This is a genomic window from Acidovorax sp. Leaf191 (assembly GCF_001424425.1).
Lineage (GTDB): Bacteria > Pseudomonadota > Gammaproteobacteria > Burkholderiales > Burkholderiaceae_C > Acidovorax.
Genome location: NZ_LMPT01000005.1, coordinates 1 through 57,671 on the forward strand (window position 1 = coordinate 1; position 57,671 = coordinate 57,671).

Sequence of the window (57,671 nt, forward strand, 5' to 3'; positions counted from 1 at the left end):
CCAGCGAGTACAGCTCGCTCAGCGCCTCTGTGCCGTCGAGTTTGCGAAACTGCAGTTGTTCGCCCAGCGGGGTTTGGATCTTGACGCGGCGGGTCATGGCAAATGGGTATGTGTCTTGGCGCTCACCGGTCAACAGTCGCACTGGCGCAGTGCAATCTGTGGCGCGGGTTCAGCTGGGGGGAGGTCGATGGCCCGCCGTCAAGCGGGCAAAAAAGAGCCGCCTCCGTAGACGCGGCTCTTGAGATGCGCAGCGAACGTGCGCACCGAAGAAAGCAGCCAGGGGGCAAAAGCCCCGGCTATCAGGCTTCCTTGTTTTCCTTGATGCTGAAGCCCATCTGGCTCGTAGCACCCTTGCCACCCTGAGCGGTCTGCTCGGAGTACTCGGTCTTGATCTTGGCAGCCTGGAACGCGTAGTTCACCACCACGGTGTCGCCAGAGCTGGTGCCGCTGACGGTGACGTTGGTCACCATCACGTCGGTCAGCGTGATCTTGCCAAACTCGATCTGCGTGCCGCCGGCCTTGCACATCGAGATTTCCACTTGGCCCAAATGCTTACCGGTGGCGCAATGCTTGAGCACGGCGGGGTAGCACTTGTCGATGTTGGCAACGATGTTCAGGTTCTGAAAATCGGCCTTGCCCGCGCCGGCACCGCCGCCGCTGGCCATCGAGTGAGGCTGGGTCACGCCCCAGGTGAAAGACTCGACATCGGTCCAGTCCTTGTGCGCAGCGTCTTTCGACTCACCGCTGGCACCTTCCACTTTCATAAAAATTGCGACAGTCATCACGTACCTCTTTTTGGTTCAAAAAATGCGAGAACAAACCCTGCTGCGGGCAACGCGCCCACGATCAAGGCATCGCAAGGGGATGCGATGCCTTTCACAGACAAGCTGCCTGAGAGGGACCAGCCTGCGATGTGCGTGATTCACAAGTCGGGAGTGCGTCTTGGCTACACACTCTCCCTTGCGCACACGGCGCCGATCGATGGCGCATCGCTGGCGTGCCTGCATTGATTCCCCTCCCTCGCAAGCTCGTTTGCGGGCGGATGTTACGGGGACGGCGTCAAAAAAAGGGTTTCAAGTGACAGCAAATGAACGCAGCTGGGCAACATTGGAAACAGTGTGTTTCCGCGTTCAAAAAGCCGCATTTCGTGACGCATTTTGTAATGGCTTCACGTTAGACTCGCCCGCGCTTTCGCACCTCTATAGACCTCTGTGTGAGGCCTCCAATTTGTTGCGAAATGTTGCCCAAACCTTCTCCAGACAGCGAGTCATGCCGTTCATACGGTGTTGCGCCAAGACGTCAACCACCGCCAATCAGCCATGGTGATGGTGACTGGATCTGTGGAGTGAACCACGACGATCTGGCGCCGATTCGTTCTTCGTCCGGTGCCACCAAAGAATTGTCTTTGTCAGCAAGCATATTGAGTAGAGCTGTAACCGAGAATGAAAGCAGAGGCGTCACCTCATGATTGACACCGTTGGAGGATCAGCCAATTGCTTGGCGCCTGGCGTGCAGGTCGGTGAATATCGGCTGCTCGACGTCATTGGCGAAGGCGGGTTTGGCATCGTGTACCGCGCTCGGGATATCAGCCTGGACCGGGTGGTGGCCATCAAGGAATACATGCCTGCCACCTTGGCGGGGCGCAAGTCTTCCAATGAAATCCACGTTCGCTCCCAGCACCGGGGTGCGTTCGATGCCGGGCTGCGCAGCTTCATCAACGAAGCACGCCTGCTGGCCAAGTTCTCGCACCCTGCCCTGGTGCACGTCTACCGGTTCTTCGAGTTCAACGGCACGGCCTACATGGTCATGCGCCACTACGAAGGGCAGACGTTCAGGGAGTTTCTGACCGCGCAGCAGGACCGGATGAACCAGCGCATGCTGGCGGCCATCGTCGGCCCCGTCCTGGATGTGGTGGAGATGCTGCACGCTGCCGACTGCTACCACCGCGATATCGCCCCCGACAACGTCTTCCTGCAAAACTCGGGGATGCCGGTGCTGCTCGACTTCGGCGCCGCGCGCCGCATCATCGGGGACATGACGCAGGCCCTGACGATGGTGCTCAAGCCCGGCTTTGCCCCCATCGAGCAGTACGTGGACGACGGCGCGATGCCACAAGGGGCCTGGACGGACATCTACCAGATCGGCGCCATGCTCTATCTGGCGATCACCGGCAAGCCGCCCGCCACCTCGGTGGCCAGAATGATCAACGACCCGGTGGCTGCGCTGTCGACCACGGCCTACCCGGGGTACTCGGCCCAGTTCCTGCATGGGGTGGACCGCGCATTGGCCGTCAAGCCGCAAGATCGCCCCCAGACCATCGCGGCGCTCAAGGAGCTGCTGGGCATCACCACCTTCACGATGCCCATGTCTGCGCCGTGGAAGGACGCGGGAGCCCCGGTTGCAACGGCCGCCTTGCCGCCTTTGTCGCCTTTGTCGCCGGCCGTACCTGTCGCCGCAGCGCAAGGCGCAGTGGCACCGGGCGAATCCGTGCGCACGGCGGTCCCTGCCGAGTTGCTTGCCGATGCGCCCGGCGCGAATGCGGCGTGGGATCCTCTGGCACAGGCACCAGCGTTCAGCGCACCGTCTGCATCGAGCGCCTCGCCCGGCCACCCCGCCAATGCCGTCTTCGGGGTGATGCCACCGCTGCCCGACGCCATGCAGCAGCAAGACCTGCCCACGGCAACCCCGCTCCCCCCCGCTGAAGGCCCCGCCATGGGCCTTGCCCCCGGCAGCGACGCCGCTTCGGCATCTGCCCGCACTTCGGCAGCGACACCATCAGCAACGGGTGCAGCGGCTGCCGCGGGCGCTGCGGCCAGTGCGGGCGCACCTTCGGCACCCGCGACCTCGCCCAAGCCAGCGCGCCAGCACAGCGGCGCAACGGCAGATGGCGCGACGCGGCCACCGGTGTCCCGCGTGCCCACCACCATGCGCTGGGCTGCCGTGGGCGCGGCATTCGTCGTTGCAACGGCGCTGGCCGTGTGGTGGGGCACCCAAGGCAGCTCTTCGGAACGACCTGCGGAAGAAGTGGCGCTGACGCTCGACGATCAGCACTGGCGCGAAGCCCAGGCCGCAGGCACGGTGGGAGCGCTGGACGCGTACCTGGGTGCCCACCCACAAGGCAAGTACCGCAGCGAGGCCATGGCGCTCATCAGCCGCCTGGAGATCCAGGAGCCCGCGAAAAGCACGGCCCCCGCAGCGCCCGCCGATACGGTGGCCCTCGCGCCTTCCGCACCAGAGCGCCCTGAATCGCCTCCTGCTGCGACATCACCCCCTGCCACCACGGCGCCAACGCCCCCCGCGGCCAACCCAGCCAGCACCCCGGCAGAGCCTGTGGCGACGCCCAAAACCCCGCCCAAGCCCGTGGGCGACATGGGCCGCGTGGTGCTGCGCATCAGCCCATGGGGCCGGATTTCCGTGAACGGCAACCCGGTGGGCACAACCCCTCCAATGACCTCCGTCGAGCTTCCGGAAGGCGCCCACCGCATCGAGGTGAGCAACCCCGCCGCCGCCACCGTCGTCAGGACGGTGCAGGTCAAAAAAGGTGAACCGGTGGTGATCAGCCATCAGTTCGAGTAGTGCAACCCCATCGCCGACGCCTGCCGACATGCCAATGAACGCTTTACCGCGATGGGTCGCATTTCTGTGCCTGTGCCTTGGCGCAGGATCATCCGTGGCGTCCAACGACTGCAACGAGCCGCCTGCGCCTGAGGTGCGCGGCCCGGACTCTGCAGCAGGCCGCCAGTACCTGGGACAGGGCATCTCGCTCTACGACTCGCGAAAGCTGGATCTCGCGGAAAAGGCATTGCAGGCATCGCTGTTCGCAGGCCTGCCGGACCGGCGCGAAAGATCCACTGCGCACAAGTACCTGGCGTTCGTGTACTGCACCAACAAGGAATGGGCCCGGTGCGATGCCGCCTTCGATGCGGCATTCGAAGCCCGGCCCTCTTTCGCGCTGGAAGAATACGAGCTGCAGAACACGCCGTGGCGCGACGCCTATGTCAGGGTGCAAGGCAAGCGCGGCTGGCAGTGCAGCCGGCCCCTGGGGAACCAGGGCGGCCAGGCGCAGGGTGCGCCTGCCAATCCGCTGGTCTTTTCGCTCAACAGTTCGGTGATCACGGCCATCACGCCGCTGCTGCCGGCAGCGGGTGGCAACTTCCTGTCGTCCCCTGCAGGGGCAGCGTCTGCTCTGGGCGCCCGCAGACCCCTGAGCACGGAAAACAATGTTCAACTGCGTGTGTCCCCCTGGGCGAATGTCACCCTCAATGGCAAAAGACTCGGTGTGACCCCACCGCTGACCGAAATCAAACTCCCACCGGGGTCCCACAGCATTGACTTCAGCAATCCCGGCTTTGAGACCGTGCGCAAGACGCTGAAGGTCGAGCCGGATCAAACGATCACCATCACCCATGACTTTGACGCGAGATAAATCCATGCGAAACCGTTTCTGGAGCGCCCTGATCATCGGGTGCGCAAGCCTTTTCCTCACTGCTTGCGAGACCACCCCCAAGGCACCCGAGCCCAAGGTGGAAGCCCCTCCGCCCGCGCCCCCCATTCCCGAACCGGTCGCCCCGGTGGACCCACGCGCACAGAAAGAGGCCCTGCTCACAGAAGCGCTGAGTGTTTATGCAGAGGGTCAATTCGACGAGGCGATTGCCAAGCTCACGCCCCTGGCCGATGCCCCTGAATTGCCCCTGACGTCGCAGATCAAGGCACGCAAGTTCATGGCCTTCAGCCACTGCGCTGCGGGCCGGCCGCGTCCTTGCAGGCAACAGTTTGAACTGGCGCTGGAGCAGGACCCGACGTTTCAGCTGACCGAAGCCGAGAAGGGCCACCCGGTGTGGGGACGCGAGTTCATCAACGCCCGCAACGCGGCGCGCAACAAGCGCGGCGCACGCAAAACGCCCTGACCAGCCAGCACAGAGACAACGCGAGCGCGAACGCAATGGACAAGATTGAACTGGTGGTGACGCACCAATCCGGCGGCCCGGTGGACCGCCATTGGTCTGCCATCTTTGGCATGGCCGGGGGAACCGTCGGACGCGCGGGCCAGAACAAGCTGGTTCTGCCCGACGACGATGCGATGGTGGCGCGCGTGCACGCCATGGTGCGTCTCGACTCCGACCAGGCCTACATTGCCAACCTTTGCGAGCGTCGCTCCGTGCAGGTGGACGGACTGGAAGTGCTGTCGGGCCAGGAGGTACCACTGCTGCCGGGCGCGCACATCGGCATCGGCCCCTACCAGCTGCGGGCCGTGCTGCCGGGTCAACAGGTCCAGGCGCAGGCAGCCAGCAGGGCCGCACCCGCAGTGGCCCCTGCGGCAGCTCCCGCTCCGACTCCGGCTCCGGCTCCGATGGCGCCGACCCCAACCGACGCGCAATGGCCTGCAGCCCCAGCGCAGCCCAGCACGTCCGTGGCCAACAAGTCCCTGGATCTGGCCTCGCTGCCCAACCCATGGGCGGATATCGCGCCCATCGTGGGCGGCGACCCGTACATGCCGGACCTGGTTCTCGCATGCCTGCCCGACGCCCCTCCTCCCTCATCGGCGGCCAGTGCTGCGGCAGACAGCAATCCATTCGCGATGCTGGGCCGTGTGGAAGCGCCCCAGGTGTCGCCGGCCCCGTCCGCGGAGCCCGTGGTGACTGCACCAGCACCCGTGGCCCCGGTACCAGCCCAGCCGGTACTCCAGAGCGCCGTGGAGCCGGTACTGCCCAACCCGTTCGACAAGCAGCCTGCGGCCAGCAAGCCCTTGCCAGCACAGCCGGTCGCTCACCGCGCCATGGTGATACCCGACGACTTCGATCCCTTCGCGGCCGACCCCAAGGAGATCGACAACCGCCGCGACCCCTGGAGCGGCGACCTGGTGGCGCAGAGCCTGTCCGAAGTCGCCCAACTCAAGAACGACGACCTGCTGCAATCCTTGCCGAAGTCGGGTCAGTTCGCGGGAGAGATGGACAATGCCGCGCACACCGGCCTGCCGGAACGGCTGGACCCCACCATCGAGCTCAACCCGCTGAAGCTGTTTCGCGAACCCGGCGAGTCGATGTTTGTGGAATCGCAGGACCATGGCATGTCGCGCGGCTCCGACCTTGCGCAGGTTTTCAGCATGCCCCGCGACGCGCAGCACCGCCAGGCCAAACCCATCCCCGATGCGGCGCCCGCAGCGCCCACGCCTGCCGAGCCGGTCGTCCAAGCGGGTCTGCACGCCATGCAAGGCCTGGACCTGGCGCTTTTTGGTGGCGGCTCGCTGGATACCCTGCCCCCGGCGACAGATTTGCTGGGTGTGGACGATGCACTCCAGGCGCCCAGCGGCGCGCCCGGCACGCAGCACGCGAAACAAGCTGCAGCCCCACAAGCCACCCCGGCCACCGTGCACGGCGGTGCGCACACCGACTTGCCCGGGCTCGGCGCTGCCGCGCCGCTGCCGCTTCCGCTGCCGGAGAGCGCGCTGAACCCCGAGAGTCTCCTGAACCCGGTATCGGCGCTGCCGGTGATGCCGCTGCCGCAGCCGATTCCACTGCCCCTGCCGGTGGCGCAGGCACCCGCCCTCGCGGATGTGCACGTGGCGGCACAACCCCCCGCACAGCCAGCTGCTGCGCTGGCCGCTGCTGCGCCGGCCGCTGCGGCGCCCCAGCCTGCACCCGGCACGCCCGCTGATTTCTCATTGGACGCGCTGGCTGCAGCCTTTCTCGAGGGCGCAGCGATCGAGCCGGGGAAGGTGAATGTCAACCTCACGCCGGACTTCATGCGCGGATTCGGCGAAGCCCTGCGCGTGGCGGTGCAGGGCTCCATCGACCTGCTGTCCGCCCGCTCGGAGATCAAGCGCGAGTTCCGGGCCGACGTCACCATCATTGCCTCGGGAGCGAACAACCCGCTCAAGTTCCTGCCCACCGCAGACGGCGTGATGCTGCAGCTCGCGGGCCAGACCTTCCCCGGCTTCATGAAGCCCGTGCCGGCCATGCAGGAGGCCTACAAGGACCTGGCGGTGCACCAGATCGCCTTGATGGCCGGAATCCGTGCCGCCTACGCTGAGGCTGTGGCGCGCATGAGCCCTGCCGAGCTGGAAAAGAACGCCGCCGCAGCGTCCGGCCTGTTGTCCAAGATATCGTCCGTCCACCGCAAGGCGGCCCTCTGGGATGACTTTCAACAGCGCTACGACGCCATTCGCCGCAACGCAGAAGACGACCTGATGGCGTTCTCGGGCCAGACTTTTGTGGATGCCTACGAAGCTGCCGCGCAGGCTGCAGGAGAGAACCTTTGATCGCTCACATTGCCGGAGACGCGCACCGATTGCAGCTGTCAGTGTCTGCCATCACCCAAAAGGGAGGGCGCGCTTCCAACGAAGACTACCTGGGCATGATCGACCTGGGTCCCAAGGGCTTTTGCTGCACGCTCGCCGACGGTGCCGGAGGCCACGGCAACGGTGCGCTGGCAGCGCGCCTGACCGTGGATGCGGTGCTGGGTGGCTACCGCGAGAACCCGATGTTTGCGCCCGCGAGCCTCGCATCGTTGATTTTTCGCGCGGAACATACGGTCTCCGAAGAGCAGCCCACCTCCATCTCGCGGATGCACATGAGCGCGACGGTGGTGCTGCTGTGCATCGAGCCCGTCACCGGCCGGGCCCTGTGGGCCCACTGGGGCGATTCGCGGCTGTATTGGTTTCGCGGCGGCAAGGTCCACCGCATGACCGAAGACCACAGCGTGGTGCAGCAACTGCTGCACGCCGGCATGTACGCCAACGGAGACCCTCGCTCACTGCCCAATCGCAGCGTCCTGGCCGGGGCGGTCGGTGCCGAGTCGCAGGTGCCCCCCACGGTGCTCCATGAATCCATGGAGCTGATGGAAGGAGACGCCTTCCTGCTGTGCTCGGACGGGCTGTGGGAGAACCTCCACGAATCCGCCATGGAGCAGGCGCTCCAGGGCTCGGAGCGGCCCGACGTCTGGCTGCAGAACATGGCCGATACCGTGACCTCCAAGGGTCGCCCTCACCAGGACAATCTCAGCGCGTTTGCCGTCTGGGTGTCTGCCAACCACACCGTCAATTGAACCCGAAGGATGCTGCCATGCGCATGACCCAGAACGCCATTTCACGGCGCACGATCCTGAAGACAGCCCCTCTTGTCTCGCTTGCGGGGGTTTCGCTGTCCGGCTGCGGTGTGGTGAACACGCTCAATCGCCCGACGGAAGCGCCCACCGCAGTGCCGCCCGCCATCATCGAAATCATCGCGGAGCGCAGCCTGAACCCCGATGTGGACGGCATGCCCAAGCCGGTCTTGCTGCGCATCTATGAACTGCGCACGCCGGTGACCTTCGAGCGCTCCAGCTTCTTCGATCTGCTGGACAAGGACGAGAGCCAGCTCGGAGGGGATTTCGTGCGGCGCGAGGAGATCCTGATCGCCCCGGGCGAGCGCCGCATCATCGAGCGCAAGGGAAACCCCGATGTGCGCGCCTTCGGCTTCTTTGCCAGCTACAGAGACCTGGAGCGCAGCACGTGGCGCGCCTCTGTGGATGCACCGAACTCGGTGGAAATGCGCCGCCGCTGGTGGGGCCTGGGAGAAACAGAGCGGCTCAAGCCCGTTCACTACCTCGTCACGGTTTCGCGGGAAGCCATTCGGGTGCAGCATCAAATAACTTCAAGGTAGAACCATGGTTTGGCAACGCAAGGTGGTGTGGGCCGAGGGCATGTTCCTGCGCCCCCAGCACTTTCAGCAGCAAGAGCGGTACGTCGATTTTCTGGTGCAGGGGCGCACACTCCCCGCACAGCCGTTCTACTGGGGATTCTCCGAACTCACGCTGGACACCCAGATGCTGGCACTGGGAAAGATCGCCGTCATATCGGCGCACGGCGTGCTGCCGGACGGCACACCGTTCCGTATCCCGCAGGTGGACGATGCCCCGGCGCCGCTGGATGTGGGCAAGGACACCAAGGACACCCTGGTGCACCTGTCCCTGCCGATGCGCCGCCGCAGCGGTGCGGAAGTCACGCTGGGCGAAGGGGACCTGGGGATGACGCGCTATCAGGCGCAGGTGCTGGAAGTCGCCGACGTCAATGACGTGGGCGCGCAACCCGCCGAAGTGCAGCTGGGCATTGCCCGCTTCAGCCTGCGCGCATCGCAGGACCTGTCCGACGGATGGGTCTCCCTGCCCGTCGCCCATGTGGTCGAGCGCAAGTCCGACGGCTCGGCACTTCTGGACAAGACCTTCATCCCCACGGTGGTGAACAACTCCGAGACCTCGCCGCTTTTCGCCTTCTGCCGGGAGCTGCATGGACTGCTGCGCCAACGGGGCGCTGCGCTCGAAGAGCGGCTGATCCAGCCGGGCCGCGGCGGCGTGGGCGAGGTCGGTGATTTCCTGATGCTGCAGTTCATCAACCGCTGGGAGCCCGCGGTGGAGCACTGGGTGCGGGTTCGCACCATCCATCCCGAGCGGCTTTTCGATGACCTTCTGAAGATGGCGGGAGAACTGGCCACCTTCACCCGCGAGCAACGGCGGCCCGCGCCCTTGCCGGCCTACGACCACGACGACCTGCGCAGCTGCTTTCCACCGCTGATGCTGGAGCTGCGGCGCGGCTTGTCTTCGGTGCTGGAACAAAACGCGATCCAGATCGAACTGCAAGAGCGGCAGTACGGCGTGCGCGTGGCGCTCATCCCGTCCACCGAGCTGCTCACCACGTGCGACTTCGTGCTCGCTGTGCATGCGCAGACCACGGTGGAATTCCTGCGCACCCACTTTCCGACCCAGACCAAACTGGGCCCGGTCGAGAAGATCCGGGACCTCGTCAACCTGCACCTTCCGGGCGTCGTCCTGCGGTCGCTGTCCGTCGCACCGCGCGAGATCCCCTACCACGCCGGGTATTCGTATTTCGAGGTCGACACCACCCACGACCTATGGCGCCAGTTGAACAGCTCCGGCGGCCTGGCCATGCATGTCTCTGGCGAGTTCCCGGAGCTCCAGCTGGAGTTCTGGGCCATCCGCAGATAACAACAACCCATGACGATGCAAATGACGGACAACGTCTTCGCCTTCAGCGCCAGCGACCACACCGCGCCGGTCGATCCAGGCCTGCTGGACACGTCCATGCCCGCGCCTTCCGCCAACGCCGCGCCCCGCACCAGCCTGCCCGATGTGGTGAGCGGTGGCAACCCGCTGGTCGCTTCGGCCAACGTGCTGCTCAATCTGATTCCGCAGATTCGGGCGATGGCCTCCAACGCAGACCCTGAAGGTTTTCAGCGCCTGCTGCTCACGAACATCCGCGAGTTCGAGCGCAGTGCCGGCGTGGCCGGGGTTCCGATAGAAACCGTGATCGGCGCCAGGTACTGCCTGTGCACGGTGGTGGACGAAGCCGCTGCGCAAACCCCCTGGGGTGGCTCGGGCGTCTGGCCCAAGTTCAGCCTGCTCGTGGCGCTGCACAACGAAACGTGGGGTGGTGAGAAGTTCTTCCAGCTGCTGGCCAAGCTGGTGCAGACACCCCACCAGCACATCGACCTCATCGAGCTGATGTACTTTTGCCTGATGCTCGGCTTTGAAGGCCGCTACCGGGTGATCGAGAACGGCCGCAGCCAGCTGGAGACACTCAAGGCGCGCCTGCTTGCACTGATCGAAAGCACGCGCGGCGACCGCAGTGGCGCGCTGTCGATCCACTGGAAAGGCGAAGAGCGCAAAGCGGCGCCCCCCTGGACGATGGTGCCGCTGTGGGTGGCAACTGCCCTGGCGCTGCTGCTGGCCTTCGCCCTCTTCCTGTGGTTCAGCTACCGGCTTGCCGCACAGTCGGACGACCTGTTTGCCACCATCAACGCCATCCGGTTCCCCAAGGCCATCGCGGCGGTGGCCACCGTGGACAAGCCCCGGCTGCGCCAGTTCCTCGAACCCGAAATCCGGGAAGGCCTCGTCGAGGTGATCGACCAGGCGGACCGCAGCACCATCATTCTTCGGGGCGACGGGCTTTTCGACCTCGGCTCCAATGTGGTCAAGCCCCGCTACGTCCAGGTGATCGAGCGCATCGCGACCGCGCTGAACGAAGTGCCCGGGAAGGTGGTGGTCAATGGCTACACCGACAACTCGCCCATCCGCACGGCCCGCTACCCGTCCAACTGGCACCTGTCCCAGGACCGCGCCAAGTCGGTGTCCGACATGCTGCTGCGCACGGTGCGCGACGGCCAGCGCGTGCACGCAGAGGGCCGCGGAGAAGCGGACCCGGTCGCGCCCAACACCACCAGTGAAGGCAAGGCGAGAAACCGGCGCGTGGAAATCGTCCTGCTGGTAGCGCCCCAGGTGCGCGACAACGAATTGCAGCTCAGCGGCAATGCCCCCCGCACCGAAGGCATCAGGAAATGAGCATGCTGAGAAATATGGCAGCCCTGCTGTTCAACCGTTACACCCTGGCCTTCATCGGCCTGGTCCTGCTGAGCCTGGTGATCTGGTTCATCGGTCCCCTTGTCTACATCAAGCCCTATCAACCGCTGGAGAGTGAGAGCGTCCGCTGGGCGCTGATCGCCGCGCTGTTTGCCATCTGGTTCATCAAGCTCCTGTTCCACTGGTGGCGCGCCAAGCGGATGAACGACAAGCTCATGGGGCAGCTTGCGCGGCTCACCGCGGGCCGCGATGCCCCCGATCAGCTGACGCCGGGCCAGGAGGAAGTGGTCGAGCTGGAGGGGCGGTTCAAGGAAGCTGTCGAAGTCCTGTCCAAGACACGGTTCGGCGCGACGGAAAGCGGGCTCTTCGGCCGCTTCACCAAGCGCTACGTGTACCAGCTGCCGTGGTACCTGATCATCGGCTCGCCAGGTTCGGGCAAGACCACCGCGCTGGTCAATTCCGGGCTGGACTTTCCGCTGGCCGAGCAATTCGGCAAAGGCTCCATCCGGGGTGTCGGCGGCACGCGCAACTGCGACTGGTGGTTCACCGACCAGGCCGTGCTGCTCGACACCGCGGGCCGCTACACCACGCAAGAGAGCGATGCCGTGCAGGACAGGGCCGCATGGTCCGGCTTCCTGCAGTTGCTCAAGCGATTCCGGGGGCGGCAGCCCATCAATGGCGTGATCGTCACCCTGAGCGTGCAGGAGCTGTTGAGCAGCACGGAGGCGGAACGCGCCCGGCTGGCCAAGACCATCGGCACGCGCCTGGGCGAGCTGTGCGACGAACTCGCCATCAAGTTCCCCGTCTACGTCCTGATCACCAAGGCCGACCTGCTGGCAGGCTTCAACGAGTTCTTCGGCCAGATGACCCGCGACGAACGCTCGCAGGTCTGGGGATTCACGCAGAAGTACCAGGAGAACGCGCCGTCGACCGATCCGACCGCGCAGTTCACGGCGGAGTTCGATGCGCTGGTGGCGCAGATCAACCGCTTGCTGCCCCAGCGTTTGCTGGCAGAGCCGGATCTTGCACGCCGCGGGCTGATCTACGCCCTGCCTCAGCAGTTCGTGGGCCTGCGGGAGGTCGTGAACCAGACCTTGCAGGAGGCGTTCTCGTCGTCCCGCTTCAAGGAAAAGCCGCTGTTTCGGGGCGTGTACTTCACCAGCGGCACCCAGGAAGGCATGCCGTTCGACCGCGTGCTGTCGGCCCTCAAGCGGCGCTTCTCCATCGCCAGCCAAGTCAAGCCCGGCGCGGGCCAGCAAGGCAAGAGTTTCTTCATCGAGACGCTCTTCAAGGGCGTGATGTTCAACGAGGCGGGCCTGACGGGGCGCAACGCGAAGAAGGAGCGGCAGCTCAGGTTGCTGCAGGCTGGTGGCTTGATCGGCCTGGCACTCGCACTGAGCGGCGCGGCCTTGGCGTGGAGCATCAGCAACCAGAACAACCTGGCCTACCTGGATGAGGTCAAGGCGAGCGCCGCCACCCTGCGCCAGGCCGTGGAAGAGGCCAAGACGGGCGACCCGGAAAACCTGGTGGCGCTGCTGCCCTTGCTCGACCACGCTGAATCGCTGGCCGCCAGCGAGCGGTACACGGGCTCACCTCCCGTGAGCTGGCGCTGGGGCCTGCTGCAGGTACCCAAGGTGGAGACCGCCGCCGACACGACCTACCTGCGGCTTCTGGAAGATGCATGGCTGCCTGGAATCGTTCGGCAACTGCGGCGTTCGCTGCAGCAGACCTCGACCAACAATCCCGAGGCCAGCTACGAGGCGCTGAAGGCCTACCTCATGATCCACGACGCCGACCGCTTCGACGCGCGCACCGTGAAGGCATGGATCCGCCACGAATGGGACGCGAGCCTGACGCCCCAGCTGGTGCAGGCGGGTGTCGGTGACAGGCTGTCGCACCATCTGGATCGCTTGATGGACGAACGCATCGTGCTGTCGCCCACCCCGATCGACACGGCGCTGGTGGCCGAAGTCCGGCAGCGCCTGGCGCAGATGTCGCCCGCCCAGCGGGCCTACAGCCGGCTCAAGCAACTGCTGACGACGGGCAACAACCTGCCCGCCGACTTCAGCGTCGTGCGCGCCAGTGGCCCCGAAGCACCTCAGGTGTTCAGCCGCCGCAGCGGAAGGCCGCTCACGCAGGGCATATCCGGGCTCTTCACCTACGACGGATACCACGGCGTCTTCCTGCACGAGCTTCCCAAGGTGACCACCCTCCTGTCCAAGGAGGAAGGCTGGGTGCTGGGGCAAGCCGACGGCAAACGCAGCACCACCCAGGAAGTGCTGACAGGACAGGTGGCCAACGAGGTGAAACGGCTGTACCTCATGGAGTACGCCAAGCTGTGGGAGGACTACCTGGCCGATGTCCGCCCCACCCGCATCGGTTCGCTCGACCAGGCCGGTGAACAGGCGCGCCTGTATTCCTCGGCCAATTCGAGCCTGGAGCAATTCATTCGCGCAGTAGCCAAAGAGACCACGCTGGCGCGTCGCCCTGATGCGGATGCCGACAGCGGTGCCAGCACCAGCAGCTGGCTGGGTGAAAAACTCAACCGCATCCGGGAAGAGCAGCGGCAGCTCAGCCGACTGACCGGCAAACAGGTCAACGTGGGCGGTCTCACGCCCAGCGGAACGCTCGAAGCGGACATCGTGGATTTCCGATTCCGCGAATACCGGCGCCTGGCGACCAGCAATGGATCGGGTCCGTCGCCCCTGACGCAAAGCCTGCAGGTGCTGAACGAAGCCTCGGCCGTGATTGCATCCGCGCGGCAGCAGGTGAAATCCGGCGGCACGATTCCGCCGACGCTGTCCTCGACACTGGAGCGGGTGCGCGCCGAAGCCAAACGCCTGCCTCCACCGCTGAACCTCATGTACACGGACCTGGCCGAAGCGACATCCACCATGGTGGGACGCGACGTTCGCAGCACCATCGGCGGCAACCTGAATGCCACCATCGGCGACTTCTGCCGCCGCGCGATCCTCGGCAGGTATCCATTCACCCGCAGTGCGGGGCGCGACGTCACCGCGGACGACTTCGCCAAGCTGTTCGCAGTCGGTGGCGTGATGGACGAGTTCTTCCGCAGCAACCTGCAGCCCATGGTCGATATTTCAGCCAACACCTGGACCTTCAAGCAAGGGGTGGACGGAACGCCGGTGGGGGGATCCGCATCGCTCGCATCGTTCCAGAAGGCTGCGACGATCCGCGACGTCTACTTCCGCGCGGGCGGCAAGGCGCCGGGCATCCGCCTGGACATCAAGCCCATCGAGATGGACGCGAACATTTCCCAGATGGTGCTGGATGTGGACGGCGATGTGCTCCGCTACCAACACGGCCCGCAAATTCCCAAGTCGATGAACTGGCCTGGAACGCGGGGCACGGGCCAGGTGAGGCTACAGATCACCAGCGCTACCGGCGAAAACTCGGGGCTGGTCACGGAAGGCCCCTGGGCGCTGCACAGGCTGTTCGACCGGGCACAGATCCTTCCGGGCAATGCGCCGGAGAAGTTCACGGCCGTCTTCAATGTGGACGGTCGCAGGGTCCGGTTCGAGGTCACGACCAGCAGCGTCTTCAACCCGTTCCGGCTCAAGGCGATGGAAGAGTTCGAATGTCCGAGCAACCTGTAGGCATGGAGGTCCGCGGCATGCAGGCGCAGTCGTCCGTCGCCTGGTACGGAAAGCTGCCGAGCCTCGGCGACTTCGCGGGCCGCCGCATGTCGCACGCGCTCACCACCGAGTGGGACACCTGGCTTCGCGCGGGCATGGACGAGCTGCGCCGCACGGACGACACCGGCTGGCCGGACACCTTCGTGAATGCGCCCCTGTGGTTTTTCATCGCCCGTGTCGCCGCGTCGGGCTCGCCGGTGATCGGGGCCCTGGCCCCGAGCATGGACCGTGTGGGCCGCTACTACCCGCTCACCGTGATGGCCACTGCGCCCCGGGCCGGCTGCGCGTTGGCAGACGATGCAGCGGTCAAGGCCTTCCTGGCCGGCGCCCGTGCGGCCATTGTGGACGCCCGGCGCCGAACGCTGTCGGTCGACGAACTGGACAGGCGCGTCAACCAGCTGCCCAGCCCGTTTGAGGCCGGCCCGGCCGTGGAACGCGAACCCTCGCTCATCCACGACATCCTGTCGGACCTGAGCGAAGCCTCTCGCGCCCACCAATCCGTGGCGAACGAGCAGCAGGCTGAAAACGTTCTGCTCCCTGCGGGAGACTGGAGAATGCGCGCCGCGAATCTTCGGGAGCAAAGTCTCTGGTGGGTCTCTCCCACCATCCGCGTGGGCTACCAGGAACTGCTGCACGAAGGCGCTTGCGACCGGTGGCTCTTCACGCAACTGTTCGCCAGAACCTGACCCGCCCGCCGATCAGCGGCTCGCCCTTCCCACAAGAATCCACCATGACCGACATCGACGAACTCCTGAGCGAAGCTCCGTCCAGCCCTCCCTGCGGCCCTGAAATGACCTACGCGGCGGAGTTTCTGGCGCTGGAGCAACTGGCGCGCGGAAAGATCGAACAGCAGTACGGCGACACCATCATCCCGGCGGAGGACCCTGACTGGCAGGCGGTGGAGAACAGCGCCCTGCAACTGCTGCGGCAAAGCAAGGACATGCGCATCGCCGGCCTGCTGTGCAGATCGTGGACCAATACGGAGGGATTCGTGGGGCTGGCACGCGGGCTGAGCCTCATGAGCGCCCTGCTCGAGAACTACTGGGATCTCATCCATCCACTGCCGGAAGACGACGACTATTTCATGCGGATGAATGCCGTCGCCATGCTCAATGATGTGACCGGCTTGCTGCGGGAACTGAGGCAAACCGAGTTCCTGGCCTCCAACTTCGGCAGTTTCACGGTGCGCGACGCGGAGGCGCTGGCGCGCGGCCAGCGTGCGGAGTCGAACGCCCAGCTCACCGTCGAGCAGCTGCGGCTGGGCATGGGCAGTGCACTGGAGCAAGGCTACCCGCTGCTGCTGGCAGTGCCCCGGGCGAAGGAAGGCCTGGAAAAGCTCACCCGGATCTGCGCCGACAAGCTGCCCCACCACCAGCAGCCCGACCTCGGAAACATCCAGTCCCTGGTGTCGCTGCTCAATGCCCTGCTGCCCAAAGGAGAGAAGGTCGCCGAAGCCGCGGCTGCGGGCCAGGCCCCCGATGCGGCGACGGTGACCATCCAACCGCCGGCCGCAGGACTGGAAATCAGGACCCGGGACGACGCCATCAAGCAGCTGGTCAAGATCGCCGAGTTCCTCGAATCCACGGAACCCACCAATCCGGCCTCCCTCCTCATTCGCCGGTCCGCGAAGCTGATGGGCATGAGCTTCATCGACATCCTGCGCGAGCTCGCCCCCCAGAGTCTTCAGCAGATCGAAGTGATCACCGGGGTGCAGCCCGACCACCCCTCCTGAAGAACGAACTGTAACAGTCACTTCATAGGCAGATTGGATACTGAAGCACCGAAGTGACATAGCTTTTGGGCGCGCCAAACAGGCATGGAATCGTGCTTTGTTCCGCCGCCGAAGAGAGATTCTGCGCAGCAGGTGTCACTTGTTCATGCTCCGGACGCGGTGGTCGGAGCATGGCACCCAGGAACGATTCGTTGCGGCGACCACAAACCGTAGCGAATTCACACAACTTTGTAAGCATTTGAACCAAATGGCCGTCCTAGCGCTGGCCACGGGTTTATCGGCCAGCCAACTTGAGAGAGGTAAGCATGTCAATCACCAAAGTGGGAAAAAGCGGACAGAAGTTCATCGCCAGAAACCGCGCGCCGCGTGTGCAGATCGAGTACGACGTGGAAATCTACGGTTCGGAAAAGAAGGTGCATATCCCGTTCGTGATGGGCGTGATGGCCGACCTCTCCGGCAAGCCGCTGGAGAACCTGCCCGAGATCGCTGACCGCAAGTTCCTGGACATCGACATCGACAACTTCGATGCCCGCATGAAGTCCATCAAGCCCCGCGCGTCGTTCCTGGTGCCCAACACGCTCACCGGCGAAGGCTACCTGAGCGTGGACCTGACCTTTGAGAGCATGGACGACTTCTCGCCGGCGGCGGTCGCCCGCAACATCGGCCCGCTCAACACCCTGCTGGAAGCACGCACCCAGCTGCATAACCTGCTTTCCTACATGGATGGCAAGCAAGGCGCCGAAGAACTCATCCGCAAGGTGCTGCAGGACCCCGCATTGCTCAAGTCACTGGCTGCCAGTGCCAAACCCGCCACTGAGCCCGCCCAGGGCCCAGTTCAAAACGACGCCGCCTGAGGCGCCACAGCGAACGGAGATTACCCATGAGTGCAGTAGCAGCCACCACCGAATCATCCACCGCCCAGTCGTTGGAAGGCCACGACTTCGCGGCATTGCTGAACAAGGAGTTCAAGCCCAAGACGGACCAGGCACGCGACGCGGTGGAAGCCGCCGTGCAGACCCTGGCGCAGCAGGCGCTCGCTTCGGTCACCACCATCTCCAACGATGCGTACCAGACGGTGCAGGCCATCATCGCGGAGATCGACCGCAAGCTGTCCGAGCAGGTCAACCTGGTCATCCACCATGCGGAGTTCCAGAAGCTGGAAGGCGCCTGGCGCGGCCTGCAGCATCTGGTGACCAACACCGAAGTGGACGAGATGCTCAAGATTCGCGTCATGAACATCTCCAAGAAGGAACTGCACCGCAACATGCGCCGCTACAAGGGCGTCGGCTGGGACCAGAGCCCCATCTTCAAGAAGGTCTACGAAGAAGAGTACGGCCAGTTCGGCGGCGAGCCTTTCGGCTGCCTGGTGGGCGACTACCACTTCGACCACAGCCCGCCCGACGTGGAACTGCTGGGTGAAATGGCCAAGGTGGCTGCGGCGGCCCACTGCCCGTTCATTTCCGGCGCGTCCCCCGCGCTGATGCAGATGGATTCGTGGCAAGAACTGGCCAATCCCCGCGACCTGACCAAGATCTTCACCAACACCGAGTACGCCGCCTGGCGCAGCCTGCGCGAGTCGGACGACTCCAAGTACATCGGTCTGGCCATGCCACGCTTCCTGGCGCGCCTGCCCTACGGTGCCAAGACCAACCCGGTGGACGAGTTCGACTTCGAAGAAGAAACCGCCAGCGGCAACCACAGCAAGTACTGCTGGGCCAACTCGGCTTACGCCATGGCGGTGAACATCAACCGCTCGTTCAAGTACTACGGCTGGTGCACGTCCATCCGCGGTGTCGAGTCCGGCGGCGCGGTGGAAAACCTGCCCGCGCACACCTTCCCGACCGACGACGGCGGCGTGGACATGAAGTGCCCCACCGAAATCGCCATCAGCGACCGCCGCGAGGCAGAGCTGGCCAAGAACGGCTTCATGCCGCTGGTGCACCGCAAGAACTCGGACGTGGCCGCCTTCATAGGCGCCCAGTCGCTCAACAAGCCTGCCGAGTACTACGATGCAGACGCCACGGCCAATGCCAACCTGTCGGCGCGCCTGCCCTACATGTTCGCCTGCTGCCGTTTCGCCCACTACCTCAAGTGCATCGTGCGCGACAAGATCGGCTCGTTCAAGGAGCGCAGCGACATGGAGCGCTGGCTGAACGACTGGATCATGAACTACGTCGATGGAGACCCATCGAACTCGTCGCAGGAAACCAAGGCACGCAAGCCCCTGGCCGCTGCCGAAGTCGAAGTGAACGAGGTGGAAGGCAACCCGGGGTACTACACCTCCAAGTTCTTCCTGCGCCCGCACTACCAGCTCGAAGGCCTGACCGTCTCCTTGCGCCTCGTGTCCAAGCTGCCATCCGTCAAGGAAGCGGGCAACTGATCCCCCTGTGTGCCTGCGGTCGGTGCGGGGCTGCCTTGCAGCCTTGCAACGACCGGCGCAACGCGCGCTGTCCTGGGTGCTGTGGCACCGAAAGGCAGCCTGCGTAGCCTCCCGGCGTCCGGCATGGACTGCGACGCCCGGGCATTGCGCACAGGTGCTGGACCAGGGCCAGCGCAGACAACGCAGAGGCCCTGGACATCGCCTGCAACGCACGGACATCGGGTGCCGCACAAGCACCGGCCAGGGAGCAGGGTTGCAACCGAAGGCAAGCGCGCTGGACACCGCCGGTTCTGCCGGGGCTTGCCCGGACCCGACAGTTCGTACAACCACCGTGGACGCCTCGGCGCCACAGACCTCCATGAGCTTTCAACGTGACTGCCGCCCTTTTTGACTCCCAAAGCCCCCTCGACCTTCAACTGAGCAGCGTCAAGGATGCGATCCGCGCGGAGCCTGCCAAGGCATCCCTGCGCACGTTCTACTTCCAGCTGCTGGCAGTCCTTGGCGATTGGGACAAGGCGCTGGCACAGCTGCAGGTGTGCGGACAGCTGGATCCCAAGGCCATTCCCATGGCCCATGCCTACCGGGAAGCCATGCGGTGCGAGCTCCTGCGCGCCGAAGTGTTTGCAGGGCGCCGCACGCCCTACATCCTGGGCGAGCCACCGGCCTGGATGAGCTACATGGTGGACGCGTTGAAAGCCCAGTCGGAAGGGTCCCAGGACGCTGCGTTGAACCTGCGCACCCAGGCCCTGGACATGGCCCCTGCCTGCCCCGGCGAGATCAATGGCGAGCCGTTCGAATGGCTGTGCGACTCCGACTCGCGGCTCGGGCCGGTGCTGGAGCTTCACGCCAACGGCTGCTACTACTGGGTGCCTTACTCCGCAGTGCGCAGCCTGGCATTCGAAAAGCCCCAGGATCTGCGCGACCTGGTCTGGCAACCCGCCGAAATCACGCTGGTCAACGAGAGCACGCTGCAGGGGCTGGTCCCTGCGCGCTATCCCACCCAGGCCGGCGACGACGACAGCCTGCGCCTGGCGCGGCGCACCGAATGGGCGGACATCGGCGGCGAGCATGTCGCAGGCCGGGGGCAGCGGGTGCTGATCTCCGACCAGGGCGACCATGCACTGCTGGACGTGCGCACCATCGCCTTCAACGCCTGACGCGGACCCACCATGCTGCCCAGCAGGCGACTGAGCGGGTTCGGGACCGAGAAGGACCGCTTGCAGCCGGCGCTGCTGGACCGGCTGACCGACCACGAACCCACCAAGAGAACGGAGCAGGCCGAAGCGGTGTACGTCACCGAGTCACGCCTGCGGACCGCGCTGTTGCGCGATCTCGGGTGGCTGCTGAACGCGAGCAATGCATCGGGGCACATCGACTTCGACGGCCTGCCGCATGCGGAGCGGTCCACGCTGAACTACGGCATGGCGCCACTGGCGGGCAAGCTCCTGTCCGATCTGGACTGGAAGGATGTCGAAGCCAGCGTGAGCCGCGCCATCCTTGCGTTCGAGCCCCGCGTCCTGCCGGATTCGTTGACGGTGACGCTGCTCCCATCGTTCGACTCATTGAACCATCACAACACATTGCAGTTCGAGATCCGTTGCCAGTTCTGGTCGATGCCCTACCCGCTGGAGCTGTTGCTCAAGACCAGCCTGGACCTGGAAACCGGGCAGGTCGTGGTCTCGGACCTGAGAAGCTGACCGTGAGAGAGCACCGATGAATCCGCGCCTGGTGGAGTACTACAACCGCGAACTGGCCTACCTGCGTGAGCTCGGGGCCGAGTTTGCCGCGGCGTTTCCCAAGGTGGCCAGCCGCCTGGCCCTGCGCGACCTGGACGTTGCCGACCCGTATGTCGAGCGCCTGCTGGAGGGCTTCAGCTTCCTGACGGCACGGGTACAGATGAAGATGGACGCGGAGTTTCCGCGGCTGTCGCAGCGCATCCTCGAGATGGTGTGCCCGCACTACCTGGCACCCACCCCTGCGATGGTCGTCGTCCAGATGTCGCCCAGCGACACCGAGGGCAACGTCGCGGACGGCTACTGCCTGCCGGCAGGCAGCATGCTGCGGTCCCGCAAGACCACGGACGATCAGACGCCGTGCGACTTCCGCACCGGGCACGACGTCACGCTGTGGCCGGTGTCGCTCGCGCGGGCCGCACTGGGCGGGCCGCCGCTGGACCTGCCGCTGGCACGCTTCGGACTGCCGCATGAGCCCGCAGGGCATCTGCGCCTCGAACTCGAGACCCAGGGCGCCACCGACTTCGCGCACCTGCCGATGGACCGGCTGGACTTCTACATCCACGCGACGGACGCCGTGGCCTCGCACCTGCAGGAGGTGCTGCACGAGTCGCTCCTTGGCATCGTGCTGCACGATGTGCAGGACCCCACCCGCGTGTACGGATACCTGCCGGCGCAGGCGCTGCAGGCCGAGGGCTACGAACAGCGCCAGGCGCTGCTGCCCTACTCGCACAGGGCGTTCCAGGGGCACCGGCTGCTGCACGAGTATTTCGCGTTTCCGCCGCGCTTCCGGTTCTTCTCGATCCAGGGCCTGTCCGCCTCTCTGCGGCAGGTTCCGGCAAGGCGCCTGGCCATGACGCTGCTGCTGCGCAAGGCCAGCCCGGAGCTGGAGCCCGTGGTGGATCGGCAGAACTTCCTGCTGCATTGCACGCCCGCCATCAACCTGTTCGAGCGCATGGCAGACCGGATCCACGTGTCCGCGGACATGAACGAATACCACGTGGTGATGGAGCGCACCCGTCCGCGCGATTTCGAGGTCTACAGCGTGCTCAGCGTGACCGGCCACCAGGAAGGCCAGGTGAACGACCGCGATTTCGTTCCGCTGTACGCATCGGTGCACGGCATCCGCTCGGACGACCAGGCGTACTTCGCCATGCGGCGCGAGCCCCGCCTGTTCTCGGAGCACGCGGTGCGCTTTGGCCCGCGCACCCAGTACCTGGGCAGCGAAGTGTTCCTGTCCCTGGTGGACCAGCGCGCCGCGCCGTTCTCGGACGACCTCAAGCAGCTGTCCGTGCGCACGCTCTGCACCAACCGCGACCTGCCCCTGCTGATGCCCACCAACCAGCCCGAGGGGGACTTCATCACGCTCGACTCCGCGCCCATCGGAGCCATCCGCACCATCGCCGGGCCCTCGCGCCCGATGGGCAGCGTGGCGGAGAACGAGATCACCTGGCGATTGATCTCCCACCTGTCGCTGAACTACCTGGCCATGACCGACCTGTCCGACCAGGAAGGCGCCGCCACGTTGCGCGAGCTGATGAACCTCTACCTCGCGCTGGGCAACCACGCGCTGGCGGGCCAGGTCGCGGGGCTCAAGGAGGTCAGCATCCGGCCCATCACCCGGCGCCTCGCACAGCACCGGCAGCTCGTCTACGGCCGCGGGGTGGGCGTGACGCTGACGGTGGATGAGTCCTCGTTCGCCGGCGTGAGCGCCTGGCCCCTGGCGTGCGTGCTCGAGCGCTTCTTCGCCCGCCACGTGGGCGTCAACAGCTTCACCGAACTGTCCTTGCATTCACGGCAGCGCGGGCCGGTGGCCAAGTGGGAAGTCCGCCCCGGACAGAGGCCCAACACATGAGCGGCGCCGCCACGTCCCCCCAGCCCCGCGCCGCGCGGCGGCACAGCGAAACGGCAGACCTGTGGCAGCGGCTGCGCCGCGACCCCCATGCCTTCGACCTGTTCTTCACGCTGCGGTGGCTGCAGGCCCGCAACCCCGACCTGCCGCCCCTGGGCCGCGCCGCGCGCCCGCAGGCCGAGCCCATCCGCCTGGGGCAGGACCCCTCGCTCGCCTTCGCGCCGGCCACCATCGCCGAGCTGCTGCCGCCGGTGGCGGGCCAGCCGGAGCGACTGACCGTCTGGAACTTCGGCCTGTACGGACCCAACGGTCCCATGCCGACCCACCTGACGGAATACGTCCGCGAACGGCAGCGCCAGTTCGACGACCCGACGCTCGCGCGGTTTTCCGACATCTTTCACCACCGGCTGCTGCTGCTGTTCTTCCGGGCCTGGGCCGACGCGCAGCCCACCGTGTCGCTGGACCGCCCAGGCGACGGCATGTTCGGGCGCCATCTGGCCAGCATCGTCGGCATCGGCGAACCGACGGCACGCCAGCGCGATGCCGTCGAGGACCATGCCAAGCTGCACATGGCCGGGCACCTCACGCGCACCACGCGCAACCCCGAGGGACTGCAGCGCGCCATCGGGAGCTACTTCGGGGTGCCGGTGGTCCTGCAGGAGTATTGCCTGCACTTCCTGGAACTCGAGCCATCCCAGCAGACCCGCCTGTCGCGGCATCCGTGCAACTCGCAGCTCGGCGTCGACACCGTGGTGGGATCGCGGGTGCCGGACGCGCAGAGCAAGTTCCGCCTGCGCATCGGTCCCATGACACTCGCGCAGTACGAACGCTTCCTGCCCGGCCAACCCGATTTCAACGCCCTCGTGGACTGGGTGCGCAGCTACCTGGGCATCGAGTACGCCTGGGACTTCGAGCTGGTGCTGCAGCGCGAGGAAGTCCCCGGCACGCGCCTGGGCGGCGCAACCCGCCTGGGCTGGACCAGCTGGATGCTGGACGGCCCCGCGCCCCGCGACGCGGACGACTTCCGCATCGACCCGGAAAGCTGGCTGCAGTCGCGCGGCCGCCCGGTCAGGGCCCAGGCCGCCACGCCGCGGCCCGCATAGCCGGGCACCTCCTCGTCCAGCCTTCCAGCTTCAACCGTACTTTCTCTTCAACACACCGCCTTCACGCCCATGTCAGAGATCAGCCGCCTTGCCCTGTTCGGAAAACTCAACCCTTTGCTCTTCAAGTCGCTGGAGGGCGCCACGGTGTTCTGCAAGCTGCGGGGCAACCCGTACGTGGAACTGGTGCACTGGCTGCACCAGTTGCTGCAGGAAAACGACTCCGACCTGCTCAGGGTGTTCCGCCACTTCGAGGTGGATGCAGAGCAGCTTGCCGCGGACGTGCTGCGCAGCCTCGACCGGCTGCCCCGCGGTGCCACGGCGATCTCCGACTTCTCCGACCAGATCGAGATGTCGATCGAGCGCGGCTGGGTGTATGCCACGCTGATGTTCAACGAGTCGCAGATCCGCAGCGCCTACTGGCTCTCCGGCATGCTGCGCACCCGCACCCTCGCCAATGAGCTGCGGTCCATTTCAAAGGAATTCGAGAAAATCAGCGAGCCCGGCCTGAGCGACGCATTCCCCAAGGTCTTGCCCCTGTCGCCAGAGGCCAAGCTCCAGGCGGCCGATGGCTCCGGCCTGCAAGGCACGCCCGGCGAGGCGAGCGGCGCGACATCGCCGCTGGGCGCTGGCAAGCAGGAAGCCCTGCAGCGCTACACCGTCGATCTGACCGAGCGCGCCCGCAATGGCGAGCTCGACCCGGTCACCGGGCGCGACGAGGAAGTGCGCCAGATGATCGACATCCTCATGCGCAGGCGGCAGAACAACCCCATCCTCGTGGGCGAGGCCGGCGTCGGCAAAACGGCGGTGGTCGAAGGCCTGGCGCTGCGCATCGCATCGGACGACGTTCCGCCGCCGCTGCGCGGCGTGCAACTGCGCGTGATGGACGTCGGGCTGCTGCAGGCCGGCGCCAGCATGAAGGGCGAGTTCGAGAACCGCCTGCGCTCGCTGCTGGACGAAGTGCAGGCCAGCACGACGCCCATCGTGTTGTTCATCGACGAAGTCCACACGCTGATCGGCGCCGGCGGCCAGGCAGGCACCGGGGACGCGGCCAACCTGCTCAAGCCGGCGCTGGCGCGCGGCGTGCTGCGCACCATCGGTGCGACCACCTGGGCCGAATACAAGAAGTACATCGAAAAAGACCCGGCCCTCACACGCCGGTTCCAGCTGGTGCACATCCACGAGCCCGACGAACCCAAGGCCGTGCACATGCTGCGCGGCGTGGCCGCCAAACTCGAAGCGCACCACAAGGTGCGGATCGCCGACGAGGCCGTGGTGGCGGCGGTGAGCCTTTCGCACCGCTACATTCCGTCGCGCCAGCTGCCCGACAAGGCCGTGAGCCTGATGGACACCGCATGCTCGCGCGTCGCGATGGCCCTGACCTCCACGCCAGCGCGCCTGGAATCCGTGACCCGGCAGCAAGAGGCGATCCGGGTGGAGCTCGACGTGGTCGAGCGCGAGGCGTCCCTCGGCGTCACCGATGCCGGCCGCCTCGATGAACTGGCGGCCTCGCTCGAGCGCCTGCAGCAGGAACACGACACCCTGGCCGAGCGGCTGTCCCGCGAAAGCGAACTGGCCCAGCGCATCGTCGACGCAGAGAACGCGCTGATGGCCGCACGCACCGCCCGCGCGCCAAAAGAAGCCGCCGCCCAGGCAGCGTCCACCGACGCGGCCCCCAACGGTACTGGCACCGGCAATGGCACCGAAGCCGGCGCGGCAGCAGCGGCAGCGCCCTCCCCGGCGGCGGCCCCGGCCCAGCCCGCGGTCACCGCGGCGGAGCTCGAAGCGCTGCGCAAGGAACTGCTGGCCCTGCAAGGCGACGACCCGCTGCTGCACCCCGTGGTCGACGCGGGCGTGGTCGCGGAGGTCGTGGCCGAGTGGACCGGCATCCCGGTGGGCCGCATGGTGCGCGACGAAGTGCAGTCGGTCCTGACCCTGACCGAGACGCTGGAAAAACGCGTGATCGGCCAGCGCCACGGGCTGGAGGCCATCACCCGCCGCATCCAGACCGCGCGCGCGCAACTGGACAACCCCGGAAAGCCCATCGGCGTGTTCCTGCTGGCAGGCCCTTCGGGCGTGGGCAAGACCGAAACCGCGCTGTCCCTGGCCGAGGCGCTGTACGGCGGTGAGCAGAACCTCATCACCATCAACATGAGCGAGTTCCAGGAAGCGCACACCGTGTCCACGCTCAAGGGCGCGCCGCCCGGCTACGTGGGCTACGGCGAGGGCGGCGTGCTGACCGAGGCCGTGCGCCGCAGGCCCTACAGCGTGGTGCTGCTCGACGAGATCGAGAAGGCCCACTCCGACGTGCACGAAATGTTCTTCCAGGTGTTCGACAAGGGCTGGATGGAAGACGGCGAAGGCCGCTACATCGACTTCAAGAACACCGTGATCATCCTGACCTCCAACGTGGGCTCCGAGCTCATCGCGGGCATGTGCAACGACCCGGACCTGATCCCCGGCCCGGAGGCGCTGACCAAGGCCGTGCGCCAGCCGCTGCTCGACAAGTTCCCGGCCGCGCTGCTGGGCCGCCTGACGGTGGTGCCCTACTACCCGATCTCCGATGCGATGCTCGAGCAGATCATCCGCCTGCAGCTGCGCCGCATCCAGAACCGCATCGAGGCCAACCACGGCGCGCAGTTCCACTTCGACGACAGCGCGGTGCAACTGATCCGCGAGCGCTGCAGCGAGGTCGAATCCGGCGCCCGCATGATCGACGCGATCCTGACGCAGAACCTGCTGCCCCGCCTGGCCATGGAGTTCCTGCAGGCGTCGGTGGATGCCCACTCCATCGCCAGCATCGACGTGAGCGCGGCCGACAACGACTTCGTCATCCGCTACGCCTGAGTCCGAACGCCCTCCCCTTCGACGCCCAAGCCACCATGCCCATCGTCCGCCTGCTCCGCGCTCCCTCCCCTCCCCGCGCCGCGCGCGCCCTGCCCGGCCCTGCACCGCAGCACAGCGGGGCGCGCCGCGCGAGCGGTCGAAGAACCCGCGGCGCGCAGGCCGCCCTGGTGGCGGCTCTGGCGCTCGCGCCCGTGTGGGCGCTGGCACAGGCCGGGATGCTCGGCAACATCGGCCGCGCGGGCGAGGTGATGAGCCGTGGAGAAAGCGCGGTGTCCACCGGCCAGCAGGTGATGTCCACCGGCGGCCAGGTCATGGACGCCGGCCGCCAGGCCTGGAACAACCGCAACGGCACGCCGTTCCAGGCCCCCACCGGGCCTGCGGTGATGGCCCGCGACGAGGGCGGCCCCCTGCGGCTCATCGCGGCGCTGGAGCGCGGCGCCGGCGACCCCATGGCCGCTGGCAACACCCTCGTGGCCTTGCTGGACCAGGGCGCCTACTTCATACAGCGGCAGGCCGCGCACGTGACGCCTGCGCAAGACCAGTTGCTGGCCACGCCCCGCGCGGACAGCTCCGCCGTGTCCATCGACCTTCCGTCGTCGCCCCCGGGCACGCTGTTCGACCTGGGCTCGGGCCGTGCGCGCGCGTCGGGCCCGGGCGTGAAGATCTTCGCGCTGTCCGTGCACACCCACCTGCCGCGCCGCGCCGGCCGCAGGGCGCTGGATGCGATCGAGCAGCACGCCATGCTCACCACCAGCTCGGTGCAGATGGAATGGCCGCTGCAGCCGGACCTGGCCATGGAGCCCGTGGGCGGCAAGCTGCTGGTGTGGGCCAGCGAAGCCGGCGCGGCGTTCCCCGCCGGGTTCGGTGCGGACGGCAGGCTCTTTACCGCGGACGACCCCATGGTGCGGCTGCCACGCGGCTACACCGTGGTGACGCTGGACAGCCGTGGCTTCAGCTTCGACCGCAGCCGCGAGATCGCGCTGTCCCAGTACGGCGTGCAGTCCACCACCGACATCGACCTGTCCCGGCTGGCCCCCGGCGACGCTTTCAAGGCCTTCACCAGCGTGATGCAGGAGCGCTACCCTTTCCGCGGCGCACAGCCCATGGACTGGGGGCGCCTGCACGGTGAGCTGGCGGACAAGGTCCGCCAGGCGGGTGACCAGAAGGATCGCCTGGCGATGGGCCAGATCTACGCCGACATCGGGGCCCGCCTGCAGGACGGCCTGTTCCGGGTCGATGTGCGCGGGGCGGGCGGGTCGCCGGGACTTGCCGCCGGGCTCGATACGGGCCTGGCCGGGCAATGGCAGCCACGCGGCATCACCCCGCTGCCGCTGCCGGGCGTCTGGTGGCTGCCCGACGGGCGGGCCATGGTCGGCAGCGTCGCGCCGCGTTCTGCGGCAGAGCTGGCCGGGCTGCGCCCGGGTGCGGAGATCGTGGAAGTCAACGGCGAGAGCATCGCGCGCTACGTAGGCCGTGCGTCGCGCTACTCCAACCGGGCCACCGAGGCCGGCCGGCGCCACGACGCCCTCAAGCTCATGGCCTACGAGCGCGAAGCCATGGTCCTCAAGGTGCGGCAGGACGGCAAGGACCAGACCATCGATCTGCGGCAACGCATGGCCGAGCGGCCACAGTCGGCGGGCACGCCGCCCAACAATGAGTCGCTCTCGGGATTTCAGCTGCGCAGCCAGTCGGGCCGCCAGTATGGGTACATCGCGCTCAGCTCTTTCGCCGACGGCGGCGGCAACCTGGACGTGTGGGAGCGCAGCCTGGCCACGGTGAACCAGGCGCGGCTGCCCGGCCTCATCCTGGACTTGCGGGGCGCCAACCACGGCGCGTACCAGCTGGTTCCCCACTATGCCGCGTCGTTCTTCTCGTACGACCGCCCGCTCAGGCTGCAGGGCTATGCGCAGCGGCAGGTGGACGCGACCGCCAAGGTGTGGCGCACCCGGGGCAGCCTGGGCCTGCCACCGCAGCTGCCGCTGTTCACCCAGGGCGCGGGCTACTACAGCGCGCCGCTGGTGCTGCTGACAGGCCCGGACTGCACGGGCCCCTGCGAAATGTTCTCGGTCTGGCTGCAAAAGGCCGGCCGCGCGCATGTGGTGGCCACGGAAGCGACGCCCGGGGCGGTCGGCATGACCACCCGCGTCCTGCTGCCCGGCGACATCGTCGTGCACGCCCCCACCGTGGCCGAAATCGGCGCCAACGGCGAGCACTATGTGTTCGCCAAGGGCGTCGAGCCCAACCTGCGGGTACCCGTGGATGCCGGGTTCGTCCAGCGCACCATGACAGGCGGCGACCCCGTGCTGGACGCCGCCGTGCAGTGGCTCGATGGCAGGCCCCAGGGCCGCTGAACGGCATCACCGCCGCGGCGGCTTCTTCCCCCTGAAAAACCGCCCGCGCTCCTGCGGGACCGCGGGCAAGCGAAAATAGAGCATGCCCCTCATCCCCGAATTCCACGCCCCCACCCGCCACACCGATCCGGCCGAAGCGCTGGCCCAGGTGCAGCGCATCTATCAACAGCAGATCGGCCACCTGCGCGAGGCCATGCAGCGCTTCGTGGCGGGCGAGACACCCACCAGTGCGGTGCGGGCCTTCTACCCCTTCGTGCGGGTGCACACCACCACCGTGGCGCGGGCGGATTCCAAGCTCGCCTACGGCTTCGTCGAGGGCCCGGGGCGGTATGAGACCACGCTGACCCGGCCCGACCTGTTCGCCCGGTACTACGCCGAGCAGTTCCGCCTGCTGCGGGCCAGCCACAACGTCGAGCTGGAGGTGGGCACCAGCGCCCACCCCATCCCCATCCACTTCTCGTTCGCCGAGCACGACCACATCGAAGGCACGCTCACGGCCGAGCGCCGCATGCTGATGCGCGACGTGTTCGACCTGCCCGACCTGGCCGCCATGGACGACGGCATCGCCAACGGCACCTGGCAGGCGCGCCCGGGCGAGGCGCAGCCGCTGTCGCTGTTCACCGCGCCGCGCGTGGACTATTCGCTGCACCGCCTGCGCCACTACACCGGCACGGCGCCCGAGTGGTTCCAGAACTTCGTGCTGTTCACCAACTACCAGTTCTACATCGACGAGTTCGTGCGCCTGGGCCACTCGGAAATGGCCAAGCCCGACAGCGAGTACGTGGCCTTCATCGAGCCCGGCAACGTGGTCACCCGCCGCACCGGCCTGCCCGCGCAGCCCGGCGACGAGCTGGGCAACGCCCCGCCGCGCCTGCCGCAGATGCCCGGCTACCACCTGGTGCGCAAGGACGCGAGCGGCATCAGCATGGTCAACATCGGCGTGGGCCCGGCCAATGCCAAGACCATCACCGACCACATCGCCGTGCTGCGCCCGCACGCCTGGATGATGCTGGGCCACTGCGCCGGCCTGCGCAACAGCCAGCAGCTGGGGGACTACGTGCTGGCCCACGCCTATGTGCGCGAGGACCACGTGCTGGACGAGGAACTGCCGCTGTGGGTGCCCATCCCGGCGCTGGCCGAGATCCAGATGGCGCTGCAGCAAGCCGTGGCCGACGTGGCCCAGGTGCCCGAAGACCAGCTCAAGCGCATCATGCGCACAGGCACCGTGGCCAGCACCGACAACCGCAACTGGGAGCTGCTGCCCGACAACATGCCCCAGCGCCGCTTCAGCCAAAGCCGCGCCGTGGCGCTGGACATGGAAAGCGCCACCATCGCGGCCAACGGCTTCCGCTTTCGGGTGCCCTACGGCACGCTGCTGTGCGTGAGCGACAAGCCCCTGCACGGCGAGATCAAGCTGCCCGGCATGGCCAACCACTTCTACCGCGAGCGGGTGGACCAGCACTTGCGCATCGGCATGCGGGCCATCGAGATCCTGCGCAACGGCGGGGTGGACCGCCTGCACAGCCGCAAGCTGCGCAGCTTCGCCGAGGTGGCTTTCCAGTGAGTTTGCGGTGGGGCGTGGGGGAAGGCGCCTACACTTGCTCACACACTGCGTGAAAGCGCCCTCACTGAATGCATCTATTGAACTCCCCCCAACGCGCACATCGAAAAACATGGGGGGTAGTTGCAGCGTTGACGGGCCTCTTGGCTGCCAGTGGGCTCCACGCCTGGGCCGCAAGCCCTCCGGCCACGGCCAGCCCGACGCAGCCCACGCCCTCGCAGGTACGGCACCATGCAGACCACAGCATCGCCGTTCCCTTCGAGGCCAACCAGGGCCAGTTTGCACCCGAGGTGGCCTTCGGTGCACGAACATTTGCCGGTGCTCTCTACATCACCAAGGACGGCACCATCGTCCACGCTCTGGCCGGCCGGGCCATTGAGCCAATGCCCCGGTCCGCGGCCAGCCACGGCGCTGCCGCGCCAGCGCAGCGTGGGCCCGGCTGGGCCTTGGTGGAAAAGCTGGACGGCACGCCAGCGCTGGCACCTTCGGGCCTGAATCCCAGCCCGGTGCGGGTCAACCGCTTTCAGGGCTCCAACCCCGCGCACTGGCCGACGGACATCGCGACCTTCTCCAGCATCGCCCTGGGCGACGCCTGGCCGGGCATCAGCGTCTCTCTGGCCGCGCGCGGCAGCAATGTGGAGAAACTCTTCACGGTCGCCCCCGGTGCCGATCCGGGCAGCATCAGCCTGTCCATCGAGGGAACAACAGCGGGCTTGCGCCTGGCGCCCGATGGTGCGCTCATGGCCGCCACGGGCCATGGCGAGGTGGCGTTCACCGCACCGATCGCCTTCCAGCTCGACACCACCGGTCGACGCGTCGAGGTGCCAGTGCACTATGCGTTGCTGGCCGACCGCACGGGCTACCGCTTCCAGGTGGGCGACTATGACCGCTCTCGCGCCCTCGTGATCGACCCGCTGCTGCAGGCCACTTACCTGGGCGGCGGTGCCGCCGACGAGGCGCTCACCATCGCGCGAGACGCGGCCGGCAATATTCTGGTCGGCGGCTTCACAGGAAGTACCCCTTTTCCCGGCACGACCGGTGGGATGCAACCCGCCTTGGTCGGAAGCACGGACGGCTATGTCAGCAAGTTCAGCAGCGACCTCACGACCTTGCTGCAGACCACCTACCTGGGCGGCAGCGGCGATGACCAGATCCGCAGCATGCGCCTGGACGCGGCGGGCAACATCTATGTGGGGGGCAACACCTCATCGACCAACTTTCCGGGTACCGCTGGCGGATTGCAGCCTGCGAAGGCAGGGGGCATGGATGCATTCCTCGCCAAGCTGAGCGGCGACATGGCCACGCTGCAACAGGCCACCTACCTGGGCGGCGGCGGGGACGAGTCGGACGGCGGCATCGTATCCATCGTGTTCGACGCAGGCGGCAACCTCCTGGTGGCGGGTACCACGCAGTCGGGTGATTTTCCGGGCAGGGCCGGCGGCGGACGGCCGAACCACGCCGGCGCCCGCGATGCCTTCGTTTCCCGCGTTGCGCCCGACCTGAAGACGCTCCTGCAGTCCACCTACTACGGCGGCAGCGGACTCGATTTCGCATCGGTCATTGCGATCGACGGCAGCGGCAAGGTGCTGATCACAGGCACCCACTGGTCTACCGATCTCCCCATGACCGCAGGCGGTGCCCAGCCTGCGCACGGCGGTCGCTACGACGGCTACGTCGCCCGTTTCAGCGCCGATCTGACCGCGCTGGAACAGGCCACCTACTTCGGCGGCACCATGGACGAGAACACGGCCACCATGGCCGTCGACAGCGCCGGCCACGTATTCATCGCGGGTTACACCGCAAGCCCCAACCTGCCAGCGGCCGGAGCGGCTCAAAGCGCCCTTGGCGGCAGCGTGGACGTCTTCGTCGCCCGGCTGAGCCCTGACCTGACCGCGGTGCAAAAGGTCACGTACTACGGCGGCAACGGCTTCGACCTGGCCTCCACCATGGTGATCGACGCGGCCGGCAATGTCATCGTCGCCGGAACCGGTGAATCGACCAATCTGCCGGGAACCGCCGGTGCATACCAGTCCGTGTACCGGGGCTCCAGCGACGGGCTCATTGCCAAATTCAACAACGACCTCACGGTGTTGACCCAGGCCACCTATTTCGGCGGCAGCGGCCGGGAGGACATCCCCGCTATCCTGATCGATGGCGGTGGCAACTACGTCATTGCGGGAACCACGGCATCGAACAACCTGACGGGCACCACGGGCGGCGCCCAGCCAGTCTTCGGCGGCGGCGCCCGAGACGCCTTCGTGGCCCGATTCACGGCCAACCTGCTGGCCAACCCCGTCGTGACCGCAACGGCGGGCAGCCACGGCAGCGTGAACCCCGCCAGCCAGAGCGCGCTGCCGGGGCGCCCGGCCACGGTCACGGTGACGGCGGATTCCGGTTATGTCGCGAGCGCCACCGGGTGCGGCGGCACTCTGGCGGGAACGGTCTACACCACGGCGAACGTCACGGCAGATTGCAGCGTCACGGCCACTTTTCTGCTCGTGCAAACGATCAGCGTCGGGCCCTTGCCGACGGTGCCAGCCTTTCGGGCAGGCACGAGCTTCGTACTTCCTGCAGCCACCAGCAGCTCAGGCCTGCCGGTCACCTACACCAGCACCACGCCAGCCATCTGTACGGTCGCGGGCACCACGGTCACCATGGTCGGTGCGGGCACCTGCGGGATCATCGCGACACAGGCGGGCAACGGGGCCTACGCGGCGGCGACGGCCAACCTGAACCTGGTATTGGCAGCTGCCGAGCCCGTCGGAATCCCCGCACTGTCGCCCTACGGTGTGGTCGCCATGTCGCTTTTGCTGTCGGGCCTCGCCTGGCGCAGACGGCGTGCTGACCGATAGGCCCAAGGCAGCTCCATCGACAATGCTACTGAATTAGGAGCTGCTTGCCCTTTCGTATACTGCCCGGACGTTCAATCTGATGCGCTGACGATGGCATGCACCCTTTCATTCATTGCACGGACCGAGCGCTGTGGCGGCAAGGTCGGGGTCGCCCGGGAACGGCGCCACGCCCGCACTGTCTGGCAACACGCGGGTGTTTCCAGCCCCCACCACACCGACGACCTCGCCGTCGGTGGGACGTGCACCGGCCCGGCGCAACGCCAGCGATGCCGTAGTCCGCGCAGTGGTGCCACGTGGGATTGCAGCCAACCGGACCGGGGCCGCAGCAGATGCCGCTAGACTTCCTCACGCTCATGACTGCGATGGCGGCCAACCTGTTCATGATCTCGGCCGCGCTGCCGCTGATCATGGGCCGGGACGTGAGCCGGGCGGCGCGCCACGTGCAGGCCAGCCTGCTGCTGCAGGCGCTGGCCTGGGCGGCGATCATCGCGTCGAGCTCGCTGTGGGACCGCACGCTGTCCACCGTGTCCATCGCCTGCAACGCCGCCGCGCAGTGGATGCTGTACCGGGCGCTGGAAGAATGGCTGGGCCCGCGCCCGCTGCGCCGGGTGCTGCTGGCGCTGGTGGTCGCCGCGCCGCTGGGCTACGCGCTGGGGTTCGACCACTACGCCTGGCGCGTGGGCTGGGCCAACGGGCTCATGGCCGCCATCCTGTGCATCGTGGCGCGCGCCACGCTGTACCCGCTGATCCTGGCCGACGTGCGCTGGCGCAGCGTGCTGCTGGGCTGCCTGCTCACGTCCGCCGTGTTCACCCTGGCGCGCGGCCTGCTGGGCGCCTTTACCGACGAGTACCCAAGCTTTCGATCGCCGCACCCGATCAACCTGGCGGCGGCCCTTGCCACCAACGTGAGCCTGGTGCTGGGCACCGTGGCCGTGCTGGTGGCGTGGCGCTACGAGGCCGAGCAGAAGCTGCGCACGCTGGCCATGACCGACGGCCTGACCGCGCTGCTCAACCGGCGCGGCTTCACCAACCAGGGCGACAACCTGCTCGCCCACGCGTGGCGCCACCGGCTGCCGCTGACCGCGCTGATGCTGGACCTGGACCACTTCAAGCAGATCAACGACACCCACGGCCACGACGCGGGCGACCGCGCGCTGCAGCTGTTCGCGCGCCTCTTGGGCGACACCTGCCGCAGCGGCGATTTGATCGCCCGGCTGGGCGGCGAGGAGTTTGCCGTGCTGATGCTGCACAACACGGCCGCTGCGGGCGTGGCCTTCGACCGGCGCCTGCGCCACCGGCTGCACGATGCGAGTGCGGCCGAACTGGGCTTCGTGCTGGACTACAGCGTGGGCATGGCCGCCCTGGTGCCCGGCGAGGCCAGCCTGGCCGCGCTGATGGCCCGCGCCGACGGCGCTCTGTACGAGGCCAAGACGGCGGGCCGGGGGCGCCTGATGGCGGCACCGTAGCGCTGGAGCATGGCGCTACGCTATTGATAGCGCCTGGCGCGCTCCCATCCAGCGGTAGAGGCGTTTTTCCTGCTCAACATCCGGAACGGCGGCGGCGCTGGAACCTGCGGGGCATGCAGGTGGCATGCGGATCGCAGACGCGGGCACGCACCGGCGCCCGCAGGGTCAGCCTCAGGGCTTGATCAGCCCCGCCACGTCCCGCGCGGAACCGGCAGGTTCCTGCAGCAGGTGCGCGATCACGCTGCGCCGGTCGGCCTCGGTGCGCTGCTGCGACAGGAAGCGCTTGCCCACCAGCCGGTCCACCAAGACCTCGAACCCCACCAGCCGTGCCGCCGCCTCATCGATGAAGGCCGGCTGTGCATCGCCGATGGACCAGGGCTGCGCGCGGCCGCCTTCCTGCGCCGCGGCCAGCGCCCCCAGGTGGGTGCGCATCCAGCCGGCATCGTCCACCCAATGCAGGCGGCCACGGGCCTCGGCGGCGGCGTAGTTCCAGCTGGGTGCCAGGCGCCCGCTGCGCTGGCCGTTCACGTACCAGCGCGGCGAGATGTAGGCATTGGGGCTCTGGAACACCGCCAGCACCTCGGCACCGTCCGGCACCGACTGCGCCATGCCGTGCCGCCGCGCCACATGGCCGCGCAGGCGCACGGCGCCGCCCGGTTCTGCCACCACCTCCAGCGGCAGCAGGTCGGCCTGCAGCCCCGCGCCATCCGGTAGCGCAGGCAAGGTGGACAGCGTGACCACGGTGGCCAGCGGGTGGGCGCGCATCAGCGCGTGCAGTTCGCTCGGGTCGTCGGCTTGGAAGAGGGGCTGGCTGTGCATGGTTGTGGATTCAGATTCAGGTGGGGGTTTGCATGGCGGTCCGAAACAGGCGGCGTCGACGGGTTCAATCTGGCACCGTGCCGGCCCGCGCCCAGCGGGGCATAGCGCCCACTGCCTGCATGCGGGGAACGACAGCGCGGTGCCGCAGACCACTCCAACGCGGGTCTCATGGCATGCGGCGCGATGGGGCATGGGATGGCGTGGCAGGGCCTATGCCACGCACCATGCCGCAGGCCAGCGCCGGCGGCCGTCGCGGGCGCGACGCACGGGTGCCATGCCCGGGGCGCCCGCATCGCACACAATCGGTGCATGACCTCCGCACTCTTTGAAGTTGAGCAACTGCGCAAACGCTACGGCGAGACAACCGTGGTGAACGATGTCTCCTTTGCCATCGCCCCGGGCGAATGCCTGGGCGTGATCGGGCCCAACGGCGCGGGCAAGACCACCACCATCCGCATGTGCCTGGGCCTCACGGCGCCGGACGGCGGGGCGGTGCGCTTTTTTGCCGAGCCCGGCGCGCAGGCCCTGCACATGCCACGCGACGCACTGGCCATCAAGGCGCAGTTGGGCGTGGTCACGCAGTTCGACACGCTGGACCCGGACTTCACCTGCGCCGAGAACCTGCGCGTGTTCGGCCGCTACTTCGGCCTCAAGGGCGCGGTGATGGACGAGCGGGTGCCGCGCCTGCTCGACTTCGCCGCCCTCACGCACAAGGCCCACGCCAAGCCCGGGGAGCTGTCGGGCGGCATGAAGCGGCGCCTGAGCCTGGCCCGCGCCCTGGTCAACGACCCGCGCCTCTTGCTGCTGGACGAGCCCACCACCGGCCTCGACCCCCAGGCCCGCCACCTGATGTGGGAGCGCCTGCAACTGCTGCTGCAGCAGGGCAAGTCCATCCTGCTGACCACCCACTTCATGGACGAGGCCGAGCGCCTGTGCTCGCGCCTGTTGGTGCTGGACCACGGCAAGAAGATCGCCGAAGGCCGCCCGCGCGAGCTGATCGCCCAGCACCTGGAGCCCGACGTGGTGGAGGTCTTCGGCCTGGGCGCGGTGGCGCTGGCCGAGGACGCCGCGCTGCGCGCCCTGGCGGCGCGCGTGGAGATCAGCGGCGAGACGGTGTTCTTCTACACCCAGAACGCCCAGCCGCTGCTGCAGGCGCTGGGCGCGCACCCGCACCTGCGCACGCTGCACCGGCCGGCGAACCTGGAGGACCTGTTCCTGAAACTCACGGGCCGCCAGATCCGCGAGGATGGTTGACAGCGATTGCTACTGATCTAGTAGCAAACAAAGGCCGACCAACGAGCGGTAGCGGCCTTTTTCACCACAACCGCCCGCTTACGCCACCCGTGGCTTGACCTTGCTGGCCGCGAGCTTGGCGTTGGTGCGGGCCGTCTCCACATCGGACGCACGCGCCAGGGCCACGCCCATGCGGCGCTTGGCAAAGCTCTCGGGCTTGCCGAACAGGCGCAGGTCGGTGTCGGGCACGCGCAGCGCCTCGTCCACGCCGTCGAAGACGATGCCCTGGGCTTCCACGCCGCCGTAGATCACGGCGCTGGCGCCGGGGTTGCGCAGGCGGGTGTCCACCGGCAGGCCCAGGATGGCGCGGGCGTGCAGCTCGAACTCGCTCTGGTGCTGGGTGCACAGCGTGACCAGGCCCGTGTCGTGCGGGCGGGGGCTCACCTCGCTGAACCACACGTCCTGGCCTTTCACGAACAGCTCCACACCGAACAAGCCCTGGCCGCCGAGGTTGTCCGTCACGGCCTTGGCGATCTGGCGCGATTTTTCGAGCGCGGCCGGGTGCATGGGGTGGGGCTGCCAGCTTTCCACATAGTCGCCGCTCACCTGCACGTGGCCGATGGGGTCGCAGAAGTGGGTTTCGATCTGGCCGCTGGCGCCCACGGCACGCACCGTGAGCTGGGTGATCTCGTAGTCGAAGTCGATGAAGCCCTCGACGATCACACGCCCGTGGCTCACGCGGCCGCCGGCCATGGCGTAATCCCAGGCCTTTTGCACGTCGGCGGGGCCGTCGATCTTGCTCTGTCCCTTGCCGGAGCTGCTCATCACGGGCTTGACGATGCAGGGGTAGCCGATGCCCTGGCCATTCTCGCCATCGATGGCCGCCTGCAGCTCTTGGAGCGAATTGCAGAACTTGTACGGGCTGGTGGGCAGGCCCAGCGTTTCGGCGGCCAGCACGCGGATGCCTTCGCGGTCCATGGTGAGGCGTGCGGCGCGGGCGGTGGGGATCACGCGCACGGTGCCGGCGGCTTCGAGCTCTTCGAGCATGGGGGTGGCGATGGCCTCGATCTCCGGCACCACGAGGTGCGGGCGCTCGGCTTCGATCAGCGCCTTGAGCTGTGCGGGGTCGCTCATGGTGATGGTGCGCGCATGGTGCGCCACCTGCTGGCCGGGCGCGTTGTCGTAGCGGTCTACCGCGATGGTCTCCACGCCCAGGCGCTGCAGGGCGATGAGCACTTCCTTGCCCAGCTCGCCCGAGCCCAGCAGCATGACTTTGGTGGCATGGGGCGACAGGGGGGTTCCGAGGGTGGTCATGTCAGGCTTTCAGAAAATCGAAGGGTTGGGGGCTGCACCCACGCGCGCGGACTCGGTCGATGGGCTGGCGGGTCGGTGCAGGCGACTGTAATGCACCCGCCCGCCCCGCCGACCGCGCCCCGGTCGCGCAAGTGCTTGCGCCCCTGCCGCCCTTTTCCTACGATAGCGGCCTGCCCCGGCCCGCCGGACAGCCCCCCCGCCACGCGCACCCACCCATGGAGCCCCCTTGACCTCCGGCGAACACGACCAGCTTTTCCTCCAGCGTCTGAACGACGTGATGCAGCGCATCGCCCACCAGGGTGACCTGCATGCCGTCGAACCCCTGATGGCCATGACCGGCCAGTTGCCCCCGGACAGCACCCTGGCCCAGCTGGCCGAATCGTTCGCCCACATGGTGGTCAAGCTGGAGGCGCGCGAGTTCGAGCTCGAATGCCGCATCGAGGACCTGGACCAGACCCGGCGCGAGCTGGAGCAGGCCAACCTGGACCCGCTCACCAACCTGCCCAACCGCATGATCGCCCGCGACCGCCTGCGCCAGGCCGTGGCCGACGCCCGTACGCGGCAGGTGCAGTTCTCGGTGTTCTTCCTGGACCTCGACCGGTTCAAGAAAGTCAACGACACCCTGGGCCACGCCGCGGGGGATGAGTTGCTGGTGCAGGTCACCCAGCGCCTGTCGGCCTGCCTGCAGGAGGGCGACACCCTGGCCCGCCTGGGCGGGGATGAGTTCCTGTGCGTGCTGCCCCGGTGCGCCGAGGCCGCGGCAGCCCAGGCCATCGCCAGCCAGATGGTGGCCGCGCTGAACCAGCCGTTTCCGCTGGCCGCAGGGCAGGCCGACATCGGCACCAGCATCGGCATCTCGCACTTTCCGGAGCATGGGCAGACGGTGGACGAGCTCATCGCGTTTGCCGACGCGGGCCTGTACGAGGCCAAGCACCGCGGGCGCAATGTGTGGGCTTACTCGCCCAAGCAGGCGCCACTGCGCACGGGCTGAGGCCGGCAAAGCGCCGGCCTGCGTGCACGCCGCCCACCCCGGCGACGGGCCAACAAAAAAATATTTTGCGCAGCCTGCATCCAAATGGCGTTCTCGCGGGTAGTACCTGCAGCAGCCGATCTTCACCGGCCGCTGTCCTTTCCACCCAACTGAAGAAAGAGAACGCCATGAACACCACCCTGACCTTGTCCTCGCGCACCCTGGCCATCGCTGGCGCCGTGACGGCCGCCGCCCTGCTGACGGCCTGCGGATCGATGTCCTCGTCTTCCGCATCGTCTTCGCGCCCCATGATGTATTCGCAAGACGGCCTGCCCGACACCATCAAGGTGCCCGCGGGCCACAAGGTCGCCATGGAAACCGTGGGCGTGGGCGAGATCACCTACGAATGCCGCGACAAGGCCAACGCCCCCGGCCAGACCGAATGGTTCTTCGTGGGCCCCAAGGCCGTGCTGAACGACCGCAGCGGCAAGCAAGTGGGCACCTACTACGGCCCGCCCGCCACGTGGGAATCGCAAGACGGCTCCAAGCTCACGGCCACCCAGCTGGCCGTGGCGCCATCGGGCACCGGCAACCTGCCCTACCAGTTGGTCAAGGCCAACCCGGCCATGGGCTCGGGCGCGATGACGGGCGTGACCTACATCCAGCGCGTGGCCCTCAAGGGCGGCGTGGCGCCTGCCGCAGCCTGCACGGCCACGAACAAGGGCGAGCGCCAGATCGTGAAGTACCAGGCCGACTACATCTTCTGGAAGGCCGCGTAAGCCTGCGCCCCACCGCAGCCCGGCGGGGCCGCCCAGTAATTCCCTTGGGCTGCGCAGGACTGCGCGGGTGTGGGGCGCATTGCCCGGTACGATGTGTGCCGCCGGGGCTTCCCCGGCAGACCCGCCCATCCCGCCGACGCGCCCCCACACCTGCCCACCGTGCCCCACGAGCCGCCTGTTGACCTGGACTACGAAGCCACGCTGGCCGCCTGCGCGGCCGGCGACCGCCAGGCCATGCGCAGGCTCTATGAACACGAAGGCGCCCGGCTCCTGGGCGTGGCGCTGCGCATCGTGCGGCAGCGCGCCCTGGCGGAGGACATCGTGCACGACGCCTGCCTGAACATCTGGACCCGCGCTGCCAGCTTCGACGCCCAGCGCGGCAGCGCGCGCGGCTGGATCTACAGCGTGGTGCGCAACCTGGCGCTCAACGCCGTGCGCGACGCGGGCCGCCATGCCGATGTGGACGACGACACCACCCAAGCGCTGCAGGACGCGCAGGCCGCACTCGCCCACCGCGAGGTGGCCGAGGCCTTCGAGCTGAACGCCAGCCTGGGCCGTCTGCAGCACTGCCTGGAAGCGCTGGACCCCGCGCGCCGCAATTGCGTGCTGCACGCCTACGTGGACGGCTGCTCCCACGGTGAGATCGCCGAGCGCCTGGGCGCACCGCTGGGCACCGTCAAGGCCTGGATACGGCGCAGCCTCACCTCGCTGCGGGAGTGCATGGCATGACCGGGCCCACGGACACCCACACGGACAACGCGGCACCTCTGCCACCGCAGGACGATGACACCCTGGCGGGGGAGTACGTGCTGGGCACCCTGCCCGCCGCAGCGCGCCGCGCGCTGGAGCAGCGCCTGCCCAACGACCCTGCGCTGCAGCACGCCGTGCTGGCCTGGGAGGCCCGGCTGCACCCGCTGACCCAACTGGCCGAGCCCATCGCACCGCCGCCCGCACTGTGGGCGCGCATCGATGCGTCCCTGCAGGCCGCCCGCCCGGACACCGTGGCCGCGCCCCAGGCCACCGCCCCGCGCGGTGCCCGCACCAACCCCGCCAAGTCCGCATCGGCCTGGTGGAACCACCTGGGCCTGTGGCGCGCGCTGGCCGGATCGGGCTTTGCGATGGCCGCCGTGCTCGCAGCCGTGCTCGTCACCCGCACCGCCCCGCAGGTCGCGCCCACGCAGTTCATGGTGGTGCTGGTGGCGCCGCAGGACAAGGCACCGGGCTGGGTGGTGCAGGCCAGCGCGCCGCGCACCATCAGCCTCATACCGCTGGGCGTGGCCGAGGTGCCCGCCGGCAAGGCGCTCGAATTCTGGACCAAGGCCGACGACTGGAACGGCCCCGTCTCCCTGGGCCTGGTGCAGCCCGGCCAGCCGCTGCAGTTGCAGCTCGACAAGCTCCCGCCGCTGCAGCCCAACCAGCTCTTCGAGCTGACCCTGGAGCCACCCACAGGCTCCCCCATCGGCAAACCCACCGGCCCGATCCAGTTCATCGGCCGCGCAGTCAAGGTGCTTTGACGGCAGGCGCCAAGTGCTTTAGGCGTGGCTCTTTGCCTGTATCACCGCACTCCACACAGGCACGCTCTACGCCAGTGCACCCGTGGAACTGGCTCCGCCAGGCCACCGGGTGCGTCCCCCTTGGGGGAAGGCGCGAAGCGACTCAGGGGGTCAATACTGCCTATACGGGAGGAACTTGCCCGACAGCACGACGTTCACGCGGTCGCCCTTGGGGTCGGCCTCGCGCTGGATGTCCATGCTGAAGTCGATGGCGCTCATGATGCCGTCGCCGAACTCCTCGTGGATCAGCTCCTTGATCGTGGAGCCGTACACGCTCACCACCTCGTACCAACGGTAGATCAGCGGATCGGTCGGCACCGGTGTGGGCAGCGAGCCCTTGTAGGGCACCACCTGCAGCCACTTCTGCTCTTCGGACGTGAGGCCAAAGATCTTGCCCAGCACCTTGGCCTGCTCGGGCGTGGCGGTCATCTGGCCCAGGCACAGCGCGGTGGTCCATTCCTTGGACTGGCCCACCTTCTTGGCAATGGCGTGCCACTGCAGGCCTTTGGCGACCTTGGTGCTGATGATCTTTTCGGTGACGTCGGTGCGGTTCATGCGGTCTCCTCGGGGGGTGGTGAAAGGGCTGGAAGGGGTACGCCCAGCCACAAGCAATGCCCATGCCCGCAGGCCGCGCGGCCCTGCCGCGCAGGTGCTGGCGGCCACCGGGATGACGCCGCACAATAGGCGCATGCAGACCCCACCTTCGTCCCCCGCCCACGGCATCGCCGACGCGCCGCAAGAGCCCTCCCACTGGCGCCCGCCACACCTGTCGCCCCGCTGGTGGCCGGTGTTCCTGCGCAACCTGCTGGTGTGGCGCAAGCTGGCCATCCCCAGCCTGGTGGGCAACATCGCCGAGCCGCTGATGTGGCTGGTGGCCTTCGGCTACGGCATGGGGGCGCTGGTGGGCCAGGTGAACGTGGGCGGCGCGGGGGGCACCACCACGCAGGTGCCCTACATCCTGTTTTTGGCCAGCGGCTCGATCTGCATGAGCGCGATGAACGCGGCGAGCTTCGAGGCGCTGTATTCGGCCTTCTCGCGCATGCATGTGCAAAAGACCTGGGACGGCATCATGAACGCCCCCGTGAGCCTGGACGACGTGGTGCTGGCCGAGATGCTGTGGGCCGCCTTCAAGGCGCTGTTCACCGTGTCGGCCATCCTGTGCGTGATGCTGGCGCTGGGCATCAGCCACAGCCCCAGGCTGCTGGTGGCGTGGCCGGTGCTGCTGTTCGTGGGGGTGATGTTCTCCAGCATCGCGCTCATCTTCAACGCGCTGGCCAAGGGCTACGACTTCTTCACGTACTACTTCACGCTGGTGCTCACGCCGATGATGTTCCTGTCGGGCGTGTTCTTCCCGCGCGAGCAGCTGCCGCCCATCGTGCGCGCGATCTCCGACTGGCTGCCGCTGACCAACGCGGTCGAGCTGGTGCGCCCGCTGTTCATGGACCAGTGGCCCGCCCACCCCTGGCGCCACGGGCTGGTGCTGGTGGTGACCACGGTGGTGGCGTTCTGGGTGGCGCTGGCGCTCACCCGCAAGCGCTTCAAGGCCTGACGCAGAGCCCGGCAGTCCACCACGACGCGGGCGCAGGCACCCGCGCGGTGGACCGTCAGCCCTTCACGCGGCGGCGCGCAGCAGGTCCACGGCCTTCTCGGCAATCATCACCGTGGGTGCATTGGTGTTGCCGCTCACGATGCGCGGCATGATGGACGCGTCCACCACGCGCAGGCCTGCCACGCCGTGCACGCGCAGCGCGCTGTCCACCACGTCCATCACGCCCGGCCCCATGCGGCAGGTGCCCACGGGGTGGTAGATGGTGTCGGCGTACTGGCGGATGAACTGCTCGATCTGCGCGTCGGTCTGCGCACCGGCGGACGCGGGCAGCTCCCGGGCGCCGTACTGCGCCAGGGCGGGCTGCGTGAGGATCTCGCGCAGGCGCTGAAAGCCCCGCACCATGCGCAGCATGTCGTCGGGGTCGGACAGGAAGCGCGGGTCCACCAGCGGCAGCGCCATCGGGTCCTTGCTGGCCAGCGTGACGGACCCGCGGCTCTTGGGCTGCAGCAGGCACACGTGGGCCGAGTAGCCGTGGCCCAGCACCGTCTTGCGGCCATGGTCCACCAGCTTGCCGACCACGAAGTGCAGTTGCAGGTCGGGCACCGGCTCGGTGGGGTCGCTCTTGATGAAGCCGCCCGCCTCGGCGAAGTTGGTGGTCAGCATGCCGGTGCGGTGCCGGCGCCATTCGGCAATGCCGCGCAGCGCGTTGAGCATGCCGGTGGGCGACAGGCCGAACAGGTCGCGGTGGTTGGGAGCGTCGAGCACCTGCACCACGTCCGGGTGGTCGTGCAGATGCGCGCCCACGCCGGGCAGGTGGTGCAGCACGGGGATGCCGTGCCGCTGCAGCTGCGCGCCCGGGCCCACGCCCGAGAGCATCAGCAGCTGGGGCGACAGCAGCGCACCTGCGCTCAGCAGCACTTCGCGTGCGGCCTTGACCTGGTGCAGCGCGCCGCCCTGGCGGTATTCCACGCCCACGGCGCGCTGGCCTTCGAACAGGATGCGCGTGGCGTGGGCGCTGGTGATGACCTGCAGGTTGGGCCGCGCCCGGTGCGGCGTGAGGTAGCCCTTGGATGCACTGTGGCGCTCGCCGTTCTTGTGGGTGACCTGGTACAGGCCCACGCCTTCTTGCGTGGCGCCGTTGAAGTCGGTGTTGTGCGGGTGGCCGGCCTGCACGCCTGCCTGGGTGAACAGGTGGCTGAAGCGGTGCGGGCTGCGCAGGTCTGCCACGTTGAGCGGGCCACCCTGGCCGTGCCAGGCATCGGCGCCGCGCTCGTTGTGCTCGGCCTTCAGGAAGTACGGCTTCACCTCGTCCCAGCCCCAGCCCGGGTTGCCCTCGCTCGCCCAGTGGTCGTAGTCGGCCTGCTGGCCGCGCACGTAGATCATGGCGTTGATGGAGCTCGAGCCGCCCAGCACCTTGCCGCGCGGCTGGTAGCCCTGGCGGTTGTTGAGCGCGGGCTGCGGCGTGGTGTTGAAGCCCCAGCCGTTGAGTTCGAACTTGGCCATGACCGCCAGGCCCGCCGGGCAGTGGATGAGCACGCTGCTGTCGGCCGGGCCGGCTTCGAGCAGGCACACGCGCACGGCGGGGTCTTCGGTCAGCCGGCCGGCCAGCACCGAGCCCGCCGAGCCGCCGCCGATGACGATGTAGTCGAACAACATGGTGTCTGTCTCCTCCGCCCTGCGGTGCCGCGGGCGGTTTGTGTAGAGTGAAATGCGGTTCGCACACCCCTGCACACGGGCAGGGCGAATCCACGCCAGGCCACGATAACCGAACGGTCGTGCGATTCGCTTTACCATCCCGTCCATCCGTTTCACTTTGAAGAGAGCTCTCTATATGACGATTCAGACCGTTGGCATCATCGGCGCGGGCACCATGGGCAACGGCATTGCGCAGGCCTGCGCGGTGTCGGGCATTGACGTGGTGATGGTCGACATCTCCGATGCGGCAGTGCAAAAGGGCCTGGCGACCGTGGCCGGCAGCCTGGACCGCCTGATCAAGAAGGAAAAGATCAGCGCGGCCGACAAGGATGCGGCGCTGGCGCGCATCAAGACCTCCACCAGCTACGACGACCTGAAAGCCGCGCAGCTCGTGATCGAGGCCGCCACCGAGAACTACGAGCTCAAGCTCAAGATCCTGAAGCAGGTGGAAGCCATCGTGGCGCCCGAGGTGCTGATCGCATCGAACACCTCGTCGATCTCCATCACCAAGCTGGCGGCTGCCACCAGCCGCGCAGACCGGTTCATCGGCATGCACTTCTTCAACCCCGTGCCGATGATGGCGCTGGTGGAGATCATCCGCGGCCTGCAGACCAGCGACGCCACGCACGACGCCGTCAAGGCCCTGGCCGAAGCCCTGGGCAAGAGCCCCATCACCGTGAAGAACGCGCCCGGCTTTGTGGTCAACCGCATCCTGGTGCCGATGATCAACGAGGCCTTCTTCGTGCTGGCCGAGGGCCTGGCCACGCCCGAGGACATCGACGCGGGCATGAAGCTCGGCTGCAACCAGCCCATCGGCCCGCTGGCGCTGGCCGACATGATCGGCCTGGACGTGTGCCTGGCCGTGATGGACGTGTACCTGACCGAGTTCGGCGACAGCAAGTACCGTCCGTGCCCGCTGCTCAAGGAGATGGTCGCGGCCGGCCGCCTCGGGCGCAAGACTGGGCGCGGCGTTTATACCTATTGATCCCCCTGAGGCGCTTCGCGCCATCCCCCAGAGGGGACGCCACCGGTGGCCTGGCAAAGCCAGTTCCACGGTGGCACTGGCTTGGTACGCGTCGGTGACGAGCGCAGTGGCGCAAGTCGATGATCCTGCGCCTCACGGAGCGCTGTCCCACGCGGGACGGCGCTCGGGTTTCATAGCGTTTTCAATGGCGGGCAAGGAGACACCAAGCCATGTCCATGCCCGCCAGCGCTCACACCATCATCCCCACCACGCCCCCGCCCGAGGGCTGCATCGACACCCAGGTGATCGGCCATGTGCTGCTCATCGGCATCAACCGCCCGGCCAAGCGCAATGGCTGGACGCCGCCCATGTTCCGCCAGCTGGCCGAGGCCTACACGCACCTGGACGACGACCCCGAACTGCGTGTGGGCGTGCTCCATGCGTTCGGCGACCACTTCACCGCGGGCCTGGACCTGCCCGCCGTCAGCGCCTACATGCAGCGCGGCGAAAAGGCCATCCCCGAGGGCCTGGTGGAGCCGCACGACTACGGGCTGCCCGGCTACCGGCGCCGCACCAAGCCCATGGTGGTGGCGGTCAAGGGCATCTGCTTCACGGTGGGCATCGAGCTGATGCTGGGCGCGGACATCGTGGTCGCGGCGGACGACTGCCGCTTCTCGCAGATGGAGGTGCAGCGCGGCATCATGGCCACGGGCGGCGCCACGCTGCGCATGGCCGAACGCGCAGGCACGGGCAACGCGCTGCTGCATTTGCTGACCGCCGACGAGTTCGGCAGCAGCGAGGCGTACCGCCTGAACTTCGTGCAGAAGGTGGTGCCCGCCGCGCAGGTGCTGGACGAGGCCATCGCCATCGCCCGCCGCATCGAGGCCCAGGCGCCGCGCGCCGTGGTGGCCACGCGCCTCAATGTGCTCAAGGCCATCGAGCAGGGGCAGGCCGCCGCGGTGGCCGACTTCATCCCGGTGCAAAAGCAGCTCTCCCACAGCGAAGACGCGGCCGAGGGCGTGCGCGCTTTCGTGGAGCGGCGGCCTGCCCGCTTCACCGGCCGCTGAACGGCCCACGGCCTGGGCCCTCACCCCGGCCTTGGCCCGAGCCTCGGTCATTCGCGGCTTGCACCCGCACGCGCGCCGTGCGTGAATAGCACCTTCGCCCGCCCACCGGCAGACCCGGCCGCAAAACCGCACCGGCAACAAAAGATTACACAATTGAATTGCGCACAATTCAATTTCGCCGCACAATTCACTCCATGGCCCGCAGCAAACCCACCACCGACACCCCCAGCCCAGCCCTGCTGCGCCTGGACAACCAGGTGTGCTTCGCGCTGTATTCCGCCTCGCTGGCGATGACCAAGCTGTACAAGCCGCTGCTCGAAGCCATCGGCCTGACCTACCCCCAATACCTGGTGATGCTGGTGCTCTGGGAGCGCGACGGCGTCACCGTGTCCGAGCTGGGCGAGCGCCTGTTCCTCGACTCCGGCACGCTCACGCCGCTGCTCAAGCGCCTGGAAGCCTCGGGCCTGATTGCCCGCCTGCGCGACGTGCAGGACGAGCGCCGGGTGCGCATCACCCTCACCCCCGCTGGCCGTGCGCTGCGCCAGGGCGCAGAGGCCATCCCGCCCTGCGTGCTGGAAAGCAGCCAATGCACCATCCCCGAGCTCACGGCCCTGACCACCGAACTCAAGCAACTGCGCGACCGGCTGGGCCAGCGCTGACGGCAGCGGCCCAATTTTTCATCGATTCCCTCCCCGCCCGCCTGTGGGCAACAACCTCAAAGGAAGACACCATGACGCAACTCGAAAAAGTCCTGTACACCGCCAAGGCCCACGTGACCGGTGGCCGTGATGGCGCCGCCAAGACCGACGACGGCCGCCTGGACGTCAAGCTGTCCTCGCCCGGCACGTCCGGCACGGGCACCAACCCCGAGCAGCTGTTCGCATCGGGCTACGCAGCCTGCTTCATCGGTGCGATGAAGGCCGTGGGCGGCAAGATCGGCATCCCGGTGCCTCAGGACGTGTCCATCGACGCCGAAGTCGACCTGGGGCCCATCCCGAACGCCTACGGCATCGCCGCCCGCCTGGCCATCAGCCTGCCCGGCCTGGACAAGGAAACCGCCCAGAAGCTGGTGGACGCAGCCCACCAGGTCTGCCCTTACTCCAACGCCACGCGCGGCAACATCGACGTGACCATCACGCTGGTGTAAAGACCATGCCGACGACCCCGCGGTGGCCGCACGCCGGCCGCGGCGGGGTGGTTGGCGTGCGTTCGCCAGTCTTGCCATGAACCGCTTGCTGATTCCCCGCATCGCGGTGGCCCTGGTGGCCATCGAGCATGCGTACATCCTGGTGCTGGAGATGTTCTTCTGGAACAAGCCTCTGGGCCTCAAGACCTTCAACCTGACCCAGGAGCTGGCCGACGCCACCGTGACGCTGGCGGCCAACCAGGGGCTGTACAACGGCTTCCTGGCCGCCGGCCTGTTCTGGGGCTTGTTCACCCATAACCGGCTGTTCAAGATCTTCTTTCTGGCCTGCGTGATCGTGGCCGGCGTGTTCGGCGGCGTGACCGCCGTGCCCAAGATCTTCTTCACCCAGGCGCTGCCGGCCATCATCGCCCTGGCCCTGGTGCTGGCGCTCGACAAACCGGCCGCACAGCGCAGCCTATAAGCTTCGGCCACCCGCCAAAGCTATCAAAACAATAGCTGCCAACGCTTGCACAACAAGCGGTGGCGGCTATTTTTCATGGCAACCACGTGCCTGCAAGCTGGCAGTCAGCCACTGCAAACGGGCTGGGCCCTGTGCGCTGCCCCGTGCGTGCACACGCGGCCGGACACGAGCGGATACCGCAAGGCGTGGCCGTGTCGCCCACGCGCCCGGGCCTGGTTGAGCCGTGCAGCGGTTTGCGCTAGCGTGTGAGGATGAGCACCACCACCCTCCTCGTGCGCCAGGACCAGCTGGCCACCACCCGCCTGCACACCGCGAATGACGACGCACCGCTGGCCGACGGCCAGGTCCGCGTGCGCGTCGACCAGTTCGCGCTGACCGCCAACAACATCACCTACGCGGCCATGGGCGAGATGCTGCAGTACTGGCAGTTCTACCCCAGCGGCGAGGCAGGCTGGGGCATCGTGCCGGTGTGGGGCTTCGGCACCGTGGTGCAGTCGCAGTGCGCGGACGTGGCGGTGGGCGAACGGCTGTACGGCTACTGGCCCATGGCCGATCAGGCCGTGCTGTCGCCGCACCGCATCACGCCCGCGGGCTTTGCCGACGGCGCGCCCCACCGCGCCAGCCTGCACGCGGTCTACAACCAGTACCTGCGCGCTGCGGCCGACCCGTTCTACCGCACCGACAACGAAGACGTGCAGGCGCTGCTGCGGCCGCTGTTCGTCACCTCGTGGCTCATCGACGACTTCCTGGACGACCAGCAGTTCTTCGGCGCGCGCCGCATGCTGCTGTCCAGCGCATCGAGCAAGACGGCCTACGGCACGGCCTTTCAGCTGGCGCAGCGCGACGGCATCGAGGTCATCGGCCTCACCTCTCCGGGCAACGTGGCGTTTTGCGAAAGCCTGGGCTGCTACGACCGCGTGGTGACCTACGACGCGCTGGAGGCCGAGATCGATGGTGCGACACCCAGCGTGTACATCGACTTCGCGGGCAGCGTGGGCCTGCGCCAGCGCATCCACGCGCACTTCAGCGGGCTGGCCTACAGCTGCGCCGTGGGCGCGAGCCACGTGCAGGACCTGGGCGGCGCAGGCCAGCTGCCCGGCCCGCGCCCGGTGATGTTCTTTGCGCCCGCACAGGTCAAGAAACGCAACGCCGACTGGGGCGCGCAGGGCCTGGGCCAGCGGCTGGTGGGCGCCTGGAACCACTTCAGCACCACGGTGCAGGCGCCGCCCGCGCCCTGGCTCACGGTGCAGCACCATGCCGGCCCCGAGGCCACGCGGGCGCTGTTCACCCGCATGCTGGCAGGCAGCGGCGACGCGCGCGCCGGGCACATCGCGACCTTGCAGGCCGCTTGAGCTGCACGTTATGGGCGGGGCCCGGGCGACCGCCGCAGGCCGTTGCCCAGAGACTTCCGGGCGCTCTGCAGCGGCGTAGCGACCCCACCGCCCGAACGGCGGCGGCGCACGGCGACAATGGGGCATGACCCGACCGCCCCCCGACAGCACGCCCGACGCCGCTGACACGACCGCTTCGCCTCACCCGCTGCACCCCTACGCCCAGCTCACACCCGACCATGTGCTCGACGCGCTGGCCGGCGTGGGCCTGTACGGCGACGGCCGCCTCATGGCCCTGTCGTCGTATGAGAACCGCGTGTACCAGGTCACCCTGGAAGACGGCCAGCGCGTGGTCGCCAAGTTCTACCGCCCCGGCCGCTGGAGCGAGGCGCAGATCCTGGAAGAGCACGCCTTCGCCGCCGACCTGATGGCCGCCGAGGTGCCCGCCGTCGGCCCGATGGTGCTGAACGGCCAGACGCTGCACCAGCACGACAGCTTCGCGTTTTCGGTCAGCCCCTGGCGCGGCGGGCGCCAGCCCGAGCTGGACGACTTCGAAGTGCTGGAATGGATCGGCCGCTTTCTTGCGCGCATCCACACCGTGGGCGCGGCGCAGCCCTTCGTGCACCGGCCGCTGCTGGACGTGGAGACCTTCGCCACCGCATCGCGCGACTGGCTGCTCGCCCACGAGATCATCCCGCTCGACATGCAGGCCACGTGGAAGGCCCAGTGCGACAAAGCTATTGAATTGATAGCTGCCAGCGCTTTACCATCGAGCGGTAGCAGCCCTTTTGGCTTGAAAGATGCCACGCCCATCCGGCTGCACGGCGACTGCCACCCCGGCAACATCCTGTGGACCCCGCTCGACGAATACGGCCGCGGCGGCCCGCACTTCGTGGACCTGGACGACGCCCGCATGGGCCCCGCGGTGCAGGACCTGTGGATGCTGCTGTCCGGCGACCGCCGCCAGCGCACCCACCAGCTCAGCGCCCTGCTGGACGGCTACGAGCAGTTCCGCAGCTTCGACCGCCGCGAGCTGGCGCTGATCGAGCCGCTGCGCACGCTGCGCCTCATCCACTACAGCGCCTGGCTGGCACGCCGCTGGCAGGACCCGATCTTCCCGGCCAACTTCCCGTGGTTCGGCAGCAGCGACTACTGGCGCGGGCAGGTGGACATGCTCATCGAGCAGTGCGAAGCAATGCAGGAAGAGCCGCTGGCGGCGTAGCGGCTGCGCGCGCTGCGCAGGCCTCGGCGCCACTGCAAACGATTGTCAACTCGCGCGCACAACCGGTGGATGTCGGGCAATATCAAAGCGCCTCCCCGAGAGGCGTTTTCGTATCGATTCCCAAGGGCTGACCCCCTCATCACACCACCATGCGCATTGCCGTCCTTGACGATGACTCCGACCTTCTGGAGCTCATCAAGGCCCACCTCGAACGCCATCACCATGTCTGCCACGTCTACGCGAGCGGCGCGAGCCTGCTCATGGACACACGGCATGAAACCTTCGACCTGCTCATCGTGGAGTGGCACCTCCCCGACATGGAGGGCATCGACGTGGTGCACAGCGTGCGCCAGGGCATCGGCCCGCAGTTGCCCATCCTTTTCGTGACCAGCCGCCACGACGAGCGCGATGTGGTGGAGGCGCTGAACCGCGGCGCCGACGACTACATGGTCAAGCCCCTGCGCATGGGCGAACTGGCGGCGCGGGTGGCCGCACTGCTGCGCCGCGCCTACCCCGAAGCGCTGGGTGCCGCTGCGCGGCAGGAGTTCGGCCCCTACCGCTTCGACCTGCAAAAGCGGCTGCTGCTGCTGCGCGGCACACCCCTGAACCTCAAGCACCGCGAGTACGAACTGGCGCTGTTCATGTTCCGCAACGCGGGCCGTCTGCTATCGCGTGCGCACCTGCGCGAAGTGGTCTGGGGTGAGATCAACGAAGCGCCGTCGCGGTCGCTGGACACACATGTCTCGCGCCTGCGCAGCAAGCTGGAATTGACGCCGGAAAGCGGCTACACGATCACGTCGGTCTACGGCATGGGATATCGGCTGGACTTGCCTGGAATGCAGCGGGGAGCCACCGCCGCAGGGTAAGGTGCCAGGCTGTGGCCGCTAGCGCGCAAGGCGCAGCGATCACCCCGCAGCCAGTACGCGCCAAAGAAAATGCCAGTCAGGGCTCGCCTGACCGGCATGGGACAGAACTCGCGTTCGTCGACCTCGTTCTGATGTTCTGCTATGGCCGCATGGCGCAACACGCATTGAAGATGACTTGCGCTCTGGCGACCACCTTGTCACGATCCACATTGCCGGCCGGCACATTACTGGGCAGCAATTCGCCCGCGATGTACGGATCGAGAATTTCAGCAGACGGATCTGGCGACAAGACCAATTTCCAGGCAGCAGACTCTACCGGGTCATAGAGATGATACCGGTCGGTGACCGTAATTTCATAGGCATAGGACATCGCGACTGGATCGCCCGTCATGGCCAAGCCGAGAAGTTCCTTGGCTGCGAGTTTGGCGTTTTCACTCGCAGGATCGTTCCACTTCTTGGCCGACTCTTCATGGACAAGTTTTTCGACGGCCTTGAACGTTCTGGCGCCAGGATCGCCTGCCAACGCGGCTTCCGTCATCAGCTTTTGAATGAGGGGGCGGTCTTCCGGCGGCACGTCCTGGCAAAGGATTTTGCGCACCTCTAAAAAAAATATCCTTTGCTGAACCTCCGGCAACTCAAGGTCTTGCACGGAACGCGCTTGGCCCGTTGATTCCAGGTCGGAGATTTCATCCAGCAGATCCTGGCAATCCAGCATCTGCTGGGCCCTGACGTACGAGGGATGCCCTTTCGGAGGAGGCATATTTTGTACGAATATGTGCGGGTCCAGACCTGTGAAGTAATTTTGTTGTGCCCAGACGTTTCCAGCCGCCGTTCCACAAGCCAGCACAGCCATTGCCAGACCACTGCGCAGGAATAATTTCGGAGATTTGTACATCATGATTTCATCTCATGTTCGTTGGTGTTTGAAAATCAGGAAATGAGCAATCCGTCAGCCCACGGATTCGAAGACTCCAACGGGAAACGCTCCCACGAAATCCAAGGCCCATTGACTGCCGACGGGTGCGCCCGCATCAAGGCGGGGCCAAACTATAATCAGGCTGCAGCTGATGAAAATATTCAACCGGGGTGTATCCCATAAAATACGGAAGATTGGGGTCCAATGGGTTCTGCCTGAAAGAAATGAATCCATAGAGAAGCCTATGCGTACTCACGACGGCCCCTCCAGAATCACCAGGCTGTACCGGCCGAAGTGTATTGATAGCCCCTTTGGCAACGCCTTCCGGTGGAGACTCCGGACCATGCGGAATGGGAGCACTGACCCAATCGCAAGTGATATTGGTGATAGCGCCGCTGGTACAAAACGGCAAACCCGGTGCAGGCGAGCCAACGCCTGCAAGAGGCAATGATGAAAATGTAGGTAATCCGAAGGGTACAGTGATCACCCTCCCTACTGCACGCGGTGTGGTCGTGTACGTCAAATGGCAAGGATTGTTCCATTTGGGGTCGACTACACACACGTGATTCCAGGTCACGTCAGGCGGCACACGCACCATGGCTACGTCCCGAATCTGATCCAACCAGACGACCTTCCCGAGCCACTGCCCGCTGTTGAAGCCAAGGCCCACCCTCACCTCTTCGTTTGCCACCACACAGTGCCTTGCAGTCACAGCGTACCGCGTATTCTTCCGGTACGCTGTAATGTTCTGCCAAAAGCCCCTTCTTCTGAAGACACCGCCTACCGTGCAGCTCTCCCCATTCTCCATGTGAATCTCAGTGCCAGCCATGGCAGGTATTTCCTGTCGTCGCTCATGCACGGCGAACGACATTGTCGATACAGTCGTTCCAGCAAAAAACACCAGAATTTTCAGTTTGTCGATTTTGCTCTTCTTCATTTTTTTCTCCAAAGTTGAAAACTTTTTGAACTATCGGTATCAGAAGGCGAAAACAGGCACCAGTCGAATTGCTTCATTCATATCAAACACTCCTTGTATCAAAATGCCAAGTATTGCGTTGCAACAAAGCGTGCACCGATATCCAATGCACATATTGAATGTAGCTTTTGCAAAGAGTATGTTTATTCAAAAAAGCCGTCGGCAAGAGCGACAAATGGCGATTAGCTGCCGCTCGGCAAAATCTAAAGGAAGTTATTGAAATGGCGTCTCTGTACCGCGTAAGTAGGCGTAGGACCGGATCCAGAGTGAATCCTTCAGCAGACCCAAGAAACGCACGGCAGGGCGCCTGAGCCGCGAGCATTGCGCTTGCGGCATTGGCTCTATCGCCGATTCGCCGGAGCCCAGCACAGCCGCAGGCGTGCACCCACGTCAGCAGGGACATGAAGCCTTTGCGGCCCGCGTGCCGGGCTTCGTACACGAACTGGTCCGCCGCGCCACCGCCCCTTCGGCATGGGGGCCCGCTGTAGCCCGCAGGCCATACCCGTTCGAAGCTCGCAGTGGCAACGCCTGCGGCGCTGTCGGCGTGCGGGAATGCCGGTGTTTGCCTCACCGCCCGCGCCTGCCGGCCAAGACTCAGGGTCGGCTACACGCCACGGTGCCCACCCTTTCGATGGGGAGGTCGAACGCTCCCCCCCTCCCCACCACTACTTGAACGCTCTGCCAGCGCCCCCGCGAGTCCGCAAGCCCTCAGGACTGCGGGGGGGCCGATGGCGCCAGCGAATCGCGCCAGCCGCGCACCAGGACATCCTGGACGAACCGGCGGTCCAGCCACAGCCACAGCAGGATGGGCACCAGGGTGGGCAGGACCAGCGAGCCCAGTTGGTAACCGTAGATGATGGCCTCCATCTGCCATTGAGAGACGCGCAGCAGCCGGATATTGGTCTGTGCGGCCATCACGATCTGCATGAGCAGGGACATCGTGAGGCTGAACGCCTGCCCCGGCAGCAGCAGGGCCCAGCCCGCCACCGCGCGCCAGCCAAGCCCTTTGCCCCGCGCCGCAAACAGCAGGGCCAGGAAGATCGGCAGTCCATAGGCATAACGCGCAGGGTTGGCCTCCACGGTGAGTTCTCCCCTGCGTCCGCCCTGCTCCGGCACGGGCACCGACACAGCGGTATCCACCTCGATATTGCCTGGCGTCACCGTCGCCTGGCGGATCCACATCGGCGCCCCCTGCTCCAGCGCGATGTGCGAGAGGACACCCACCGGATAGGACGTCCAGGCGGACACCTGCGACCACAGTGCGGTGAGCACCACGATCCAGCCGAAGGCCGAGAGCACGAAGACCGTGAGCGGTGAGAGGCGGCGCATGCAGTGGGTCTCCGTGGGGTCAGGCGGCGGCCGGGGTGTCGGGAGTACCGGGCTTGGGGGCCGGGTTGGCACGGGCCTGGGCCCTGGCGTCGGCCCGCACCCACAGCAGCCAGACGATGAGCACGTCCAGCATGATGAGCGCCTGCCACAGGTATTCGTGGGCGAAGTTGAACACCGGCGTGCTCCACTGGCCCAGGTAGAAAAGGCTGATCACGCGCACGATGTTCAGGCCCTGCACCGCCACGAAACCCACGACCAGGCCGACCAGCTTGTGGCGCCAGGACGCCGGGAACGCCATCACCGCCGCGAACAGCACGATGCACGCTTCGATGCCATTGCAGCCCGGCTCGATGGAGACACCAAAGCCCGTCACCGTGTTCCACAGCACCTTGCCCGCCGCGGCTGCGGTGGAGTCGAACAGCGTGACCAGCGCCACGCAGGCGCGGGCCAGCAGTGCCGTCCACGGCAGCACCACGTGCTGCTGCACCACCCCCAGCATGTTGATGCCGAAGAGCGTGAGTTGCAGGACCACAAAGGTAAGGAAGAAACGCAGCATGGGAACTCCGGGACAACAAGGCAGCGCCGGCGGCACTGGCAGCGGGTGCGAGCGAGCGGCGCAGGCAAGACAAAGCCAGCGATGCATGGCGAAGCGCGCATTATCGACAAACGCCACAGGCCAGCACGCCGGTGTCGCCGTGCTGGCCTGTGAAGAAGGCTCGGGGGGTTGGCTGCGGCCCGCTCGCGCGGGCCGCAGCGCGCCCTGTTACCTGCGGCGGATGGCGCCAGCGTGGCCGAAGGCCATCAGTGCCAGCAGCCCCGACAGGAGGATGAGGCCCCACTCGGACAGCGTGGGAATGCCGGCCGCGCCGCCGGGTGGCGTGGACACGGTGGTGGTGGCGCTGGAGGTGTTGTTGGCGGGGTTGGTGTCGCCCGGCGCGTCCAGGCTGGCGTTGTTCACCAGCGGCCGCGCGCCTGTGTAGGGCGAGCTCAGCGTCGTGCGAACGGTGAACGTGCGCGATGCACCCACCGCCAGCGGGCCGATCGCGCAGCGCACTGTTCCGGCGGCGTTCACGCAGCCCACGGCCGAGACGAAGTCCACGCCGGCAGGCAAGGCATCCACCACCTGCGCACCATCGCTCGCCAGGGGGCCGTTGTTGGTGACCACGAGGGTGTAGTCCAGGGTCGCACCGGGGGCCAGCGGGCCGCCGGGGGCCGTCTTGACCAGGGCCAGGTCGGTGGCCACGGTGAAGCGGCGTGCGGTGGTGTCATGCGTCACCACGTTGTTGGCCAGCGTGGTTTCGGTTTCGTCCACCGTCACGCTCGCACGGTTGAACGCGGTACCGCTGGTGGCACCTGCGACCGTCAGGGTCTCGGCGCGCATCGCATAGGTCACGGTGGCCGTCTGCCCGCTGCTGAGGCCCGGGAATACGCAGCGCAGCGTGCCGCTGGTGGAGCCGACCGAGGGCTCGGTACACACACCGCCGGCGTTGACCGTGAGGGCCCCCTGGTAGCTGAACGTGGCCGTGGGAGCGGAGCCGGGCGCAGGGAAGATGTCCGTCATCACCACGTTGGTACCGAACGACGGGCCGCTGTTGTTGATGGTGATGGTGTACGTCGTCGGCTGCCCCAGGTCCACCGGGTCGGCGCTGTCCACCTTGTTCACCAGGATGTCCAGTTGAGCGGCCGTGACGGCCGTGGTGGTGGTGGCGCTGTTGTTGCCCGCATTCGACTCGGCCGTGGCCGTGGTCGCCGCCAGGCTGTTGACCACCGTGCCGCCCGCCGCCGTGCCCAGGGGGCGCATGCGGTAGGTCACCGTCTGCTGCACGCCGGCGTTGATGCTGCCCCAGTTGCAGGTCAGCGTGCCGCCCACGGCCCCTGCGGTGATGGGCGTGCAGGTGCCGCCGCCGCTCACCGAGACGATGTCGATGAAGGCCGCGTTCGATGGCAGCGTATCCACCATCTGCACCGTTTGCGCGTTCGAAGGACCGGTGTTGCCGATGGTGGCGACAAAGGTGATGGGCGCGCCCGCTGGCACGGAGGCCGGGGTCGCGGTCTTGGCCGCGGTCACGTCCACGATGGCCGTGACCTGGCTGGTCACGCTGCCGCTGTTGTTGCTCTGGACCGGATCGCCCACATCGGTGGAGCGGACCGTCGCGGTGTTGGTGCGCGGGCCGGTGGCGCCGACGCTGGGGCGCACCACCACTGTCACCGTGGCCTGCGCGCCCATGGCGAGGGCGCCCAGGTTGCAGCTCAGGTTCTGCTGCGTGCCATTGGTCACGCTGTTGGGCGTGCAGGTACCTTGCGATGGCGTGGCCGACTGGAAGCCCCCGGTGTTGACCAGGCTGGCCAGGGTGTCGGACACCACCACGTTGGTGGCGCTGGCAGGGCCCAGGTTTTCCACGGTGATGACGTAGGTCAGGTTGGCACCGGCGACCACGGGGTCGGGCGCTGCCGTCTTGGACACCACGCGCAGGTCGGCCTGCGTGACGGTGGAAGACACGGCAACGCCCGTGCAGTTGTTGCCGCCGTTGCTGTCCACACGCCCACCGCCGCCCAGGGCGACGCAGGCGTTGTTGGTGGCGGTGCCGGTGCCGGTCAGTAC

46 protein-coding genes (1 of these 46 running past the window's edge) are annotated in these 57,671 nt (G+C 67.1%); 36 read left to right on the forward strand and 10 right to left on the reverse strand.

Annotated features, from left to right (window positions below; translation table 11 throughout):
- Positions 1-299 precede the first annotated feature (299 nt).
- Positions 300-782 carry an Hcp family type VI secretion system effector gene (locus tag ASG27_RS05715; protein WP_056409670.1) on the reverse strand — a complete coding sequence of 161 codons (483 nt, stop codon included), beginning with the start codon at positions 780-782 and terminating at the stop codon, positions 300-302.
- 682 nt (positions 783-1,464) lie between these two features.
- On the opposite strand from ASG27_RS05715, the gene ASG27_RS05720 reads away from it, so the two are divergent.
- The 22 genes from ASG27_RS05720 to ASG27_RS05825 all read left to right on the forward strand — a co-directional run bounded on the left by ASG27_RS05720 (position 1,465) and on the right by ASG27_RS05825 (position 34,879).
- On the forward strand, positions 1,465-3,576 hold the full coding sequence (locus tag ASG27_RS05720) for a serine/threonine-protein kinase (RefSeq protein WP_056409673.1): 2,112 nt from the start codon (positions 1,465-1,467) through the stop codon (positions 3,574-3,576).
- 94 nt (positions 3,577-3,670) lie between these two features.
- Entirely contained in the window at positions 3,671-4,426 is a 756-nt protein-coding gene (locus ASG27_RS05725; protein ID WP_056409675.1) for a PEGA domain-containing protein, read from the forward strand.
- Positions 4,427-4,430: 4 nt separating this feature from the next.
- The gene (locus tag ASG27_RS05730) at positions 4,431-4,907 is read left to right on the forward strand and encodes a TssQ family T6SS-associated lipoprotein (RefSeq protein WP_156370499.1); all 477 of its coding nucleotides are present in this window, start codon (positions 4,431-4,433) and stop codon (positions 4,905-4,907) included.
- A gap of 35 nt (positions 4,908-4,942) precedes the next feature.
- On the forward strand, positions 4,943-7,258 hold the full coding sequence (tagH, locus tag ASG27_RS05735) for a type VI secretion system-associated FHA domain protein TagH (protein ID WP_056409682.1): 2,316 nt from the start codon (positions 4,943-4,945) through the stop codon (positions 7,256-7,258).
- Between the two features lie 41 nt (positions 7,259-7,299).
- Positions 7,300-8,043, forward strand: coding sequence for a PP2C family protein-serine/threonine phosphatase (locus tag ASG27_RS05740; RefSeq protein ID WP_235503832.1), 744 nt, complete (start codon positions 7,300-7,302; stop codon positions 8,041-8,043).
- Positions 8,044-8,066: 23 nt separating this feature from the next.
- The gene (gene tssJ, locus ASG27_RS05745) at positions 8,067-8,639 is read left to right on the forward strand and encodes a type VI secretion system lipoprotein TssJ (RefSeq protein ID WP_056411470.1); all 573 of its coding nucleotides are present in this window, start codon (positions 8,067-8,069) and stop codon (positions 8,637-8,639) included.
- A gap of 4 nt (positions 8,640-8,643) precedes the next feature.
- Positions 8,644-9,978: a type VI secretion system baseplate subunit TssK gene (gene tssK, locus ASG27_RS05750; RefSeq protein ID WP_056409688.1), complete on the forward strand. Its 1,335-nt coding sequence runs from the start codon at positions 8,644-8,646 to the stop codon at positions 9,976-9,978.
- A 96-nt stretch (positions 9,979-10,074) separates the two neighbouring features.
- Entirely contained in the window at positions 10,075-11,331 is a 1,257-nt protein-coding gene (locus tag ASG27_RS05755) for a DotU family type VI secretion system protein (RefSeq protein ID WP_326938662.1), read from the forward strand.
- A gap of 2 nt (positions 11,332-11,333) precedes the next feature.
- Positions 11,334-14,966, forward strand: a complete 3,633-nt coding sequence (gene tssM / locus ASG27_RS05760) for a type VI secretion system membrane subunit TssM (protein ID WP_056411473.1) — start codon at positions 11,334-11,336, stop codon at positions 14,964-14,966.
- Positions 14,948-15,691: a type VI secretion system-associated protein TagF gene (gene tagF / locus ASG27_RS05765; RefSeq protein ID WP_082485837.1), complete on the forward strand. Its 744-nt coding sequence runs from the start codon at positions 14,948-14,950 to the stop codon at positions 15,689-15,691. Before tssM ends, tagF begins: the two co-directional genes overlap by 19 nt.
- Before the next feature lie 44 nt (positions 15,692-15,735).
- The gene (tssA, locus tag ASG27_RS05770; protein WP_056409697.1) at positions 15,736-16,737 is read left to right on the forward strand and encodes a type VI secretion system protein TssA; all 1,002 of its coding nucleotides are present in this window, start codon (positions 15,736-15,738) and stop codon (positions 16,735-16,737) included.
- Positions 16,738-17,042: 305 nt separating this feature from the next.
- On the forward strand, positions 17,043-17,591 hold the full coding sequence (tssB, locus tag ASG27_RS05775) for a type VI secretion system contractile sheath small subunit (RefSeq protein ID WP_056409698.1): 549 nt from the start codon (positions 17,043-17,045) through the stop codon (positions 17,589-17,591).
- 26 nt (positions 17,592-17,617) lie between these two features.
- Complete coding sequence (gene tssC, locus ASG27_RS05780; protein ID WP_056409701.1) at positions 17,618-19,117, forward strand: type VI secretion system contractile sheath large subunit; 1,500 nt, start codon at positions 17,618-17,620, stop codon at positions 19,115-19,117.
- Between the two features lie 371 nt (positions 19,118-19,488).
- Entirely contained in the window at positions 19,489-20,274 is a 786-nt protein-coding gene (locus tag ASG27_RS05785) for a type VI secretion system accessory protein TagJ (RefSeq protein ID WP_056409704.1), read from the forward strand.
- A gap of 12 nt (positions 20,275-20,286) precedes the next feature.
- Positions 20,287-20,814, forward strand: coding sequence for a type VI secretion system baseplate subunit TssE (tssE, locus tag ASG27_RS05790; RefSeq protein WP_056409707.1), 528 nt, complete (start codon positions 20,287-20,289; stop codon positions 20,812-20,814).
- A gap of 16 nt (positions 20,815-20,830) precedes the next feature.
- Positions 20,831-22,705 (forward strand): type VI secretion system baseplate subunit TssF, encoded by a 1,875-nt coding sequence (gene tssF / locus ASG27_RS05795; RefSeq protein WP_056409710.1) that lies wholly within the window; start codon positions 20,831-20,833, stop codon positions 22,703-22,705.
- Complete coding sequence (gene tssG, locus ASG27_RS05800) at positions 22,702-23,805, forward strand: type VI secretion system baseplate subunit TssG (protein ID WP_056409712.1); 1,104 nt, start codon at positions 22,702-22,704, stop codon at positions 23,803-23,805. Before tssF ends, tssG begins: the two co-directional genes overlap by 4 nt.
- A 69-nt stretch (positions 23,806-23,874) precedes the next feature.
- Positions 23,875-26,649 carry a type VI secretion system ATPase TssH gene (gene tssH, locus ASG27_RS05805; protein ID WP_056409715.1) on the forward strand — a complete coding sequence of 925 codons (2,775 nt, stop codon included), beginning with the start codon at positions 23,875-23,877 and terminating at the stop codon, positions 26,647-26,649.
- A 35-nt stretch (positions 26,650-26,684) separates the two neighbouring features.
- Positions 26,685-29,000: a S41 family peptidase gene (locus ASG27_RS05810; RefSeq protein ID WP_056409718.1), complete on the forward strand. Its 2,316-nt coding sequence runs from the start codon at positions 26,685-26,687 to the stop codon at positions 28,998-29,000.
- 82 nt (positions 29,001-29,082) lie between these two features.
- Positions 29,083-30,564 carry an AMP nucleosidase gene (locus ASG27_RS05815; protein ID WP_056409721.1) on the forward strand — a complete coding sequence of 494 codons (1,482 nt, stop codon included), beginning with the start codon at positions 29,083-29,085 and terminating at the stop codon, positions 30,562-30,564.
- A gap of 68 nt (positions 30,565-30,632) precedes the next feature.
- Positions 30,633-33,413 (forward strand): IPTL-CTERM sorting domain-containing protein, encoded by a 2,781-nt coding sequence (locus ASG27_RS05820; RefSeq protein ID WP_082485838.1) that lies wholly within the window; start codon positions 30,633-30,635, stop codon positions 33,411-33,413.
- Between the two features lie 329 nt (positions 33,414-33,742).
- The gene (locus ASG27_RS05825; protein WP_056409726.1) at positions 33,743-34,879 is read left to right on the forward strand and encodes a GGDEF domain-containing protein; all 1,137 of its coding nucleotides are present in this window, start codon (positions 33,743-33,745) and stop codon (positions 34,877-34,879) included.
- A 171-nt stretch (positions 34,880-35,050) separates the two neighbouring features.
- On the opposite strand, the gene ASG27_RS05830 is transcribed toward ASG27_RS05825, so the two are convergent.
- Positions 35,051-35,698: an FMN-binding negative transcriptional regulator gene (locus tag ASG27_RS05830; protein WP_056409729.1), complete on the reverse strand. Its 648-nt coding sequence runs from the start codon at positions 35,696-35,698 to the stop codon at positions 35,051-35,053.
- A 309-nt stretch (positions 35,699-36,007) separates the two neighbouring features.
- Here ASG27_RS05830 and ASG27_RS05835 point away from each other — a divergent pair, with 309 nt between their 5' ends.
- On the forward strand, positions 36,008-36,952 hold the full coding sequence (locus tag ASG27_RS05835; protein ID WP_056409731.1) for an ATP-binding cassette domain-containing protein: 945 nt from the start codon (positions 36,008-36,010) through the stop codon (positions 36,950-36,952).
- 78 nt (positions 36,953-37,030) lie between these two features.
- Here the strand turns inward: ASG27_RS05835 and purT are convergent, their stop codons facing one another.
- Positions 37,031-38,245, reverse strand: coding sequence for a formate-dependent phosphoribosylglycinamide formyltransferase (purT, locus tag ASG27_RS05840; protein ID WP_056409735.1), 1,215 nt, complete (start codon positions 38,243-38,245; stop codon positions 37,031-37,033).
- A 226-nt stretch (positions 38,246-38,471) separates the two neighbouring features.
- Here purT and ASG27_RS05845 point away from each other — a divergent pair, with 226 nt between their 5' ends.
- The 4 genes from ASG27_RS05845 (at position 38,472) to ASG27_RS05860 (ending at position 41,508) form a co-directional block, all read left to right on the forward strand.
- Complete coding sequence (locus ASG27_RS05845) at positions 38,472-39,236, forward strand: GGDEF domain-containing protein (protein ID WP_156370501.1); 765 nt, start codon at positions 38,472-38,474, stop codon at positions 39,234-39,236.
- Between the two features lie 167 nt (positions 39,237-39,403).
- Positions 39,404-39,994, forward strand: coding sequence for a DUF3455 domain-containing protein (locus ASG27_RS05850; protein WP_056409741.1), 591 nt, complete (start codon positions 39,404-39,406; stop codon positions 39,992-39,994).
- Positions 39,995-40,153: 159 nt separating this feature from the next.
- Positions 40,154-40,723, forward strand: coding sequence for a sigma-70 family RNA polymerase sigma factor (locus tag ASG27_RS05855; RefSeq protein ID WP_056409744.1), 570 nt, complete (start codon positions 40,154-40,156; stop codon positions 40,721-40,723).
- On the forward strand, positions 40,720-41,508 hold the full coding sequence (locus ASG27_RS05860; protein ID WP_056409747.1) for an anti-sigma factor: 789 nt from the start codon (positions 40,720-40,722) through the stop codon (positions 41,506-41,508). Before ASG27_RS05855 ends, ASG27_RS05860 begins: the two co-directional genes overlap by 4 nt.
- 150 nt (positions 41,509-41,658) lie before the next feature.
- On the opposite strand, the gene cynS is transcribed toward ASG27_RS05860, so the two are convergent.
- Complete coding sequence (gene cynS, locus ASG27_RS05865) at positions 41,659-42,102, reverse strand: cyanase (RefSeq protein ID WP_056409750.1); 444 nt, start codon at positions 42,100-42,102, stop codon at positions 41,659-41,661.
- Between the two features lie 133 nt (positions 42,103-42,235).
- Between cynS and ASG27_RS05870 the strand changes: the two genes are divergently transcribed.
- Entirely contained in the window at positions 42,236-43,096 is an 861-nt protein-coding gene (locus ASG27_RS05870; protein WP_056409752.1) for an ABC transporter permease, read from the forward strand.
- Positions 43,097-43,159: 63 nt separating this feature from the next.
- Here ASG27_RS05870 and ASG27_RS05875 read toward each other — a convergent pair whose 3' ends face one another.
- Positions 43,160-44,749, reverse strand: a complete 1,590-nt coding sequence (locus tag ASG27_RS05875; RefSeq protein WP_056411475.1) for a GMC family oxidoreductase — start codon at positions 44,747-44,749, stop codon at positions 43,160-43,162.
- 178 nt (positions 44,750-44,927) lie between these two features.
- On the opposite strand from ASG27_RS05875, the gene ASG27_RS05880 reads away from it, so the two are divergent.
- The 8 genes from ASG27_RS05880 to ASG27_RS05915 all read left to right on the forward strand — a co-directional run bounded on the left by ASG27_RS05880 (position 44,928) and on the right by ASG27_RS05915 (position 51,848).
- Positions 44,928-45,776: a 3-hydroxybutyryl-CoA dehydrogenase gene (locus ASG27_RS05880; protein ID WP_056409755.1), complete on the forward strand. Its 849-nt coding sequence runs from the start codon at positions 44,928-44,930 to the stop codon at positions 45,774-45,776.
- 215 nt (positions 45,777-45,991) lie between these two features.
- Complete coding sequence (locus tag ASG27_RS05885; protein WP_056411478.1) at positions 45,992-46,822, forward strand: crotonase/enoyl-CoA hydratase family protein; 831 nt, start codon at positions 45,992-45,994, stop codon at positions 46,820-46,822.
- Positions 46,823-47,016: 194 nt separating this feature from the next.
- Positions 47,017-47,481: a MarR family winged helix-turn-helix transcriptional regulator gene (locus ASG27_RS05890; protein ID WP_056409759.1), complete on the forward strand. Its 465-nt coding sequence runs from the start codon at positions 47,017-47,019 to the stop codon at positions 47,479-47,481.
- A gap of 71 nt (positions 47,482-47,552) precedes the next feature.
- A complete protein-coding gene (locus ASG27_RS05895; protein ID WP_056409762.1) occupies positions 47,553-47,969 on the forward strand; it encodes an organic hydroperoxide resistance protein in 417 nt (138 codons plus the stop codon).
- 76 nt (positions 47,970-48,045) lie between these two features.
- Complete coding sequence (locus tag ASG27_RS05900; protein WP_056409765.1) at positions 48,046-48,429, forward strand: DUF1304 domain-containing protein; 384 nt, start codon at positions 48,046-48,048, stop codon at positions 48,427-48,429.
- 251 nt (positions 48,430-48,680) lie between these two features.
- Positions 48,681-49,781, forward strand: coding sequence for a DUF2855 family protein (locus ASG27_RS05905; protein WP_056409768.1), 1,101 nt, complete (start codon positions 48,681-48,683; stop codon positions 49,779-49,781).
- Positions 49,782-49,905: 124 nt separating this feature from the next.
- Entirely contained in the window at positions 49,906-50,982 is a 1,077-nt protein-coding gene (locus ASG27_RS05910) for a serine/threonine protein kinase (RefSeq protein WP_056409771.1), read from the forward strand.
- 149 nt (positions 50,983-51,131) lie between these two features.
- Positions 51,132-51,848 carry a response regulator transcription factor gene (locus ASG27_RS05915; protein ID WP_056409774.1) on the forward strand — a complete coding sequence of 239 codons (717 nt, stop codon included), beginning with the start codon at positions 51,132-51,134 and terminating at the stop codon, positions 51,846-51,848.
- Positions 51,849-51,987: 139 nt separating this feature from the next.
- Here ASG27_RS05915 and ASG27_RS05920 read toward each other — a convergent pair whose 3' ends face one another.
- The 5 genes from ASG27_RS05920 to ASG27_RS05935 form a co-directional block, all read right to left on the reverse strand.
- Positions 51,988-52,746, reverse strand: a complete 759-nt coding sequence (locus ASG27_RS05920; RefSeq protein ID WP_156370503.1) for a hypothetical protein — start codon at positions 52,744-52,746, stop codon at positions 51,988-51,990.
- A gap of 133 nt (positions 52,747-52,879) precedes the next feature.
- Positions 52,880-53,701, reverse strand: coding sequence for a hypothetical protein (locus ASG27_RS26515; protein ID WP_156370505.1), 822 nt, complete (start codon positions 53,699-53,701; stop codon positions 52,880-52,882).
- Positions 53,702-54,448: 747 nt separating this feature from the next.
- Positions 54,449-55,069, reverse strand: a complete 621-nt coding sequence (locus ASG27_RS05925) for an exosortase H-associated membrane protein (protein WP_056409779.1) — start codon at positions 55,067-55,069, stop codon at positions 54,449-54,451.
- Positions 55,070-55,088: 19 nt separating this feature from the next.
- Positions 55,089-55,625, reverse strand: coding sequence for an exosortase H (xrtH, locus tag ASG27_RS05930; protein ID WP_056409783.1), 537 nt, complete (start codon positions 55,623-55,625; stop codon positions 55,089-55,091).
- A gap of 207 nt (positions 55,626-55,832) precedes the next feature.
- A protein-coding gene (locus ASG27_RS05935; RefSeq protein ID WP_082485839.1) for an IPTL-CTERM sorting domain-containing protein crosses the window boundary here: on the reverse strand, positions 55,833-57,671 show its 3' portion. It continues 1,629 nt past the right edge of the window; the window shows 1,839 of its 3,468 coding nt (coding positions 1,630-3,468); the start codon falls outside the window, past its right edge; it ends in the stop codon at positions 55,833-55,835.

Excerpts from the sequence above, each read along its gene's own strand:
- ASG27_RS05825 (WP_056409726.1), top strand. The coding sequence starts at position 33,743 with ATGCCGCTAGACTTCCTCACGCTCATGACTGCGATGGCGGCCAACCTG.
- ASG27_RS05755 (WP_326938662.1), top strand. The coding sequence starts at position 10,075 with ATGCCCGCGCCTTCCGCCAACGCCGCGCCCCGCACCAGCCTGCCCGAT.
- ASG27_RS05925 (WP_056409779.1), bottom strand. The coding sequence starts at position 55,069 with ATGCGCCGCCTCTCACCGCTCACGGTCTTCGTGCTCTCGGCCTTCGGC.
- tssK (WP_056409688.1), top strand. The coding sequence starts at position 8,644 with ATGGTTTGGCAACGCAAGGTGGTGTGGGCCGAGGGCATGTTCCTGCGC.
- ASG27_RS05905 (WP_056409768.1), top strand. The coding sequence starts at position 48,681 with ATGAGCACCACCACCCTCCTCGTGCGCCAGGACCAGCTGGCCACCACC.
- ASG27_RS05900 (WP_056409765.1), top strand. The coding sequence starts at position 48,046 with ATGAACCGCTTGCTGATTCCCCGCATCGCGGTGGCCCTGGTGGCCATC.
- ASG27_RS05895 (WP_056409762.1), top strand. The coding sequence starts at position 47,553 with ATGACGCAACTCGAAAAAGTCCTGTACACCGCCAAGGCCCACGTGACC.
- cynS (WP_056409750.1), bottom strand. The coding sequence starts at position 42,102 with ATGAACCGCACCGACGTCACCGAAAAGATCATCAGCACCAAGGTCGCC.
- tssM (WP_056411473.1), top strand. The coding sequence starts at position 11,334 with ATGCTGAGAAATATGGCAGCCCTGCTGTTCAACCGTTACACCCTGGCC.
- ASG27_RS26515 (WP_156370505.1), bottom strand. The coding sequence starts at position 53,701 with ATGAAGAAGAGCAAAATCGACAAACTGAAAATTCTGGTGTTTTTTGCT.
- tagH (WP_056409682.1), top strand. The coding sequence starts at position 4,943 with ATGGACAAGATTGAACTGGTGGTGACGCACCAATCCGGCGGCCCGGTG.
- ASG27_RS05890 (WP_056409759.1), top strand. The coding sequence starts at position 47,017 with ATGGCCCGCAGCAAACCCACCACCGACACCCCCAGCCCAGCCCTGCTG.
- tssC (WP_056409701.1), top strand. The coding sequence starts at position 17,618 with ATGAGTGCAGTAGCAGCCACCACCGAATCATCCACCGCCCAGTCGTTG.
- ASG27_RS05915 (WP_056409774.1), top strand. The coding sequence starts at position 51,132 with ATGCGCATTGCCGTCCTTGACGATGACTCCGACCTTCTGGAGCTCATC.
- tssE (WP_056409707.1), top strand. The coding sequence starts at position 20,287 with ATGCTGCCCAGCAGGCGACTGAGCGGGTTCGGGACCGAGAAGGACCGC.
- tssA (WP_056409697.1), top strand. The coding sequence starts at position 15,736 with ATGACCGACATCGACGAACTCCTGAGCGAAGCTCCGTCCAGCCCTCCC.
- tssJ (WP_056411470.1), top strand. The coding sequence starts at position 8,067 with ATGACCCAGAACGCCATTTCACGGCGCACGATCCTGAAGACAGCCCCT.
- tssB (WP_056409698.1), top strand. The coding sequence starts at position 17,043 with ATGTCAATCACCAAAGTGGGAAAAAGCGGACAGAAGTTCATCGCCAGA.
- ASG27_RS05830 (WP_056409729.1), bottom strand. The coding sequence starts at position 35,698 with ATGCACAGCCAGCCCCTCTTCCAAGCCGACGACCCGAGCGAACTGCAC.
- ASG27_RS05885 (WP_056411478.1), top strand. The coding sequence starts at position 45,992 with ATGCCCGCCAGCGCTCACACCATCATCCCCACCACGCCCCCGCCCGAG.
- ASG27_RS05920 (WP_156370503.1), bottom strand. The coding sequence starts at position 52,746 with ATGATGTACAAATCTCCGAAATTATTCCTGCGCAGTGGTCTGGCAATG.
- ASG27_RS05910 (WP_056409771.1), top strand. The coding sequence starts at position 49,906 with ATGACCCGACCGCCCCCCGACAGCACGCCCGACGCCGCTGACACGACC.
- ASG27_RS05720 (WP_056409673.1), top strand. The coding sequence starts at position 1,465 with ATGATTGACACCGTTGGAGGATCAGCCAATTGCTTGGCGCCTGGCGTG.
- ASG27_RS05850 (WP_056409741.1), top strand. The coding sequence starts at position 39,404 with ATGAACACCACCCTGACCTTGTCCTCGCGCACCCTGGCCATCGCTGGC.
- ASG27_RS05870 (WP_056409752.1), top strand. The coding sequence starts at position 42,236 with ATGCAGACCCCACCTTCGTCCCCCGCCCACGGCATCGCCGACGCGCCG.
- tagF (WP_082485837.1), top strand. The coding sequence starts at position 14,948 with ATGTCCGAGCAACCTGTAGGCATGGAGGTCCGCGGCATGCAGGCGCAG.
- ASG27_RS05820 (WP_082485838.1), top strand. The coding sequence starts at position 30,633 with ATGCATCTATTGAACTCCCCCCAACGCGCACATCGAAAAACATGGGGG.
- ASG27_RS05860 (WP_056409747.1), top strand. The coding sequence starts at position 40,720 with ATGACCGGGCCCACGGACACCCACACGGACAACGCGGCACCTCTGCCA.
- ASG27_RS05810 (WP_056409718.1), top strand. The coding sequence starts at position 26,685 with ATGCCCATCGTCCGCCTGCTCCGCGCTCCCTCCCCTCCCCGCGCCGCG.
- ASG27_RS05815 (WP_056409721.1), top strand. The coding sequence starts at position 29,083 with ATGCCCCTCATCCCCGAATTCCACGCCCCCACCCGCCACACCGATCCG.
- ASG27_RS05835 (WP_056409731.1), top strand. The coding sequence starts at position 36,008 with ATGACCTCCGCACTCTTTGAAGTTGAGCAACTGCGCAAACGCTACGGC.
- tssG (WP_056409712.1), top strand. The coding sequence starts at position 22,702 with ATGAGCGGCGCCGCCACGTCCCCCCAGCCCCGCGCCGCGCGGCGGCAC.
- ASG27_RS05715 (WP_056409670.1), bottom strand. The coding sequence starts at position 782 with ATGACTGTCGCAATTTTTATGAAAGTGGAAGGTGCCAGCGGTGAGTCG.
- xrtH (WP_056409783.1), bottom strand. The coding sequence starts at position 55,625 with ATGCTGCGTTTCTTCCTTACCTTTGTGGTCCTGCAACTCACGCTCTTC.
- ASG27_RS05730 (WP_156370499.1), top strand. The coding sequence starts at position 4,431 with ATGCGAAACCGTTTCTGGAGCGCCCTGATCATCGGGTGCGCAAGCCTT.
- tssF (WP_056409710.1), top strand. The coding sequence starts at position 20,831 with ATGAATCCGCGCCTGGTGGAGTACTACAACCGCGAACTGGCCTACCTG.
- ASG27_RS05880 (WP_056409755.1), top strand. The coding sequence starts at position 44,928 with ATGACGATTCAGACCGTTGGCATCATCGGCGCGGGCACCATGGGCAAC.
- tssH (WP_056409715.1), top strand. The coding sequence starts at position 23,875 with ATGTCAGAGATCAGCCGCCTTGCCCTGTTCGGAAAACTCAACCCTTTG.
- purT (WP_056409735.1), bottom strand. The coding sequence starts at position 38,245 with ATGACCACCCTCGGAACCCCCCTGTCGCCCCATGCCACCAAAGTCATG.